The following is a 57671-nucleotide window of genomic DNA, read 5'->3' as shown; positions in this document are numbered from 1 at the left end:
ACAGACTGTTGCCGGAGAAAGCGAAACCAACCAGGCCAACGACAAAGAAGACTGTACCCAATGTCATTAACGGGCGGATATTCGTGGCGGTGAGCCTGCGACCAAGTGCGTATTGCAGTGATACTACGATGGCGGCGTTGACGGGCAGGACGACTGCCACCACTTTCTCGGCAAAATCGCCGTTTGCAACCACCATAACGTATTGCGAAATACAGGATGCAAAGGCACCGCCAACGAATGATGCCAAAAATGCTGACAGCGTAAACCAGAATAATGCTCTGTCGCGCAGCAGTACTGAAGGGGACCAAACAGCGGCATTTACACCTTCTGCGGTTGCTGGTGAACGTTTTACCCACGTCTGGATAAACACCAGAGGTAGCGCAGAACAGGCGGCAGCCAGCCAGAACGGCAGGTTAATGCTTTGCATAACCAGCAGCGTACCCAGCGGCGGACCAACGGTCCAGCCGATGTTCAGCACGGTATAGTTAAGTGAGAAAATTTTCGTTTTGTTGGTCGCAGACAAGTTATCGGCAAACCAGGCTTTCAGCACCGTGGCGAAGACGGAGTAGGCGCAGTTGATCAGGGCAAAGAGCAAAACCACTATCACGACGTTATGCACCAGCGGAATAGCAATAAAGCCGGAGGCAAAGCCGCAGATAGCCAGCAACATATAGCGTTTTTTATCGAACTTGTCGGCCAGAATACCAAAGCCAAGGCTGAAGACGACGCCTATGGTCAGTGCAACCGTCATCGCATAACCGATCAGGTCGACGCTCAGTTGATACTGTCGACTGAGGTAAATCGTCATAAATGGCAGCGTGGCGCCACGACCAATGGTTAATAACAAAGATGACGCAAGTAACGCGAGAGTGGACCTTCTCAGAGAGATATTCATTTTCCTGCCCGACAATGCATGTTGTTATGTTTTTTTTAGATATCAGAAACAAATAGCATGCTAAAAGTGTGATGTACACCCAATAAGTTGTCCGAAAATGCCCTGTGTGGCCTACCTGAATTAATGATCTGTTACGGTACAACGATTTCCGTTACTTTAACTTGTTTACAAAAATTTAATATTTGCAGGGGCGGTGGTATGTCGCGTAAAGACGGGTTATTGGCGTTACTGGTCGTTGTGGTTTGGGGACTGAACTTTGTTGTCATTAAAGTGGGTTTGCACAATATGCCGCCGTTGATGTTGGCAGGGTTACGCTTTTTGTTGGTGGCGTTCCCGGCGATTTTTTTTGTTGCCCGCCCGAAAATTCCGCTTTCGCTTTTACTCGGCTACGGCCTGACAATTAGTTTTGGACAGTTCGCGTTTCTCTTCAGCGCCATCAAATTTGGTATGCCTGCCGGGTTAGCTTCTCTGGTATTACAGGCTCAGGCGTTTTTCACCATCATTCTGGGGGCATTCGCCTTTGGCGAACGTCTGCAGGGTAAACAGCTGGTAGGAATTGCGCTGGCGGTATTTGGTGTGCTGGTACTGATTGAAGCCAGTCTGAACGGTCAGCATGTTGGCATGCTCGGTTTTATGCTGACGCTGGCGGCGGCGCTAAGCTGGGCCTGCGGCAATATCTTTAACAAAAAAATCATGCAGCATACATCGCGTCCGGCCGTTATGTCGTTGGTGGTATGGAGCGCGTTAATCCCCATTGTTCCGTTCTTCCTGGCCTCATTACTTCTCGATGGTCCAGTGCAAATTACCCAAAGTCTGGTGGCGATAGATATAACAACCATTTTGTCACTGGTGTATCTGGCGTTTGTGGCGACCATTGTGGGTTATGGCATCTGGGGTTCGTTACTCGGACGCTATGAGACCTGGCGGGTAGCGCCGCTATCGCTGTTGGTGCCGGTTGTCGGTCTGGCGAGTGCGGCCGTACTGCTGGACGAAACGCTTAGCGGATTACAGCTACTTGGCGCGCTACTGATCATGGCTGGGCTGTATATCAATGTGTTTGGTTTTCGGTTGCGTAAAATTGCGTCGGTGAGAGGCTAAAAAAAGCCCCGCAGTGACGGGTGATGCCTGCGTCAGTTAAGCATTATTGAGAACATGTAATTCAGGATCAGGGTTCCGTTCACCTCAGCGGCATAACTTCTCTGAGGCACTGATATCCGTGAACGTGCAAGGGAGGCTCACCGCCGCCTCCCTTGCAACCCAGGCTCCCGGCGGGAAAATCGTCGCTGCGCGATGTATTCGTCTTATTCCGTCTGCCTGTCGGGTCGGGGCCGAGCCTGCGTCCCTGCAGGCCGTCCCCTCTGCCCGCATCCCTGCGGGCAGACCCGGTCAGCCGTCAACGCCTCATCGATTTTCAGCCGGACCGGGGGTATCGCTTCAACTCTCTGACTTCCAGTTAAATCTGTTTTGCTGTTCAAACAAAAAACGCAGGTGGACAGGTGTGGACTGGTCCGGCTGAAAATTGCCGACGTGTTTCCGTAAGGCCGGGAGAGCCAGCATGGATGCTGGCTCAGGGCGCGCTTTACAGGGAAGTTGCCTCGCGCCCGGCCCGAAAGCCTGAAGGAATAATCGGAGGGAACCACGAAGTGGCAATTTTCCCGCCGGGAGCCGGGATTGTTAAGGGTACGGCGATAGTACCCTTAACACGTTCACAGGCAATCTGGTTTCAGATAAGTGAAAAATATAAGGTGAACGTAACAATGCGACAGAGGCAACAGATTTATTACCTCCGGTTCGTTAACTGACAAGTATTACGCAGTAGCGGGGCAATATAATTACAGGTTGCGCATATTGTAATAAGGCACACCTAATTCGTCGGACTTGTCGCTGCCTGCACCCATATGATTAAAATCGAACGGGGACTGATCGTGCGCAGGGGGCATAATCATCGCGTTGCGACTGTTCTGTGTGGCAGGTTGCGCGGTCTGTTCCGCCATGCTCTGACCCGAAACAACAAAAAGCAGGGCCAGCATCGCATAAGACAGAAGTTTCATGATTTCCTCGGTTACGTCGTTAACTGGCGATTAGCAATTACATTGATTGAGTGGAAGCAAATAGCGCGATTCGCCATGCATATTCGTCATACGGTATTTGTGCGGCGGAACATCAAAATAGTTTTTGAATGTCCGGGTCAGCGTCTGCTGAGACTCAAAACCGTAACGCTCTGCCAGATAAAGAATGGGCTCGTTACTCTCTTTTAATTTTTGCGCTATTTCAGTCATTTTACGGCTGCGAATGTATTGACCCAGTGAATGACCGGTTTCTTTTTTAAACATCCGTTGCAGGTGCCATTTGGAGTAACCTGAACGCTCAGACACTTTTTCCAGCGAGAGCGGCGATTCAAGGTTATTTTCGATCCAGTCCAAAATGCTATGAATAGTGATTGTGTCAGTATTGCGTCTGGACATCGTCATACCTCTTTCTGTTTACGGCAGGATTCTCTTAAGCAAGTGCTCAAGTGTGGCTACTTCATCCGCCGTTAAGTTTTTTGTTAGTTCCTGGTGCAGGTCTTGCCCTACTAATTGATGACACTGCTCGCAAATTGCTGCGCCATGATCGGTGAGTTTCACCAGCACGCCACGCTTATCATGTGGATTCGGAAGCCTTTCTATCCAGCCTTTACAGGCCAGTCTGTCCAGCATCCGCGTCAGGGCGCCAAGGTCGACAGACAGCACTTTTTTCAATTCGACAGGGGTGATGCACACCGCGCAACGGATGGAGCAGAGCACCTTGAACTGCGATGCCGTGATATCCAGCGGTGACAGATAGTCGTTTAGCAAACGATCTTTTTTCTGATTAACCATATAGATCAAACGACCCAGTGGGATGATTTCGTTAAACAGATCACTGGTGTTTTTCACAATGGTTGCCCTGGCAAGTAGTTAGTCACGGCTGATATTATTGCTTAGGCAAATATAAGTCAAACGAATGGATCCGCAAATGCCACGTTTTGCTAAATCATCAGACTCAATACCTGGCAAGTGGAATTTTAACGGTTTGATAATTATGGTTTATACGTGCGGATGAAAAATGAATCCTTACATCACGAAAATGGCTTATCTCGCGGATTTCACCGTATACTTGCCGCTGACGATTAACGCACAGGAAAGATGACATTATGATGGACTTGTTTAAAGCAATAGGACTGGGGCTGGTAGTCCTGTTACCGTTGGCAAACCCGTTAACCACCGTGGCGTTGTTCCTTGGCCTCGCCGGCAATATGAACAGCGCAGAGCGTAACCGTCAGTCACTCATGGCATCTGTCTATGTATTTGCCATTATGATGGTGGCGTACTACGCCGGGCAGGTGGTAATGAATACGTTCGGGATTTCGATTCCCGGGTTACGTATTGCGGGTGGGTTAATCGTTGCGTTTATCGGCTTCCGGATGCTGTTTCCACAGCAGAAGGCGCATGATTCTCCGGAAGCGAGAAGCAAGTCTGAAGAGCTGGAAGACGAACCGACGGCCAATATCGCCTTTGTACCGCTGGCTATGCCAAGCACTGCCGGTCCGGGGACGATTGCGATGATCATCAGCTCCGCGTCAACCGTGCGTCATGGCTCCGAATTTCCGGACTGGGTGATAATGATCGCGCCGCCGATTATTTTTGCGGTTGTCGGGATTATCCTGTGGGGCTGTTTGCGCAGTTCCGGGGGGATCATGCGGCTGGTCGGTAAAGGTGGTATCGAAGCGATTTCTCGTTTGATGGGCTTCCTGCTGGTGTGTATGGGCGTGCAGTTTATTATTAACGGCGTGCTGGAAATTATCAAAACCTACGCTTAAAACACTATGCCCGGTAATATTTACCGGGCATATTTTTTATGAATGCTGAGGCTGTTCTTCCAGTGATACCGGCCATTTACGAAAGATAATCACCGACCATATCAACGCGGCAACGGCAGGCACTGCGCCGACGTAACCAATCGTAGACATCGACCAGTGCAAACTCACCTGATTGCCTACCAGCGCGCCAGCGCCAATACCGATATTAAAGATTCCTGAGAACAGCGCCATTGCGACGTCAGTCGCATCCGGAGCAAGCGCCAGCACTTTCACCTGCATACCCAGGCCTATCAGCATGATGGCGACGCCCCAGAAAATACTCAGGATGGCAAGGTGCATTTCGCTGTCAGCGGCGGGAAGTAACAGTACCAGGCATATCGTCAACAGGGCAATGGCACTGCTAATAAGTACGGACGCATGCAGATTACCCAGCTTACCGAAAATGACGCTACCGACAATTCCCGCACCACCCAGAACCAGCAATAAGACAGTAGCAAAATTTGCGCTCAGGCCCGCGACGGTCTGCACGAACGGCTCGATATAGCTGTAGGCCGTATAATGCGCGGTGACCACAATCACCGTCAGTAGATACAGACTCATCAATGCCGGGCGATGGAATAACACGGGCAGGCTTTTTAAAGAGCCGGAGTGCTCACTGGGTAGTTTGGGCAGGAGCTTAATCAGGCAAAGCAGGGTAACTAACGCCCCCATACCGATGGCGAAGAAGGTCGTGCGCCAGCCAAAATACTGACCGACGATACGCCCGATGGGCAGCCCCAATACCATCGCCAGCGCAGTGCCAGTGGCAATCAGGCTGAGAGCCTGTGCACGTTTCCCGGCAGGAGCCAGGCGAATTGCCAGCGATGCGGTGATCGACCAGAAAATAGCGTGCGCAAAGGCAATACCAATACGGCTAATTACCAACACGGTAAAATTCCATGCCAGGAAAGAGAGCACATGGCTGGCGATAAACACAACAAACAGACAGATCAGAAGTTTTCGGCGCTCTACCTGACTGGTAAGTAACATGAAGGGGAGCGACATCAGGGCAACAACCCAGGCGTAGATCGTCAGCATGATCCCGACCTGAGCGGTCTGCATATTAAAGCTTTGTGCGATGTCGGAAAGCAAACCGACAGGGACAAACTCTGTGGTATTGAAAATAAAACCGGCAATGGCAAGCGTAACTACCCGTAGCCACGCGACCTTGCGGGAAACAGTGTCTGTTGTCATATCAAATAAGAGGATTAGCTGCGAAAAGGTAAGGCCACGATCTTAAAACGTTTGCTGGCGAAAATACAATCATTTTGTGATGCGGATCTCATTTCATTGGCAGGGCGCTATAATTTGCTGCCGAACATTCCTCATATTTTTAAGTATTTCAATAATAATGAAATTCCGGGGGTATGACTTCACCCGGATATACAGTTATTCATGTTCTTTGAGGATCGCCAGTTACTCCGGGCTTTGTGATAACTGAGGGTTCAACACCTCAATAAACGCTTCCAGTTGCCGCGTCATTGCACCTCTGCGCCAGACCAGCCATGTATTCAGCCAGCGCCAGTTCTCGCTTAGCGGCCAGGCGTTGACCTGATGATGCCCTGGCATGCTCTCCAGCATCGAACGCGGGATCAGTGCGATACCCGCTCCGGCAATGACGCAGGCCAACATACCGTGATATGACTCCATTTCGTGAATGGTGCCGGGCATGGCGCGATCGGCATGAAACCAGCTTTCAAAATGGCGGCGATAGGAACAGTTGGCGCGAAAGGCGTAAATACTGCAACCGTTGACGTCGCTGGCCCGCTGAATGGGGGGATGACCGTTAGGAGTGACAATCATCATCTCTTCACGGTAGACCGGCATTCCTTCAAGGCCTGGATGGGTAATTGGGCCATCGACAAAGGCAGCGTTCAATGTACCGTCGAGCACGCCGTCCAGCATTGTGCCTGAAGGACCTGTCGCTAACGCGAACTGAATTTTTGGGTAACGCTGGTTATATTCAGCCAGTGTGGCGGGGATGCGTACTGCTGCTGTACTTTCAAGCGAGCCGAGAGAGAAGAGTCCTTGCGGCTCATCCCCGGCGACGACCATCCTGGCTTCCTCAACCAGCGCGAGGATCCGCTGGCTGTAGCGCAAAAAGTTGTGCCCGGATGGGGAAAGCCGCAGACGCTGGTTTTCACGAATAAACAGATCAACGCCCAGGTCGGCTTCAAGCTGACGTATACGGGTGGTGAGATTAGATGGCACGCGATGAACCTTCGCGGCGGCCTGCGTAATACTGCCAGTCTCCGCGACGGCATTAAACATTTCCAGCTGCGTCAGATCCATAATTTTCTCTATTCGTGAATGGTATGGTTAATATTATTCATTTTTCAGAAAGAGTAAATATGCTCATGATATAACCATACCCTGCGATAAAGAGAGGCACTTAATGACTATCACAGCAGCAACACATGCGATTTCCATTGACCCTACCAGCGGTGAAAGACTGACGGCGACGCCGTGGGCCAGTGTGGAAGAGATTGATCATGCGCTGAACCTTGCAGCGAATGGCTATAGCGAATGGAAACAAACTTCCGTTGAGCACCGTGCGCAAATGCTACGCCATATTGGGCAAACTCTGCGCCATCGTGCGGAAGAGATGGCGCAGTGTATCTCACGTGAAATGGGTAAACCCATTAAGCAGGCGCGTGCTGAAGTCGCCAAGTCAGCAGCGTTGTGTGACTGGTACGCCGAGCATGGACCGGCGATGCTCAGTCCGGAACCCACGCTGGTGGAGAATAACCAGGCGGTGATTGAGTATCGTCCGGTAGGAACTATTCTGGCGATCATGCCGTGGAACTTCCCACTCTGGCAGGTAATGCGAGGTGCCGTCCCGATTCTGTTGGCCGGAAATGGTTACCTGTTAAAGCATGCGCCTAACGTAACCGGCTGTGCTGCAATTATTGCGCAGGTTTTCGCTGATGCGGGTGTACCCGCGGGGGTTTACGTTTGGGTGAATGCCGATAACGCAGGGGTCAGTCAGATGATCAATGACCCGCGTATCACGGCGGTAACGGTGACGGGTAGTGTTCGTGCCGGTGCGGCGATTGGCGCCCAGGCGGGGGCCGCGTTGAAAAAATGCGTTCTTGAACTGGGGGGCTCCGATCCATTTATTGTTCTTAATGATGCAGACCTCGATCTGGCCGTTAAGGCGGCGGTCGCCGGGCGTTATCAGAATACCGGGCAGGTTTGTGCGGCAGCCAAACGCTTTATTATCGAAGAAGGGATAGCGGCAGAATTTACTTCACGCTTTGTGGCCGCAGCGAGCGCGCTCAAAATGGGCGATCCGCTGAACGAAGAAAACGATCTGGGGCCGATGGCGCGATTTGATCTGCGTGATGAGCTGCACCAGCAGGTTGAAGCCACCCTTGCCGAAGGGGCGCGGTTACTTCTCGGCGGGGAAAAAATTGCGGGACATGGTAATTACTATGCCGTGACGGTACTGGGCGATGTTACTCCAGAGATGACGGCGTTCCGCCAGGAGCTGTTTGGTCCGGTTGCGGCAATTACTGTGGCGAAGAATGCGGAACATGCCTTAGCGCTGGCGAATGACAGTGATTTCGGCTTATCTGCCACGGTGTTTACTGCGGATGAAGTGCTGGCGCAGAAGATGGCGTCGCGCCTGGAGTGTGGTGGCGTATTCATCAATGGTTACAGTGCCAGCGATGCCCGCGTTGCCTTTGGCGGTGTGAAGAAAAGTGGTTTTGGCCGAGAGCTTTCGCACTTTGGTCTGCATGAGTTTTGTAACGTGCAGACCGTCTGGAAAAACCGCCTTTGATGGTGTAGGTGTCTCCGCTGGAGGCACCTGTCTTATTTCTGCAATTTTTCTGTCATTTACTCTCCGTAAACTCGCGTCTAACGCTTTGATACAGAAGAGTAATATGAACATAACGCAAATTTTCCGTCGTCTTATTCCCCATCAGTTTGGTCTGTTAACCGGCATTTTTTGCATTATTGCGCTGTTCTCTGTTTTGCAGGTCGCGTCCTCCTTAATGCTTTCGGCCTCAGTCAGCGGCGCACAGCATAATGAAGGACGTAATCAACTCGCGCTTATACAACAGGCGAAAGTTGATGAAGCGCGGGTGGCGTTATTATCTGCCAGCGATTTACTTAACCGTGCGGGAGTTTATTTTATGCAGGATGCCGCCACCGGTTCGGACGGGAGTTGGCGTCCGTTAATGGAAGAGGCATACCGGGCGCTGGCGCAGTCAAAAAGTGCATGGGATGCCTGGCGGGATATGAAACCGCAGCCGGATCCGGATCTAACGGAGAGCTATCAGCGTTTTTATAGCGGTATTCAGGAGCAGGCGGATGGGCTGATGCAGTCAGGTTCCATTGATGCGTTTTTTGCCGTACCCGTGCAGGCCTTTCAGACGGACTTTAACGCTAATTACGCGCGCTTTCAGCAGCACAGTGGGCGACATGCGGAAGCTGGGCGTCAGCAGCTGTTGACCAGTCTTGAGCGTTTACAGAATCTATTTTTGTTTATTCCTCTCGTGCTGGTGGTTATCGCCTTTCTGGTCTGGCGCAGTATGTTCCGTTGGGTGATTATGCCACTGCGACGGCTGATCGATCATATCGATATTTTAGCAGCGGGGGACCTGTCTCGCCCGGCCCCGCAGGTAAGTCAGTTTAACCGGGAAGTGACGCAATTAAGTTCGCGTATTGCTGCAATGCAGCAAGGTCTCTGCGCGCTGGTGCAGCAGGTGAACGATGCCACCACTGCAATGGTAGAAAATATCAACGAACTTGCGCAGAACAATAAACAGCTATATCAGCAGTCGGCGAAACAAAGTGAAGAGTTAAGCAGCGTGACATCGCATATTTCGTTGCTGGAAATGCATGTTGAGGATAACAGTGGCTTTGCTGAACTGGCGAATCAACGCGCTGTGCAGGCGCGAGATGTTGCGGCAGGCGGGGACCGAATGATGGCGACGGTAAATACGTCAATGCAGGCGATTGTGACACGTTCGTCTGAAATGCGAGGGATTACAACGCTTATCGACAACATTGCATTTCAGACAAATATCCTGGCTCTTAACGCGGCAATCGAGGCAGCACATGCCGGGGAGCAAGGGCGCGGGTTTGCCGTGGTTGCGAAAGAAGTTGGGCTGCTGGCGCGAAAAAGCGGTCAGTCTACGCAAAACATTCAGACACTGATTAAACACTCGTTACAGGGCATTGAAGAGGGCTTTCACGCGGTTAACGGACTGGATAAGAATTTGCAGCAGGTTATCGCACTGGTTGAGAATCTTGGTGCGTTGCTGAACGACATTTCGACTGCAACGTTAAATCAAGGGAACAATATTCACCAGTTGACTCGAAAGCTGCATGTCCTGAACGGCGAAGCCCGGCAAACCAGCGATCTGGTGAATGCTGCGTCTGATTCTTCCTTGCAGCTACACCATGAATCCCGCCAGCTTATGCAGGCCGTGGCCAGATTCCGCCTTCCCGCCTGACGCTGCGTATTCAGCTCTGTTATACTCGCAGGCCTTTCATACCTGCGAGCAAGGAGCATGTTGTGGCCAGGGCCATGGACAATTCAATTTTAGAGACCATTGTGCAGCAGGTTCGTCCGCTGATTGGTCAGGGTAAAGTCGCTGATTATATTCCGGCATTAGCCTCTGTCGACGGTTCAAAACTGGGTATTGCTATCTGTACCGTTGATGGACAGCACTATCAGGCGGGAGATGCGCAAGAACGTTTTTCTATTCAGTCGATTTCAAAGGTGCTCAGCCTGGTCGTAGCAATGCGTCACTATCAGGAAGAGGAGATTTGGCAGCGTGTAGGTAAAGATCCTTCTGGGCATCCTTTTAACTCCCTGGTGCAGTTGGAAATGGAGCAGGGTATCCCTCGCAATCCCTTTATTAACGCCGGGGCGCTGGTGGTTTGCGATATGTTGCAAGGGCGTCTAAGCGCACCGCGTCAACGGATGCTGGAAGTGGTACGGGCGTTAAGCGGTGTTTCGGATATCGCTTATGATGCGACGGTCGCGCGATCAGAGTTTGAGCACTCGGCGCGTAATGCCGCTATTGCCTGGCTGATGAAATCCTTCGGCAATTTTCACCATGACGTGACCACCGTTTTGCAGAATTACTTTCACTACTGCGCGCTAAAAATGAGCTGTGTGGAGTTGGCGCGAACCTTTGTCTTTTTGGCAAATCAAGGGCATGCCTTTCATCTTGCGGAACCCGTGGTGACGCCGATGCAGGCCAGGCAGATCAATGCGCTAATGGCGACCAGCGGCATGTATCAGAACGCAGGGGAGTTTGCCTGGCGGGTCGGGCTTCCGGCGAAATCTGGTGTGGGTGGCGGCATCGTGGCGATCGTGCCTCACGAGATGGCGATTGCTGTCTGGAGTCCGGAACTGGACCCGGCGGGAAATTCACTGGCCGGTATCGCCGTGCTGGAGCAATTAACACAACAGCTGGGGCGTTCGGTTTACTGATGAATACGCTCAATCCTCTTTTTGCCCGGCTGGCGAAATCAACGTTTCGCTCGCGGTTTCGTCTTGGTCAGAAAGAAAGGCAGTATTGTCTGGATAAAGGGGCGCCGGTTATCGAACAACATGCTGCGGATTTTATTGCTAAACGACTGGCTCCTGCGTTTCCCGCCAATGATGGTAAACAAACTCCCATGCGCGGTCACCCGGTATTTATCGCTCAACATGCTACGGCAACGTGCTGTCGAGGGTGTCTGGCGAAATGGCATGATATACCTCAGGGCGTAGCGCTAAACGATGAACAAAAACGTTACGTTGTCACGGTTATTTATCACTGGTTAGTACTTCAGATGAACAAGCCATAGATAACATTATCCTATGATATGACCCCTTGTGTTGTGTAATTGTTAAAAGCAGTATGAAGGGGTCAATCTAAGGAGAAACCATGGCTTCCGGCAAACACTGCTTTGTGCTGAGCGCTGCACAGATTCTGTCGCGAATCGACGAGCTCAGCGATGTTCTTGAACGGTGCGTCAATGACGGCGCCTCCATCAGTTTTATGCTGCCCTTTAATCGCGAAAAATCAGAGCCTTTCTGGATGAACGTCGCGCAAAGTGTTTCTCGCGGAGAACGGATCGTTCTTGGTACGCAGAACGCGCAGGGGACGCTTGTCGGTACCGTCCAACTCATTATCGAACAACCTGAAAATCAACCTCATCGTGCTGATGTTGCCAAACTGCTGGTTCACCCCTCAGCGCGACGCGGTGGCCTGGCTCGTGAATTGATGAACGAACTGGAAAGTTGCGCGCGTCAACAAGGTAAAACGCTGCTGGTGCTTGATACGGCGACGGGCAGTGGCGCGGAGTTGTTCTACCACAATTGCGGGTGGAAAAAGGTCGGGGTGATACCTGACTATGCCCAAATGCCCGATGGGACGCTGACCGGGGCCACACTTTTCTATAAAACGCTCTAATTTGTCGCCGGGGATTGATCAAAACAGGGTTTCAATGTATTAAAGTTTGCTAACCTGTTGGACCAATTCAATCAGGTTGTGTGACTAATCATAAAGGGAACCCATTGTGCAAACACTAAATCGTCGCGATTTCCCCGGTGCTCAGTATCCTGAACGCATTATTCAGTTTGGTGAAGGAAACTTCCTGCGCGCCTTTGTAGACTGGCAGGTTGATCTGCTGAACGAACATACCGATCTGAATGCTGGTGTGGTCATTGTTCGTCCTATCGAAAGTACCTTCCCACCATCGCTGAGTACGCAGGATGGCCTCTATACTACTATCATTCGTGGTTTGAATGAGAAGGGCGAGGCTGTCAGCGATGCTCGTCTAATTCGTTCAGTTAACCGTGAAATCAGCGTCTATAGCGAATACGATGAGTTCCTGAAGCTGGCACATAATCCTGATATGCGCTTTGTGTTCTCTAACACCACGGAAGCAGGTATCAGTTACCACGCGGGCGATAAGTTTGACGACGCGCCAGCGGTAAGTTATCCGGCTAAACTGACGCGTCTGCTGTTCGAACGCTTCAGCTATTTTAACGGCGCATTGGATAAAGGCTGGATTATCATCCCTTGCGAACTGATTGATTATAACGGCGATGCGCTGCGTGAACTGGTTCTGCGCTACGCTCAGGAATGGATGCTGCCGGAATCGTTTATTCAGTGGCTGGATCAGGCCAATGCATTTTGCTCTACGCTGGTGGACCGTATTGTTACCGGCTATCCGCGTGATGAGGTAGCTAAGCTCGAAGCTGAACTGGGCTATCATGATGCTTTCCTCGACACGGCAGAACATTTCTATCTTTTTGTCATTCAGGGGCCGAAGTCATTAGCCGCAGAACTACGTCTGGATAAGTATCCGCTGAATGTCCTGATTGTGGATGACATCAAACCGTACAAAGAGCGCAAAGTGGCGATTCTCAACGGTGCTCACACTGCGCTGGTTCCTGTTGCCTGGCAGGCAGGGTTGGACACCGTGGGCGAGGCGATGAATGACGCAGAAATTTGCGCCTTCGTTGAAAAAGCTATTTATGAAGAGATCATTCCGGTACTGGATTTACCTCGTGATGAGCTGGCGTCTTTTGCCAGCGCGGTAACCGGTCGATTCTGCAACCCCTATATAAAACATCAGCTGTTGTCTATTGCCCTGAATGGCATGACTAAATTCCGCACCCGTATATTGCCGCAACTGCTGGCAGGGCAACAGGCCAGCGGTAAACTGCCAGCGCGTTTGACGTTTGCGCTTGCCGCATTGATTGCTTTCTATCGTGGAGAGCGTCACGGTGAGTCTTATCCGGTTCAGGATGATGCGCACTGGATAGAACGTTTTCAACAGCTGTGGTCCCAGCATCGCGATCGCCAGATAAGCACCGAAGCGTTGGTCAAATCTGTACTGGGTGTTAAAGAACACTGGGAGCAAGATCTGACACAAGTTTCTGGACTGGTGGAACAGGTTTCTACCGATCTGGATACCATTCTGGCAAAAGGTATGCGGGAAGCCGTTAAGCCACTGTGCTAAGACGACTACCGACAACCCGGCTCAGGCCGGGTTTTTTCTGGATATAAGTTAGTTACAACATACTTTGTTATTTATGTCATTAACCCAGTCTGTGACTTCCGTGCGGCTTCGTTTTAAGCAGGGTAAAAGTTGTTTGGATAATGTTGCGATTAACTTGCAACATTGATCGCTATCGCGTCTAATGTGACGGATTTCACATTTTCCCGAAGATAACCATGATTGTTCGTCCCCAACAACACTGGATGCGCCTGATATTCGTCTGGCACGGTTCCGTATTATCCAAGATTTTTTCACGTCTGCTGCTGAACTTCCTGCTTTCCATCGCCGTTATTATCATGTTGCCCTGGTATACGATGCTGGGCATTAAGTTTACCCTTGCGCCGTTCAGCATTCTCGGCGTGGCGATAGCGATCTTTTTAGGTTTTCGCAATAACGCCTGCTACTCACGTTACGTTGAAGCCCGACACCTGTGGGGGCAGTTGATGATTGCTTCCCGATCGCTTCTGCGTGAGGTAAAAACCACGTTACCTGACGATGCAGAACTGGGACAGTTTGTGCGTCTGCAAATTGCATTTGCTCACTGTTTACGCATGACGTTACGTCGAAACCCACAGGCGAAGCCGTTAGCGAAATATCTTAGCGAGAAAGATTTGCAAACGGTATTTGCCGCACAATCCCCGGCAAACCGTATTTTGTTGTTGATGGGGGAGTGGTTGGCGGTGCGTAGACGTGATGGGCAGCTGTCCGATATATTATTTCATAGTTTAAACAACAGATTAAATGATATGTCGGCAGTATTGGCAGGTTGCGAGCGGATTGCGAATACTCCGGTCCCGTTTGCTTATACTTTGATCCTTCATCGCACGGTGTACCTGTTCTGTATCATGCTGCCATTCGCCCTGGTGGTGGATCTGCACTACATGACACCGTTTATTTCAGTGCTTATTTCCTATACTTTTATCTCGCTCGATACGCTTGCGGAAGAACTTGAAGATCCGTTTGGTACTGAGAACAATGACCTGCCGCTGGATGCGATTTGCAATGCAATCGAAATCGATTTACTGCAAATGAATGATGAAACAAATGTGCCAGCAAAACATATGCCGGATAAGCACTATCAACTCACTTAGCGACGTTCGTTTTGCCACCACGCGGGCTGCATATCGGAAAACGAATGAAACTCCGGTGCAAGGTCTTCATCGTTAGGATCGTCAAAAGCACCGGCTAAAAGCGCAATGACCGGGGCGTCATCGATAGCGCCCACGGAGCTGCCGCACTGAGGACAAAAGGCCCGACTGGTCGTTTCTGATGAGCGCCAGGTTGTCGGTTTTCCGGCTTTTCCCGTCCATTCTACATTTTCTGCATCAAACTCAATCCAGACGACGGTAGGGGCGCCCGTATGTTTCCGGCATATATCGCAGGAGCAGGTATGGGAATTATTAGGACTGCTGGCTGTGAAACGGATCGAGCCACACAGACACCCACCAATGTAGACTTTAGACATAACAACCCTCCGTCAGAAACATGTTGCAAGACACTAGCAGAAGCCAGACATAGCCACTAGATCCTAATGATAAAAAGGCGAGGGTACGCATGGCTGATAGTTTATTCCTGTGATCTGCCAGATGATAAACGCTTAACTATTGCGTCTGGCAACAATAAATAATCGTGGAAATGCCAGTAAAATTTTGCCGTTCTCCTGCAACGGATATTGTTCCTGGAGCAGTTCATGGTAGCGAGCCAGGTAATGACGTTGCTCGCTTTCGCTCAAATCCTGCAACCAGGGGCGCAGGCCCGTTGAGCTTACCCAGTCGATAATTGCCTGATGCGAATCCATAATGTGATAATACGTTGTACGCCAGATATCTACATCACAACCCGCTTCGGCCAAAATATCATAGTAGGCGTGAACGCCAGGAAGCGGAGCACGGCCACGGTCTGGGTAATCTTGTTCATAAGCCACTTCGCGCATCAATACATGCGTTGGCTCCAGCCAGTTATCTGGCATTTGCACGGCCAGAACGCCATTGTGACTCAGTTGTGAGACCAGGTGCGGGAATAATTCATAGTGATCGGGTACCCACTGTAACGACGCATTTGCATAAAGCAGATCCACGGGATGCTCGGGGTGAAACAGGCTAATATCCGCTTCGATAAAATGACAGTCAGGTAACGTGTTGCGCGCTTCATTCAGCATAGCAGGAGAGGAATCGACTCCTGTTGTCTTTGCCGTGGGCCAGCGCTGATGCAGCAATGCCGTACTGTTTCCAGGGCCACAACCAAGATCAACAACTGAGCGGACATTTTCTAACGCCACACGGCTGAGTAATTCCGCTGCGGGTCTTGAACGTTCAGTTTCATATTGCAGATAAAGCGAAGGGTTCCAGTCGGCCATGTATAAATCTCCAGTATGAGAGGAAAAATCGGAAAAGGACGATATAAACCCTTGCCGATGATCCACTTATTTTAGAAGATTATACGAAAATGAATGATAAGGGCAGGAATATGCTGGAAACACCAAGGTTGATATTACGACAGTGGGAAGCTAAAGACCGAGCCCCTTTTGCTGCACTCAATGCCGATTCTGACGTGATGCGCTTTTTCCCGGCACCGCTACAGAAGGCTGAAAGCGATAACCTGGTCGATAGGTTTAGTGAAGGTATTGCAGCGCGCGGCTGGGGATTTTGGGCCGTAGAGTTAAAAGAAACACACCAGTTTGTGGGCTGTGTGGGGTTGCATCCACAACCTGATAAATTTCATTTTTCACCCTGTACTGAAATAGGCTGGCGTCTTGCTAAAGCATACTGGCACCAGGGAGTAGCATTGGAAGCCGCCGAAGCATGCCTGACGTTTGCTTTCGAAGAGCTGGCGTTAAGTGAGGTGGTTTCATTCACTTCAGTGCTGAACACACCGTCAGAGAAACTGATGATACGACTTGGTATGAATAAAGCAGAAGAGTTTGTTCATCCCGCGCTGCCGTCAGATCATCGGTTAGCACAACATGTCCTGTATCGTCTTTGTCGATAATTAACCAGATTATTAGTGCAGATACCTGTTAGTCTTTAAAAGCATGTGTGTTGATCGATGTATTTACCCACCTCAATGACGGTATTCGTTTTAGGATCGATATTAAGCACCACAAAACGCATTTGCGGGCAAAACATCTCTGCGCTCTTCTTGCTGCACTCAGTTTGCAGCCATCGATGTTCACCATCGTCAGTTACAACCGTATTCAGGTTGCTATATTCGCTGCATTCAAAACCTTTTTCGGTTGCTCTTTTTCTTGCGGCATCCTGACTCAGACCAACAACATTCAAACTGTCGACCTCTTTGGCATGTGCGCTGTCGGAAACGCGTGTCAATATGCAACCCGTTAGCGTACAGGTAAAGAGTAGTAAGCACACAAAGCGCAGGATGATCTTGTCGTTTTTGTTAGGCATTGTCTGATGATTTAAATTGTGCGTTCTGAAGCATAGCATCATTCAGCACAAGTTAGTGTTAATCAGGCCACTGCGGCCACTATGTCATCGATATTCGTGCCTTTATTGCGTAAGTGAAAGGCTGGTCTATGCTAAAACGATGCTCCGTCTTGCTTTGGCTTTTTGAATAATAACGAGAATTCTCATATTTCCGGTGGTGAATATGAACAGGATTACGCTCGCTTTTTTAACGTGTTTTCTCTCATCTTTGGTTTTTAACGCAAATGCAGCGGAACCTCGTCAGGAGCCGAACGAGAAAGAACGTGCCCGCACGGTCTATATATTCCACCAACCGATTGTCATGTTACAGGCAAAATTTGGCCTTACTACACCGGAAGAGCGGGTGCTACGCATCCGCAATACATTACGCAATTTCACCGAAGCCGATGTGCGTGAGCCTCTACAAATCGAGTCAGTCACCCGCTATAACCAGTCGGGAAGGCTTATCGTAATGAATCACAAGCCGGTGCTGTTGCTGACTGCAGGCGATCTTGATGAGGGTGATGATCTGACACTCGATCAGGCAGCGCAGCGCGTGTTGGCACGCATGGAACAGCAGCGTTCGGCATTGAATGAGCAGTATAATAGTGCCTGGCTGGCGCTTTCGGTGGTGAAAACAGTAGCAGGACTGACTGGATTGATACTGTTTTGGTACGGTTCATACCGTTCCTGGCGCTGGGTAAAACGTGTTTATCGCCGGCGTATTTTTGAGAATCGAAGCTGGATCCCTCCGCGGTGGCGTAGGCTTGTCGGTGCTATCGAAACACGCCTGTTTGCAGCATTGATGATCCTCTTGGGTATCGTCTCACTGTATGTCTGGCTCAGCTGGACCTTTAGTCTGTTTCCCTGGACGCGCGTTTGGGGAGAGTCATTGGGTGATTGGTTTGTTCGAGTGGTGCGCGATATAGCATTGTCGATTGTCTCGGCTCTTCCTGGGTTAATGATCGTGCTAATCATTTTCGTTATCACCGTAGTAATATTGAAACTACTTAAAGCTGTGCTCAACCAAGTAGAAGCGGGGCGTTTACAATTGCCGGGGATCCATCCAGATACAGTCGGCGCGACCCGTAAGCTGATTTCGGTGGTAGTTTGGCTCTTTGCGTTATCAGCTGCCTATCCGTTTTTACCTGGGGCCAATTCACTTGCGTTTAAAGGCATTAGTGTTTTCTTTGGTCTGATGCTCACGCTTGGTTCGGCCGGGGTGATGAATCATGCGATGAGCGGGTTGGTTTTGATCTACTCACGAGCGCTACGTAAAGGAGATATGATTCGGGTGGCCGATAACGAAGGTTTGGTCAGTGAAATTGGCATGCTTGCGACTAAAATCATCACCCGTGAAAACTATGTAGTCACGGTGCCAAATGCAGTTGTCGTCAGCGGGAAAATTACTAATCTAAGTGCGCAAAGCGCAAACGGCGGCGTCAACCTGACAATTGGCGTCACCATTGGCTATGACACACCGTGGCGGCAAGTGCACGCAATGTTGGAGTTAGCGGCCAAACGGGCGAAAGGAATCGATCTTTCTCAGCCGCCGTTGGTGCGTCAGTTGAGTCTGATGGACTGGTACATTGCATATGAACTGCAGGTATGTTTACTGCCGGAGGTGCCGCTGGCTGATGCGCGTAACGAACTGCACAGTAATATTCAGGACGTCTTCAATGAGTTCAATGTACAGATCATGTCTCCAAACTTTGTGCTGCAACCTGAGAGCAGCGTGATGGTGGCCAAAGAGGACTGGTACACAGCACCTGCAGCGCCGCCTGAAAGCGGGAAGTAATTAAAATTAATGATCCTGTTACTTCAACACCATATGTAACCAGCACAAGAAGGATAAGGATGACCAAAGAATCTTAGATTCTGCTTCATTTCACGTTAGTGCGCATAATGTATATTATGTTAAATTGAATTTGAACTGTATCAGGCTTCTAATCCCATGGACAAGTTCAGTCTTCACCCCTTCTGCTTTCTCTGTCGAATAACCAATCATGAAGGTCTGAGCAACAAAGTTCGCTTCTGCAGTTGAAATGCTTTGAGCACAAGCACTCTGTATGCAAACGCTATACAGAGTGCAATCTCAACGGTTTAACGCTGACAAAACACCGACGGCGAACGGCTGGTATAGAACTGCCATGTACTGCTATTGAGTCGCAATATGCTGAAATAAAATGGTTCTTTGGGTTTAAGGAAAAAATCTGGCAACGTTCTCGCTAACAATGGATGAATGTTAGTGCCACCGGAACTTGAAGCGACATTTCCGGACTCCATAAAGTAATCATCATCCTTGCGGGTAAAGGTAAACCAGACATTTTGATTTACCGCCAGCTTTTCACCGTTATTATCAGTGATTTTTCCGCGTAAAATAGCCACCCCATTGCTGCCATTAAAAACGTACCTGACTGAAATATCACCACGAATATCTGGATACTCCATTACTAATTCTCCGGAGCAATCAAAATGTGACCGCTGCCAGTTTTGTAACGTCATCGTGACAGCAATTGTTAACGCTACTGCTAAGATGATGCCAACACACCATTTTATATTACGTCCCCACATGTCTGGACTCCGCGAAATAATAATGGGTCACACAATCATTATCCTGCCAGCGGCTATATTGCTTTCGACAAGTTAATGCGGAGATCCGCGGGAAATTAGGATACAGCGTGAGATAAACCCAGGGATAGCTTTGACAATCCAGCGTACTTGTTTTGATAAACTGCTGGTGCTGATCAAATTTAAGCACATCCTGATTGGCGTACCAGTGGCATCCCTCCCCTACGCCTAAAGACACATAACGACTGAGTCTGGGATCAAACTGTGCCTCCCAGGTCACTATTGCGGCTATAACGCAGCACACAACACCCGCCAGAATCCAGCACAGTGAGCTCATACGCAGTGATTTTGTCACTGTATTTACCGACGTTACCGATGGCGTGACAGAGAGCTCGCTAAGCGGTTCTTCAATCTTCTGTTCCAGCACTTCCAGTTGTGGCTCCAGGCGGATCCCGACTTTCGGTACGGTTACGATAAGTTCTTCATTCAGGCTAAGTTCTTTAAACGCGCGACGAAGCAAGGAAATATTCTGATAGAACGTATTATTGGTGACCTGCGCACCGTTAATATACCAGACATGCTCAAAGAAATAATCACGTTCAATAACCTGCCCCTGTTGTTGAATTAATAAAAGTAAACAACGGGTTGCCGGATTGCTTAATGTTATACGTTTGGTCTCATCCGATTTCGCGTAGAGTACGTTCCGCTCTGGCCAGAATACAACGGTACTGTTAAGCAAAAACACGTGTGCCATTATGTTCCCTGAATATGGATTTTTGTCAATTTAGCTAGAGCGAGCACTGCCAGCGTTAATTTACGACAGTTGAAAATCCCCAACGATTTCCTTCATCGTTAATCACAGTAAAGTTTATCTTATTATTCAGCATTTCAGGAGGTGCTGACTTAAAAATTACCTGCCGGGAACGCGGTGAAACCACTATTCCAGTTATGGAATAGTCTCCTGAAGCTACATTAGCCAGAGATATGTTCCAGGAACTCTGATTAACAGCGTAAATCCCCCCGTTTTCATGGTGAAAACTCAGAAGATTGATGCTTTTTTCAGTCAACACACCTGTGTTTTTCGGTCTCCATAGGACTTTTAGCTGATTTCTTAACGTTAAGCGCACTTTTTCACCAGTTGAGCTATTTTTCAACTCCGCTGGAACCTGGTACACGTTGAGCCAGAATAACGACTCATAATCGTTGGCAAGCCCCGCCCCAGTCGTCATCACCTTTATCTCGCGTTGTTCACCGGGGAGAATTTTTAGCACCGGGGGAAGCACGATAAAAGGCGAACTGGCTTGTGATGGCCCTTTCTCTGGCGTGCCGTCATCTACCCAACTTTGAACCACCACGGGATAATTACCATCGTTGACTAACATCACCGAGCGTTGAGTCTCTCCGTGGTTGAAAATGACCCGAGTAGTACTGATGTTAACCGCCGCATGTAGGCCAAATGCCAGCATCCAGAGGCTACTGAATACGCAATAAAACTTGTACATGTGACTGGTAGCCCCCCGCCGTTAACGTATCTGCACCAAAACTTGCCAGACGAGCTTCGAAGCTTTCGCTGTAGTAATTGATGCCATCCTGGCTGCCATTTTGCTGCGTATTGCTGCCAATGACTGGCATCCAGCCGCCTTCGCTACCGCTGCCGACAGTTGATACCGCCATAAAATTCACCGGATTACCCGCACGGTAAACACGCACGCCAACGCCGCGAGCCCGCCCGGGAGCGCCATATTGCGTATCTAATAGCCAGGTTACGGTTTTACCAGTAATCAAATTAAAACCCCAGGCGCTGTTGACGCTGCTTTCCGGTGCAAGCAGCCCCATTGCGACATTGCTCTTCCCGGTCGCAACACCGGAAACCACCGTTGATTCGCAGGCAAATCCTATCTGGAAGGGCGCTGATGAATACTCCCCCTGCTTGAGCTGGGCCACGGAAATTGGCGGCAGATGCACAACGGGCGTAAAATCGGTAACCTGACACATTGCTGCACGTTTGACGAAGATCCCGTTATTGTACAGGCTAATCACTGACGGCCAGTCATTCGCCCAGCCAGCCCAGTTTCCTCCACGGTGCGGCTGACCTATCTTGATACCCCACGAAGTTGTACCGGGCCCACGAAAAACCACGTAAGCATTGGGATTCACATAACTATTGTAAGTAGCAGACTGCGCCTGGTTGGCGTAGTAGCGTGTATCCAGTGTTTTAATCAACTCGGCACTTATCGTCGAGAAGTTCTTGGCCTTAATCAGGAAGTTGCCATTGGTGTCAAGATCCAGGTTTTCCAGTGGGCGTTGCTGCCAGCTGTCGGTAAAGACGCTGCCTGTCGCATCGTGCGTCAAGCGTAATGCGACGTTTTTCATGATGGTCAGATACGCGCCAGGTACATCCGTTGCTTCATACCAGCCAGCCACGGTGTCATCGCCGTTAGTTGACCAGGCTTCATAGAGTTGCCCGGCGGTGTCCGGTGTACAACGGAAAAATACCTGCTCAGGATCGTAACCGCCGCCTTTATGAGCATAAGTGGTAAAAGGGATCCCGCCGCTGGAGGTCAGGATCGTCCCTGCCGGCTGAAAACTGCTATCACTGGTGATATCGACAGACTTACTCAATCCCGGCAATAGCCCGTTCCAGGCATCGTTGCCGCCGCCGGAGCGCCAGTCATTGGCAATGCCGTCCGTACTTGCACTAAGCCTGTGCGTACCTTGTGCGCCACTACTTCCTGATTTATATGGATAAATAATGTATTCACAGGCGGCCTGTATCTGACAAGAAAACAGCGCCAGAACCAGAAAAAATAGTCTCATGAGCGCCCTTTTGTTACGCAAGCTACCGTTAATGCAATTAACGGTTCTGTACGTTGTTGTTGGTTAAGTTTCCACGGCAACGAACAATCACTGCTTTCCAGCATCAATAGTCCCTCTTCTTCTTCAACGCGGGCATATACTTGGTTCGCCTGGGCAACCATCCCGACTACACGACCTCGACCGTCGGTCACTGCCGCTCCCATCGGTAACGTCACGTCACTCTTCACAGTGATGAGTAACGGATAGCCAGAGAGCGTTGCAAAACGCAGTTTTACTGCGGCCCCCGCCATTGGCGCAATGCGCCGTTGACTCTCCTGAAGCTCTGCGTTGGTGTTCATTCCGCTACCGTCGAGAGTCACATTGTTAAAGCGATAAGGTGTCAATGAGGGGACCAGCGCATAACCCCCACTGTTCACAGTTGCACCTTGGCCGCCCCCGACTCTGGCTCCCGCAGCGCCTGGCGCTTCCACCAGGGCAAATGTGTCGCCAACCCACGGGCCGGCAACAATGCCATGGCGATGTACAACAAGCGCCCCGCGTACCCCTGCAGACCATTGCTGATAGTTTTGTGACTGTGAGACGCTGCCGTTTAGCGTGCCGAAAGCCGTATTTTTTTGCAGTGAACCACCCCAGTCGGTCACGCTGTTTGACTCACCTTGCCCCTGTTGCCAGCCAGTGGACAGCGCGTAATTAAGGGTTTCATCCTGATCAAGCGCACCAGACAATGCCAACTGCGCATTGCGCCCAGCCTGTTGAGCCTGACTCGCCGACAGCGCCAGCGTATGCTCACGTTCACCTATACCCAAAGGCATTGAGAGGGTAAGCGTTGCCATGTTTTCTTTTTGCACTTGTGAACGGTCGCCGTTACGCCACCAGGTGTCCTGTCGGCTGAATGACATACCTAACGTCATTCGTCCAAAGGTGGTGTTATACCCAGCCTGCAACTGAGTGCTGCTGCCACGGTCACTGTAGTAATCCATCATTGATCCCGACAGCCATAGGTTTCCGTAGCTGCTCAACGTTTGGTTCACCGTAACGGTAAACTGGTTTTTTTGACGCAGCGTATCCGAGCGCCATTGCGCATTGCTTCCGCTGACGCTTCGCTCACCCAGAACGTCACCGTAGTCACGATACCCTTCTGTGGAATAGCGATAACCCGCCAGCGCGACGTGAGTTCCTATCGGAGTGAACGTTTTGCTCCAGTTGGTTTGCAGCCGCCAGCCACTCATGGTTTGAGAAGCAATCCGGGCCCGCGAACCGGTAACATCGACACCAAAAGCGCCCATCGACGTTGCCAGAACGCCTCCCATCAGGAGTGCCTGATAGTCGTCGCCGATCCGCAAAGCGCCATTAGCGGTCAGGAGATTCGTCATCCCGCGCTCAAGCGTGAAATCGGTAAACAGACCATCGGCGGCGCTGTAATCCCGGGTCTTACCTGCCACCAGACCGTAGCGCCAGACGCCGGGACGCAGTGATAAAGGTACGCTGGCATATGGCACGGTATAGCTACTCTTTTTGTTATCGGCGCCGGTGATTTCAACTTGTAAATCACCGTCCCAGGCTGTATTCGGCAAATCATCAAGTACAAAAGGGCCTTGTGGTACGCTGGTTTCGTAAAGCGTTCGACCATTCTGCTTGACCACAACGCGTGAAGGTGTAGATGCCGTACCACGAATTTCTGGGGCGTAGCCGCGTCGCGACTGTGGCCACATTCGTTGATCGGTTTCCAGTTTGACACCTGTAAACGCCATACTGCCAAGCAGATTTCCCGAGGTGTAGCTTTCGCCTACCGTCAGTAAACTTTCCAGAGATGCGACAGGGTGTTGAAGCCAGGTTTGCAGCGCATCCCAGCGTTGGCTTTCTCGATCGCCATCGCGCCGCCAGTTGGCAGACGACTGTTGGCGAAATTGCCAACTCCCCATGTTGAAGCCGCTGCTCAGTCCCAGCCAACCGTAATCACTTTGCTGACCGTTATTTTTATTGTGATAGGCGTGCAGATTGTAGTTACTGAACAACACGCTCTCGCCGCTTTGCCACTGCGACGGAGGTACATAATCCATGGGGGTACGTTTTAATGCCGCTTGAGGAACGCTGAGATTCAGACGCAATAAGCTCTGGTCAAAATCCCAGCGTCCACCGCTGATCCGAGCTTCAGGGGCGAAGCAATCCTGCGCTTGTTCCGACGCTGCTGTTACGCCCTGTTCATCCCAGAATTTCGCCGGAAGACAGGGGTCGGTACGCCCTGCTGTATTCTGGCGAAACAACACATCATCCCGCCCTACATACCGTCCATTGAGCCAGATATCCACGCTATAACGTCCCGCGACCACCGCATCCGGATCGTTGAGCATTGCCAGGCTTTTTTCGTAACCACTCCCAAGCAACAATGTTTCGTCAAAGGTGTAATCGCTGGCAAAAACAGGCATCGCAGCGGGCAAAAAAAGCCACCACCAGCGTGGATTAGTTTCGGACATTGTCCTGTTTCTCCAATGCCACGCGCCCGCTTAATGAGGCTCCCTGATCGTTAATCCAGCGCATATGCGCGTCGTTCAATTGCGGAATTTTTGCAGGCCACGACATTGTCGCCCACGGTGCGATCGTTTCGCTCTGAATGCGCTGTTTTTTTCCCGCACCGCTGACGTCAAGTGACGAGAGCGCAAGATAGAAACCACTGTTATTGCGTAAATGCAGCTTGCCATTCTGCAGCCAGACCCGGCTGGTGTTCGCCATCTCCAGCGGCGAACCCACCAGCCCTGTGGGTCTGACCAATACTTTTACGCGACTACGTACCAGCACCAGAAGCTGGTTATCGTTTTGCGCATCCTTACTTATGGGCGGGATCTGAATGAAGTTAAACCACCATAGCGATTCCCTGTCCTGTGCAACGGGTTTGCCGATGTAACGCAGCCGCACAGTTTGCCCCGCGTGGGCCGCCATCCGAAAGACCGGTGGCGTGGTGACAAAAGGAGCGGCCGCAGTTTGTGGTACTGATTGTGCATCGCCATCATCAAGCCAAACCTGAACGACACCAGGGACGTCGCCGCGATTAGTTAATTGCACACTGACTTCCCGGCTGTCTGCCGGATAGATTATCCGGTTGCCAGTCATCACTATGCTTGCCTGCACGCAGAAGCACATCATCATTCCAGCTAAACCAATAGCCAATCCTTTCATCACGCAGATCTCGCTTACAAATAGGAAATGGCGTATTGCACAGTGCCGACAACTGTCCCGGCGGTTGCCCCACCGTTCGGGCTAAAATACTGCACGGCAAAGTCGTGCTCACCGGACGTATTTCCGGCCGCAACGGTGATTCCTGCAACTGGAGTTCCAGTACGCAAATCAATCGGCGTAGTGCCCGCGCTATCGGTCAGCAGTTGTAATTCAACATTTTGCGCTGTACCCGTATTAGCCAGGTTTCCACGCTCGGTCATATTATTTGCAACGAAGACGGTTTTAATATCCAACGCATTAGAATCAACAGTACAACCAGTAACGCCGAGGGTGAATGTTGTCAGGCCTGCTGAAGATGCTGCTGCCGCGAGATCGCTTTTCGCAACCGACGGCAGTAATACTACCGGTCGTGCATTTACACCGTTAACCGTGACCTCGCAAGTTTGTTCGGTCACTTCGCCTTTAAAGGTGATGGTATTTGCTGAATCAGCATACGCTATCTGCGCAAACAATAACGCAAGGCCACCAGCTGCAAATATGTAACTGGTATGAGGATTATTGATTTTCATATTGTCTGTCCTTAATTAATAAATACATCGGTATCGTAATAAATAATTCAATAGTCCCTCTCCGCTGAGAGCGGAGTATTTATTGAGGGATACAGCGACGCCAGTAATGTCTTATGACTCCGTAGGATTAACCCTACGATGATTGCTAGTTTAAGAATAATCCCAGAGATTAAAACCTTTGTTTTCTCAAATCATATCAAGTCAATCTTAAGTAAGAAAAACAAACCATAAAATCTTTATATCTTATTGTTTTTATTGAGTTAATGCGATTTTGGTGTGATTAAGAAAATTTTTCTTAAATGCGTGAAAGCAGATGAATTCACAGATTTTCCTCTTCCCCTACGCACCTAAAGCAACATTTCTGGCTTGACTGAAGAATTTTTTGTCCCTTCTCTCTAATGATTTTGTCGTGGCAGGTATCTATGATTACATCATCACTAACGAAACATTTCAGGACCTAACATGAAAATTAACACCGATGATTTCCCGCGCGTCAGAATGGATTATTCAATAGAGTCAGATGCGTCCTCAAATGACATTCTGATTGCAATTTCAAAACTTTTACAAAAAAAACAGCCCTTTGTTTTTATCTGTAGCGGATTACCGACTGAAAGCAATAAAGAAAATGATGATGTTAATGAACGCCGCAAGATTACTACCTGGATGAAGGACAATAAAGCTGCTATTGGCCAACTGATTAAAGGCCATATTCATATCATTCCAGAGACTACTAAGCGCACAGAACTGGAAAGCTTTTCAGTAACCTTCGAAAGATTCTGGGGGTATCCTATGTTTATTGTTGCCACTGAAAACGAGGCCAGAGAGAAAGCTAACGCCCTTCTCTGCTAAGGAATACTGATGTTTATATTTAAGGTTGAGCCAACGTACGTGGAAGAGTTAGTGCAGCCAGTCGTGGTAATTGGTCTCGGTATGGTGACGGAACAATGGGAATTGCCGTTTCACAGTCATAACAAAGCTGAACTTTTATTTGCTGATACCGGGCTTATCACCTTAGAAACTGAACATGATTTGTGGATCGTCCCGCCTCAGGGGGCCGTATGGATACCTGGCGGACTCAGGCATCGGGCAAAATGTAGCGGAAACCCTCGTGGATTTGTGGTGTTCATAGAGCCAGGTACGGTGGAGAATTTACCTGAAACATGCTGCACAATGTCGGTGTCCCCCTTTCTGCGCGCCTTGCTTGAGCGAACTGCCGCGCTGCCGCAAAATTATTCGCATGAGAGCGCGGCATCGCGTCTGATAGCCGTTCTGTTAGATGAGATCATTGCAGCGCCGTTGGAATGGCTTCATCTTCCTATGCCAACTGACACACGCTTGCTGGCGCTGGCAAATACTATGCTGTCATTACCCTCTGAGCGGATAACGCTTGCGCAATGGGCTTGTCGGTTGAATATGAGCGAAAGGAACTTATCCCGGCTTTTTGCCAAAGAAACGGGATTTAGTATAAATCGCTGGCGCCGTCAGATGCACATTGTGAAAGCATTGCCATTACTGGCGCAAGGGCTATCGATACAGGTGATCGCGGATCAACTGGGTTATGAAAGCTCCGGAGCTTTTGTCACAATGTTTCGTAAAGCAACCGGCACACCTCCTCGTCGATTTATGGCTGAAAGGATGGCTGATATTCATTCACCTTTAAATATTCCTGCAGGTGGTTTTTACGAATACTAACGATGATTATCTGTATTTATACATGATAACCACTCCCTTCATTTTACATTGCTGAATATAAACCCAGCACACATATTATCTATTGCAATAAAAACTCTTCGTTTTAAGTAATGTGAGTTTTTATTGTTATGGTTATTTTTATAAGTCAGGAGGAAAAATGGAGTTGCACAAGAAAGTTATTCGTGGTGGTATTTATATTACAATGGATGCGAATATTGGTGATATTAAGAATGGAGCTGTATTGCTTGAGGGGAATATCATCAAAGAAATTAGCCACTCTGAACATGCTTTTGATCATCATCAGGATGCTGAGTTTATAGACGCACATGGCGCTATCGTTATGCCGGGCATGGTAGATGCACATCGACATAACTGGATGTCGCTTTTCCGTGGTGTTTCTACAGAAGAGTCATTACCTGCCTTTTTAATCAATACATTCTACGCGTTTGGAGGGGTATTTACAGCCTCAAATATGTATGCGGCAGTATTATCAGGAAATATCAATGCTATTAACGCAGGTACCACAACAGTCTATGAAATTAACGATTGTGTGAATACGCCTGACCATGCTTTTAATGCTATTCAGGGGATGAAGGACAGCGGAATTCGTGGCATCTATGCCTATGGTATGCAGGTCTATAACTTTGAACCGTCCGGTTTTAAATCTCAGGAGGATCGTCTCGACATGGCCAGGCACCTATCCTGTACACAATTCAACAGACAGGATCGTCTTGGCATGGGGATGTTGATTTCCGACCTCGGCACAGTCCCGTTTGCTCATTCGGCCCAACAAATCAGGCTCACTGATGAGTTGGGAATCAAATGTGTTTCTCATACTGGTGCAGCCAAAACCTCAATTCTGTTACGCGGTTTGAGAGAGTTGGATGATCATGGTTTATTACGCCCCGGCCATCTGCACGCTCACAGTAATGGTTTAACAGGCGAGGACTGGAAACTGATTGCCCAAACCGGCGGATACGTGGTCAGTACGCCATCAAGCGAACTGCAAATGGGCATGGGTTTTTTACCATACCGGGCATGCGTTGAACATGATATCCCCTTCGGTCTTGGCACGGATCTCACGGGCGTTACAACTGATGATCTGTTTACACAAATGAATATTGCACTCCAAATTGAACGTGCTCTGGCGAATGACCAAATTCACCAGCGTGACAGTATGCCTTTTGAGATCACCCCGACCGTTCGTGATGCGCTTTACTGGGCAACGATGGGGGGCGCAAAAGTGATGGGGCTTGCTGATGAGATTGGCTCGCTGAGCGTCGGTAAGAAGGCAGATCTAATTATCATTCGCCATAGGGAAGGTTTTGTTCCGATGATGAATTATGCTGGCGGTGTCGTACAAATGACCCACAGCAACGATGTTGATACTGTCATTGCCGATGGCGTTATTCGTAAACGTCACGGAAAACTATGTGGTTACGACCTGGCAAAAGTTGAAACGCTTGCACAAAGCGCATTTGATAGCCTTGCCAAAAAATCGAAATCTTTTAATACGCTGGCGGCCAGTGATATTGAGAAATTTTTCCGACTAGCTGAGCGTAAAGCATCGTATCATTTCGCACAGGCTTATAGTAAAGAGTATTTTGATCGTACATTGAATTAATAATTCACCCTGCTTTCACGCCATTCGTGTATTCGGATGGCGTTATTTTATATCTATTGATGACTTTCTGAATAAATGTGAAAACAATGAAATTAAGAAGACCAGAAAAAGAAGTGCACTCACCAGTACTGATGTTGAGTACCCTGATGCTTGGCGTATTTACAGGATTATTCAGTGAAACAGCGCTAAACATGGCATTAACCCAATTGATGCATGAATTTTCCGTGGTTGCAGGCGTTGCGCAATGGTTGGTTACAGGGTATTTATTGACGCTGGCCGTATTCATGCCGGCATCAATCATATTGATGAAGTGGTTCAGTACCCGGTCATTAATCATCATTGCGATTTCACTCTCTTTTCTGGGGTGCCTGATTTCAGGTGTCTCAGAAAACATGATGATGTTAATGACCGGGCGTATTGTTCAGGCTATTGGCACCGCGATACTGCTACCCGTGCTGATGAGCGCGGCCTTACTTATTTTTCCGTTGCATCATTGTGGAAAAGTAATGGGAATAGTCGGTGTTTCTATTACTCTGGCGCCCGCGTTAGGACCAACAATATCAGGATTAATTATTACCGTGCTGAACTGGCGGGCGATATTTTTTATATGTGCTTCAATGTATATCGCAGCATTACTACTGGCCATTGTTGCAGCAGAAAATGTTGGGGATATTACTCATCCGCGCATTGATGTGATATCGCTATTATTATCATCCATCGGGTTTGGCGGCATCATCTGCGGGTTGGCTGCGTTGTCTGAAAATCCTGCGTCATCAGTCCACTTCTGGGGCGTTTTCCTGATGGGAATTCTGTGCCTTATCGCATTGTTCTGGCGACAAACCAGAATTCGTTATCCATTGATCAACACAAAAATATTCTCATGCCCGATATTTACAGTCGGCTCGCTTATCATGATGATGAGCATAATGAGCGTACTTGCCACCGCGATTATATTGCCCATCTATTTTATTGATGTCCTGGTAATGCAACCTGCTATGGCCGGTCTGATTTTACTGCCGGGTAACATCGTGAATGTTCTCTTTTCCCCGCTGATTGGTGCCCTCTATAACCGCTATGCGATGAGACCTTTTATTGTACTTGGTTCTCTGTGCCTCGCATTGAGTGCAACGATATTCCTTATAATTACTCATGGATTCGCAGAGCAATGGGCGATTGCCGCCGCGTTTATGTTGTTATGCTTTGGTGTAACGTGCATTATCATGCCGGTACAAACAGCGGCTTTGAGTTCTTTGCCTAAATCTTTATATTCTGATGGTACATCTGTCTGGAATACGTTGTATCAAATCTCCGGTGCCGCCGGAGCCTCGATCGCAATCAGCCTGATGTCATCTTTTACCGCAAGAGCGATGAATGGGAAAGCCAGTACACCTGAGATTTTCGCCTTATCATCAGGAATTCATTCGGTATTTTATTTTATTTTATTCCTGGGGCTCGCTTCATTAGTTGTATCATTCTGGTTACGAGAGCCACAACAAGAAACCTCACCCGATACATTAATCAACTGATATTGTTACTGTTTTTATTAAAACAAAATGACATTTTTTGAAATGTAAAGAAATGAAAATGCATTCTTATTCATAGAAAAGTATGAGTGAAGTCGGCAAAGGAAAAACCATAGTTATGATCATAACAAAAATGTAATACGAGGTTAAAAAAACGACGCCTGTGACCTTGAGAAGACTCAGTCTTCTCAAAACCGCGTGCCCTTAATATGTACGCGGTCCCACTCCGGGTCGCAAAATCGAATAAATAAGGTCTGACTCTTATTTTCACTAAGTAATACACTGGAGAACAACGCTAACCCGGTTGTGGATATCTTCAATATTTTAAAACATGGAGTCAAAACATGTAATAACCATCAGGTATCTTATACGACTCATTCTTCTGTCTGCTTTTGTAAGCAGAAGAAAAGAGTGGTGATAGCCAATACAAGTAAAGATAGGGGTAATGACTTATGGCCTCACAATATGACTTTACTGTCACCCTCCACGATCTTGCTTTTATTCTTAAGCAGATCAAAATATCCGAAGCGGCAACTAACCCAGACGGGAGCGTTAATGCTGAAATGCTTCGGGAATTAGTCTCCAGCCCACTCTTGCCCTATGGACTTCGCACGGTAGATGGTTCATGGAATAACCTTTTACCAGGTCAGGAATTATACGGCTCTGCCGATCAGACAATGCCGAGATTAACCGCATTAAACTGGCAGGATGCGGATCAAATGACCAGCTATATCCAGATTGGCGGTACGGTCATTGATGCCGACCCACGAATAATTAGCAATTTAATTTCAGACCAGACGGCCTCAAACCCGGCCGCGCTTGAGGCTTTTAACGCATTAAAAGATGCGCCCGGCGGCGGGACTGTTACTGGGGATGGCAGCTTATCCATCCCCAATCAGTCTCCCGATATTGGGCTCTCCCCTGCGTTTAACGGCTGGATGACCTTCTTTGGCCAGTTTTTCGACCATGGTCTGGATCTGATTCCGAAAGGAGGCAACGGTATCGTTTTCATTCCGCTCCAGCCCGATGACCCTTTATATGTTGAAGGGTCGTCGACAAACTTTATGCTATTAACCCGGGCAACGGTGGATGAAAACCGAGAGACAGTAAACCTGACAACCCCCTTCATCGACCAAAACCAAACCTACACCTCCCATCCTTCACATCAAATTTTCATCCGCGAATACGTCATTATTGATGGGAAACCTGAGCCTACCGGGAATTTATTGGGTGGTGCAAACGGTGGACTGGCGACCTGGGCTGACGTTAAAAACCAGGCTGAAACCCTGCTTGGCATTAAACTCACCGATCAGGACGTGTTTAATGTTCCCCTGCTGGCAACGGATCGCTACGGTAATTTGATTTTAAGTGAAAACGGAAAGGTACAGATTGTTACCACCGGGGGGCTGGTTGAAGCCAACGGAGGCCTGTTACCCGCGGAGACGTTCCGCACCGGTCATGCGTTTCTGGATGACATCGCTCATACTGCCGTGCCAAAAGCTGGTCTGCTGGCAGATGATGACAGCGCCATCGGCGGAGAAGGACCGCAACCGGCAGGAACCTATGATAACGAACTGCTCGATCGCCACTTTATCACCGGTGACGGGCGCGGGAACGAAAATATAGGTTTAACCGCGGTGCACGCCGTTTTTCACAGCGAGCATAACCGCCTGGTTGAGCAGTATAAAACCACTCTGCTGGAAACCGGCGATATCGACCTCATTAACCAGTGGTTGATGCCCAACCACCAAATCACGGAATTACCTGCCGATACCAATACTCTGGTATGGAACGGTGAGTACTTATTCCAGGCAGGCCGCTTCTCCACGGAAATGCAATATCAGCACCTCGTATTCGAGGAGTTTGCCCGTACCGTACAACCTGCCGTCGATCCGTTTGTCTTCTCCAACACGGCGGATATCAACCCGCTGATCTTTGCAGAATTTGCGCATGTTGTTTACCGTTTTGGGCATTCAATGCTGACAGAAACCGTGGCGCGTACCGACATTGATATGCAAAGCGGTGATATTGACCTGATTTCAGCATTCCTGAATCCGGTAGCATTTAATCAAATCAACGGGACCACCGTTACGGACGATCAGGCTATTGGCGCAATCGTGCGTGGTATGACGCGTCAGGTGGGTAATGAAATTGATGAATTTATTACCGATGCTCTGCGTAATAATCTCATCGGCCTGCCCCTGGATTTAGGCGCGCTTAATATAGCCCGTGGCCGTGACACCGCAATGCCGACGCTGAACCAGGCCCGCGAGCAGTTTTTTGCTTTAAGCGGCGATAGCCAACTGAAGCCTTATACCAGTTGGGCTGACTTCACTACCTACCTGAAAAATCCCGCTTCAATCATTAACTTTATGGCCGCCTATGGTCAGCACGAACTGATCCTCAGCGCTACCAGCCTTGAAGGTAAACGCGCAGCGGTTAACTTCCTGTTGTTTGGTGATGCTAACAATTCCCCGCCTGCGGATGCGATGGATTTCTTTAACAGTACCGGAGCGTGGGCAACCAAAGAGACCGGTCTGAATATGGTCGATTTCTGGATTGGCGGGCTGGCTGAGCGCAAAAATGAATTTGGCGGCATGCTCGGCTCAACCTTCAACTTCGTCTTTGAAACACAAATGGAAATGCTTCAGGACGGTGATCGTTTCTACTATCTGAGCCGCGTTCAGGGGCTGAACTTACTCAATGAACTGGAGGCCAACTCGTTTTCCGCGCTGGTAATGCGTAACAGCGATCTTGGTGATGAGGGTTCCTCCCACCTGCCCGCTAATCTGTTCCAGACACCGGACCATATTTTTGAAGTGAACCGCGTGCTGCAAACGGAAATCGACCCAAAATGGGGTAATCCACTGAAGGATCTGCTCTCGCCGTTGTTGGTGCGTCGCGACCCAGGGGTGGATGTTGACGGCGATAGTTTTGCCGATGGTGGGTATCTGAAATATACCGGCGATGGGCATGTGGTGCTTGGTGGGACGGCAGGCAACGATACGTTAATCGGCGGTAAAGGGATTGACAGCCTGTGGGGTGATGGCGGAGATGACCGACTGGACGGCGGTGACGAAGCCGATGTGGTCCATGGCGGTGACGGTGATGACATTATTACCGATACCGGAACGCCTGTTGGTGATGCGGACTTCCTGCATGGCGATGCCGGACATGACGTTATCTTCTCCGGTAACGGAAACGATCTGGTCTTTGGTGGCAGCGGCAGCGACTTCGTGGTGGTCGGCGAAGATGCGCAGGAGGTCTTCTCGGGTCAGGATAACGACTTTGCGCTTGGCGGCTCGGGTGGTGATTTCCTGATGGGCAACGAAGGCGATGACTGGCTGGAAGGCGGCGACGGGTTTGACACGCTGGCGGGTGACAACTCTGAGTTGTTCTTCAACAGTACCATTATCGGTCACGATGTCCTCAACGGTCAGGGTAACGACACCGACTACGATGGCGAAGCCGGTGACGACATCATGGTTCAGGGCGCGGGGATCCAGCGCAATAATGGCATGGCCGGTTTCGACTGGGCTATCCATAAAGGCGACCCAAATGGCGCTAACTCTGACCTTGGGATCCCTATTTTCGTCAACCAGCAGGAGTTTATTCTACGCGACCGTTTTGATCTTGTTGAAGGGCTGTCGGGCTGGAAACACGACGATATCCTGACCGGAACAGAACAGCCGATAGGTACTGCGCCTGTTCAGGGCGTTCCCCTCTCTAACAACCTGACCCAGGAAAGCGCGGACCGGATCAACGGTCTACAGGCTATTCTCGGCGTAGAGCGTTCTACAAATCCGGACGCGGTGCTACTGAATCCTGATGATGGTAGCGATATTTTACTCGGCGGTGGTGGTAGTGACCGCATCATGGGTAAAGCTGGTAACGATATCATTGATGGTGATGCGTGGCTCAATGTTCGTATTGCCGTTACGGGTATGGCGGGACTCACCAGCGCCGAAAGTATGGCCGAACTGAAATCGTACATGCTGGCCGGCACGCTGAAACCGAATCAACTGTCGATTGTGCGCGAAATTCTGCATGAAGGTAACGGCACGGAAACTGACGTCGCGGTGTACCGTGATGTCAGCAGCAACTATGTCTTTACCCGTATGGCGGACGGTAGCCTGCGCGTCGATCACGCTACGCCGGATGCCGCGCTGAACCTGAATGATGGCATCGATCGTCTGTTGAACATCGAAAAACTGGAGTTTGGCGATGGGAAGCAGCTGTGGGTGACGGGGCAACAAGCGACGGGCGATCTGATCATCAGCAATCCTAACCCTTCGGTGGGTGACCTGCTGCGCGTCAACGTGGCGAACTTGCTGGATGGAAACGGGCTGGCGGCGGATGTGGCCATCACTATGACCTGGCAGGCTTTCGTCAACGGCCAATGGCGAGATCAGGCAACAGGCGTTGAGTTCAGAGTGCCTGGCGCTATTCAGGGCGCACCGTTGCGTGTGGTCGCCAGTTTTAACGACCGCATGGGTGACGCTGAAACCCTGATGTCGGCACAAACTCAGGCAATCCTCCCGCGCAATCAGGCCACGACCGGTGTGCCAGTAATTAACGACCTCACCCCAACTGAAAGCCTGACGCTGACAGCGGTGGTTTCAGGCATTTCTGACGCTGATGGTCTGAGCGGCGGTAATTTCACTTATCAATGGAGAATGAGTTCGCCAACCGGATTCGTCAACATTAACGGTGCGACATCCGCTACCTATACGCCGGGCCAGGCTATGGTCGGCAGAACGTTGCAGGTGGTCGTTACCGTCGTCGACGATGAAGGCAACCCCCCTGTTGTCCTGACGTCGACCACCACCCAGCCTGTAGGCGATCTGATTGTTGGTACCAACGGGGCTAACACCCTCGTCGGTACTGCCTGGAGCGATATCCTGCGCGGTGAAGGCGGTAATGACACCTTACTTGGCGGTGCAGGTGACGATCTGCTCATCGGCGGTGCTGGAAACGACAATCTCTCTGGTCAGGCGGGACAAGATATTCTGCAAGGTGATGCCGGTAACGACACGCTTGATGGCGGGCTTGGTGCCGACAGTATGACCGGCGGCGCGGGCGATGATACCTACATCGTTGATGATTTCGGTGATGTGGTTATCGAAGGTGTAAATGGCGGCACGGACGTTGTCCGAACCAGCCTCAGCAGCTACGACCTCACCGATAACGTGGAAGAACTGGTATTTACCGGCAACGGCAGTTTTATCGGTACCGGTAATGCCATTGCAAATACCATTACGGGCGGTTCTGGTAACGACTATTTGTTTGGTATGGGCGGTAACGACCAGTTGTTTGGTGGTATCGGGAATGACTTCCTCGATGGCGGAGATGGCGCTGATAACTTGCAAGGTGGTGTTGGCAACGATGTCATGATTGGCGGTGCGGGCGCGGATACCCTCTCCGGCGGTAGCGGGGACGATATTCTCAATGGTCAGGAAGGTAACGACATTCTGGACGGTGGTACCGGGAGTGACATCTTCGCCTTTGGGGCCAACTTTGGGCAGGACCGAATTACCGGTTTTGACAGTAACCCCAACGGCGGGCAGGACTTCCTTGATCTCGTCTTGTTAGGTATCAATGCGGGTAATTTTGCCAGCAACGTGTCTATCACCGGAAACAATGGCAACACCATTGTGACTATCGGTACAGACACCATCACATTGGTGGGCGTCAATTCGACCACCGTGAATATTGGTGACTTTTATCTGGAAATGCCCACTACCCTTGCCAGCAACAATGGCAATAGTTCATTGATCGTATAAGGAGAAGACTATGTCGCGCCAGCATACGCCAACAGAACTGAATGATGCATTAAAGGGAACGAAACCCACTTTTCTGATGCTGCTGTTTTTTAGTTGTGTGATTAATATGCTTATGCTGGCGCCGGCAATTTATATGCTACAGGTTTACGATCGTGTGCTGGTCAGTAAAAATACCACCACGCTGTTAATGTTAACCTTATTGATTGTCGGCTTGTACATCGTTATTGCCATGATTGAATCTGCCCGCGCGCAGGTTATGGTCAGGCTTGGCAACAGGCTGGATATAAAGCTAAGTCAGTTGGTCTTTAACGCAGCCTTTAAAAGAAAGATGGTTACCGGTGATAACAACCCGGCGCAATCTTTAGCCGAACTGGATCAGATCCGTCAGTTTCTTTCCGGGAATAGTCTGTTCGCCTTACTGGATATTCCCTGGACGCCGATATATCTTTTCATCGCCTTTTTGGTCCATCCCCTGCTGGGATATCTTTCTCTCGGCGGAATAACATTATTATTTATTCTGACGCTGGTATCTGAAATCTCTACCAAGCGCCCGATTCAGCAAGCGCACGCCTTAACCATTAACAATGCCAGCAAACTGAATAAACAGCTGCAAAACGCCGATGCCATTGAAGCGATGGGGATGCTTTCGACCCTGAAGTCCAACTGGCAGGAGCAACATAACAAAGTGCTGGCGCTACAAACACAGATTGCCGACAAAACGGCCGGGTTAAGCAGTCTCAGCCGCTTTGTGCGGGTATTGCTGCAGTCGATTGCGCTGGGCGCCGGGGCTTTACTGGTGATCGGCGGCCATATTACCCCGGGCTTGATGATTGCCGCCTCGATCATTCTTGGCCGCGTCCTCAACCCGGTAGAGCAAGTCATTGGCAGCTGGAAGCAGTTCGTGCAGTTTCGTAGCGCGTGGCATCAGCTCTCAACCTTGCTGAAGGAGTATCCGGCGCCGAAAGAGGTACTGACCCTGCCGCGTCCGAATGGCAACATCAGCGTCGAAAGCGTCTTCGCTGCAGCCCCCGGCCAGCCTTCCCCGCTACTGCGTAATATCTCATTCCAGCTGGAGCAAGGTGAAGTGCTGGGGATTATCGGTCCTTCAGCCTCAGGAAAAACCTCGCTGGCAAAGGTTCTGGTTGGTGTCTGGAAACCGTTATCAGGGAAAGTCAGATTAGATGGCGCAGATATATGCCAGTGGGATAAAGCGCTGCTGGGCCCGTCTATTGGCTATCTGCCGCAGGATGTGGAACTGTTTGACGGTACCATCGCACAAAACATTGCCCGCTTCGCGCAGAATGACAGTGAGCTTATCGTCGCCGCCGCATTACTGGCAGGCGTTCATGAGATGATCCTGCGCTTGCCGCAAGGTTACGACACACTGCTGGGCGCAGGTGGATACCAGCTCTCCGGTGGGCAGCGGCAACGCATCGGGCTGGCGCGCGCCGTGTATAACAATCCTGCGTTTATCGTGCTTGATGAACCGAATGCCAATCTTGACGACGCGGGCGAATTTGCACTCGTTAAAGCCATCAATGCCCTGCGTACCCAGGGACAAACCACAGTCATTATCTCACACCGCCCGACGCTGCTCGGCGTGGTCAATAAGGTTTTGTTGCTTAACGATGGCGTTATACAGGAGTTTGGTACCCGCGATCAGGTTTTTGCCCATTTGCGTCAGGCCAACGTACTGAAACCGGTGGCTACGCCTTCTCCATCCACGACTGAACAGCAACGTGAGGCTTGATGATGAAAAAGAATCCCCACAACACGGCCTCTGCTGGCGTAGATACCAATATCTGGTCACCGATTATCCGGGGCGTGATCGTCATTGTGCTTGGTGTCGGTAGTTTTATCCTCTGGGCAGTGCAAGCTCCGTTAGATGCGGGCGTGGTCGCCGATGGTACGGTAACCGTATCGAGTAACCGCAAAACCATTCAGCATCTGAGCGGTGGTCGGGTAACCGATATCTTTATCAAAGAAGGCGACTTCGTGAAGAAAAATCAGGTCCTCGTCCGGTTGGATAAAATGCAGCTTGAAATGCGTTTCAGCGCGTTGAATGCCCAGTATATTTCTGCAAAAAGTATCGAAGATCGCCTGTTAGCAGAACGCGATGGCCTGGATGTGATCCGCTTTAATACTACGCTGACGCAGCAATTCTCTGGCAATAAACGGCTATCAGAAGTCAGAAATCTGCAGGCTAAACTTTTCGATACCCGTCGCAAAACGATTCAGGATGAACTGTTGATGATTCAGGAGACGCTCGATGGTCTGGTTGGACAGACGGATAATCTCAATAAAATAAAAGGCTATCGCGACCACCAGTTTTCTCTGATTAACCGGGAGTTAGGGGCTATTCGCGCGCTGAGCGAAAAAAACTATTACCCCAAAGCACAATTACTGGTGCTGGAGCGCGAGGCAGCAGAAATATCTGGCAGCGTTTCAGAAGATATTCTCAACATTGCCAAACTGAAATCGCAGCAGAACGAATTAAAAATTAAAGCCTACCAGGTGCGTCATCAATATTTACGTGAAGTTGAGTCTGAACTGACGGAAAACCAAAAAGAAGTGGCAATGCTGGAGGATGAATTGGTATCAACGCGTCATGAGCTGGATAACACCGAGATCCGCTCACCGATTAACGGTATTGTGCTGGATGTTAAAGTCAGTACCGTGGGCGGCGTCATTCAGCCTGGAGAACATTTGATGGATATCGTCGCCGCCGGACAACCGATGCAAATTGATGCCAAAATACCCGTACATGCCATTGATAAACTGGTCCCCGGTTTAACCGTTGATGTGCTGTTCCCTGCCCTTAACCATGCGCTGTTACCGTCGGTTCCGGCCCAGGTTCTGACTATCTCTGCGGACCGCTTAATTGATGAAGCCACTCAGCAGCCTTACTACCTTGCGGAAGTACAGGTTTCAGCAGAGGGCGCGCGTTTGCTGGGCGATTACAAAATTAAAGCGGGAATGCCCGCCAGCGTGACGATCAAGACCGGTGAACGAACCCTGATGAGTTATCTGTTTAAACCGTTGATTGCCCGTCTGGAACTGGCTTTTAAAGAGTATTGATCCATCCATTGCCGGTATGACGTACGGCTTGTCGCGCCATACCGCTTTCTGCCGTTGCTGGCAGCTTTGCTTTCTTGTAACCTTCTTCCCGTCTCACTACTGACAAAATCTGGAACCACTGAACTGGACTTCATATGAATGCTCATAATTCTAAAGACCCTTTACATGGCGTGACGCTAGAAATGCAGGTCAATGCCCTGGTTGAACGTTATGGTTGGGCTGAGCTGGCGCAACTTATCAATATCAACTGCTTTAAAAATGAACCGAGCGTTAAATCCAGTCTGAAGTTTCTGCGCCGTACGCCGTGGGCACGGGCAGAAGTAGAAGCGCTGTACCTGGACTCTCTACATGACCAGGTCTCAAATCACACTCCCGAACCGGCCTTCGATCCCTGGGCTAACAGCCGCAATAAGAAGAAATAAGAGCAAAATCAGATGGCAGCATCCGGTTTCTTTTCAGGAAATTATCAGAAAAAACTGGCGAAGATTCTCGCCCGTTCTCGTGCCAGACTACCGCTGACCAACATGAAATGGTTTGCTGTACTTGTGGGCAGTATGTTGTTACTTGGCAGCTGCTCTTCACAACCGCCCGGCCCCAAAACCACTTCGCAACCTCCGGTGAGCAAACCCCAGCAGAGCAAGGAACCAGTGCGTGGGATCTGGCTGGCGACGGTTTCACGTCTTGACTGGCCGCCGATCTCATCCGTGAACATCAGTTCACCTGCTGTACGCATCAGCCAGCAGCAAAAAGCGCTGACGGATAAGCTGGACAACCTGAAACGGCTGGGTATTAACACCGTTTTTTTCCAGGTTAAGCCCGATGGGACCGCATTGTGGAAGTCAAAGATTCTACCGTGGTCAGATACCCTGACCGGCACGATTGGCCAGGATCCAGGTTACGATCCGCTGCAGTTTATGCTCGATGAAGCGCATAAGCGCGGAATGAAAGTTCATGCCTGGCTTAACCCCTATCGCGTGTCTGTAAACACCAAACCTTCGACGGTCACTGAATTAAACAGCACGCTCTCACAAACACCGTCCAGCGTATACGTTCTGCATCGGGACTGGATCCGCACCGCGGGCGAGCGTTTTGTGTTAGACCCCGGTATTCCCGAAGTGCGCGACTGGATCACCAGCATCGTGGCGGAAGTGGTTGAGAATTACCCGGTTGACGGTGTGCAGTTTGATGATTACTTCTATACCGAGTCTCCCGGCTCTGCGCTCAATGACAGCCAGACGTTCAGAAGATACGGCCAGGGATTCGCTTCCAAAGCTGACTGGCGCCGCGATAACACGCAAAGGTTAATTGCCCAGGTATCGCAGACCATCAAGAAACTCAAGCCTGAAGTCGAGTTTGGCGTTAGCCCTGCGGGCGTATGGCGCAACCGTTCGCACGATCCAGCGGGCTCAGACACGCGCGGGGCGGCAGCGTATGATGAGTCTTATGCCGACACCCGCCGTTGGGTGCAACAAGGCTTGTTGGATTACATCGCACCGCAACTCTACTGGCCTTTTGCCCGCGATGCAGCGCGCTACGATGTACTGGCAAAATGGTGGGCAGATGTCGTGAAATCAACCAACACTCGCCTCTACATTGGTGTCGCGCTGTATAAAGTTGGTGAACCATCGAGAAAAGAGCCAGACTGGACGGTCAAAGGCGGTGTGCCGGAACTGAAAAAGCAGCTCGATCTAAACGAGACCGAACCGTACATTAACGGCACGATCCTGTTTCGCGAAGATTATCTTAATCAACCGCAAACGCAGGAAGCTGTGACCTATATTCGCAATCGTTGGGGACGTTAATGGTTGTTCTGAGCGGGAAGCCTGAGCCAGACGCTCACGTAGCGGGTAAATTTCCCCACAAAAACTCCGGCGAACATGCCGCCAGTAATGATAGCCAGGGCGCTCATTGCGGGTTGACGTAAAACGTCGGGGGAAATGGCGTTAAGTACGCCAAGTACGTACTTAACGCCGAATGCCAGCAGCATAAATGGCAATGCGGAATAATCTGCCGGACGGTGAATACTCCGTGGTGCGCTACTGCGGCTCAAACGGCCGGGGTTAATTAATATGTAGCCAATGATTGCGCCGCTGATGATACCTATCGCCCACTGAATATACGTAATGAGGGTCGGGTCGCGATAAGTGATTAAATCGTAGATATCCCAGACTAAAAAAATAGCGGGGATCAGCGCCAGCTTTTCCAGCGTGACAGTGGCGGGTGTTCTGGCTCTAATCCCTCGATACAGTAGAAAGGCAAACAGCAGATACACCCAAACTGGCGTGTTTTTCAGCATATTCACGACAAATTCAGCCATAACGTTGCCTCGCTCAGATTTAATTCTTCGCTAAGTGTAGCGGCTGTATCTGCGTTACCGGGACATTAAACGGCGGACATTATCATTAATCTGTTTCTGTATCGTATTCAGCGTAGTTTGTGTTATCTGATCGGCGTATTTGTCTTTGGCTGTAACGCTTAGCGCTGTTGCATGGTGGCAGATCTTGTCGATTATAGCGTTCACATGCTCAGCTGATAGCTCAGCTTCCTGTACGCCAAGCTGCTGCAGGTGCTTTCTTTCGATATCCAGCGCTTCTCCCAGCACGTCCATTTGGTGATACCCGCCGGGTCCTTCGCACCAGGTCACGTCGTAAGCCGGAGCCAAAGTCCAGTTTCCTGCGGCTGACATTAAATAGGCAAAGTTTTTGGGATGGTCATCGCGGTTGTTAAATGCCACGTTGAAAACCACGCGTTCGAACGCTTTCGCTTTTTCTCTGACATCATTGGTACAAATCTGTGTGGCGCGCAGAAAATCCCGGTAATCTAAAGCACCGGGTATCTGGTAATTTGCACCGGTAAATGCCGCCAGGCTCTGCATAGGAATACGGACCGACTGGTCACGGTCGAAACGGCGGGTAGCAAATGCCGCCTGCCCGTCAGGCAGATTAAAATACGCGGTATCAGGCGTAGTGATCCCACATTGCCGCAAACATTCAGCATACACCGCTTCGATGGCACATACCTCAGCATGCTCATGCCTGGCAGGAAATTTAATCAACCAGCTTTCGCTCCCCGGGAGAGGCGCAGTGGTGAACTTTGACGTGACACTGTCACGATAAAGTAACGCTTTTGGCCTGGCCCCTTGCGGTGAACCGCCCATCTGGAGCAGTTTTTGCAAGAATTCCCCGCCTTCGCCGCTCAGGACTTCCTGAACCTCAGATGCCAGTTGTTCGAGAGGAACATCCTCTTTTGAAAGCGTCTCGGCATCTGACTGAACGGGCCGGAACGTCATGGCGCCCATTGCGTTATTGCCGACCCAGGTTAATCTCTCCAGAGGTCCTATGCGCGCTGCGTTGAGTCCACGGCGTTTAAATAAACGATCCATCAACAGCATACCCCAACCATCAGGTAACGAATCGTACACGGGTCCTGGTAATCCCAACTGATGAGCCGGGAAATCCCTGCGTAAACGAGGACCGTTCAGTGGTAACCTTAGCCGGGACAGCTCCAGCCCCTTACGTATAGCGTCTTCACTGTATTCAAAGGCGATCAACGGGCGTCCGGTCAGGGCTGAGGAAGACACCAGTTTTCCCCACAACCATTTTTCACCCCAGCCTTCATAAAAGATATCGACTTGCTCAGGCATCAGTATTTTTCCTTTTCACCCGCTGACGTGCCGCGCTCTTCTCGTAACGCAAAATATCATCCAGACTGTCGATCCTGGGTTTGAATAAGCCCTCGAGCGCGTCACCATAACCTAACACCATCGCGACTTTGACCAGATTCTCAAATCCTACATTTTTACCTGCTTCCAGATTCGAAACGGTATTCACACCGACACCTGAACGCGCGGCAACATCTGCCTGCGTCATTTGCTGCGCGAGCCGTTCCTTACGCAATCTGTCGCAAAGTAGTTTGACGATATCGGCTGCTGTATTGAGCGTTAAATCCATAATATTGGCTCTTATTGGAATAAAAACGACTTTACACCCAATATTATAGAGTTAATCGGGGAATGATTCAAAGTTTTGTAAGGCACAATAAAGAGGAGTTAAATCGATAAATCGTGGTTAAGCGCCATTATACTGGAGTTATCCGGGCACAATGTTTGCACCCGGATATCGTGTCGTTATCAGGCCACTGAAGGCTCAGACAATCTGAATGACGAGACCAGCAACGCCAACTGCTCCGCCTCCTCTTTCAATGCCTGTGTACGTGCGGCGGCATCATCAATTAATGATGCGTTTTGCTGAACGGTGCTGTCCATTTCGGTAACGGCGAGCGTAACTTCGGAAACACCTTTACGCTGTTCTTCACCAGCAACGCGTATTTCCCCCATCAACTGGCGTACCTGACGCACATTGCTGACCAGTTCTCCCAGACGTTCGCCGGCAGTGTGAATTTGCTGACTTCCGCTACCAACATGAGAAACGGATTCATCAATCAACGCTTTAATTTCCTGAGCAGCGGTGGCACTGCGCTGAGCCAGCGTGCGCACTTCGGAGGCCACGACGGCAAACCCTCTGCCAGCATCACCCGCTCTGGCGGCTTCAACCGCGGCATTCAGGGCGAGAATATTGGTCTGGAACGCAATGCTGTCGATGACAGCGACGATTTCCACCATTCTGCCGGATGAGGCGCTGACGTTATCCATCGTAGAGATAACGCCTTGCATCACATCACCGCAACGGTTGGCCGTTTGCGCTGTGTTATCGGATAGCTCATCCGCCAACTGTGTATTACTGGCGTTTTGATGAACGGTCGCATTTAACTGCTCCATAGCCGCTGAACTCTCTTCCAGCGCAGCGGCCTGCTGCGTTACGCGAGATGAAAGCTCCATATTACTATCAGCCAGGCTAACGGCGTTATTCGCCACCACTGTGCTACTGCTTCTGACGGTGATCAGGATGGCCGAGATTTTATCGACGAACAGGTTAAACGCCTCGGCGATAGCCGAAATCTCATCTTTGCCGCGAACATCCAGACGACGTGTAAGATCGCCTTCTCCCTGCGCGATGTCATCAAGTGCCTGACGGGTATCATCGAGACGTGAAATTAGTCGACGAACCACCAGCCATGATCCCACCAGCAACAGCGTCATGATAGGGATCAATACCTCCAGAACGTCCTGCATCATCACTTTGGCAAGACCGACAATACGTGATTCTGGTGTCACAAGCCCTACGACCCAGCCGGTATCTGGCATCGGGAACAGCATGACCTGTGACGCTGTATTCAGGACGAGATCATTTTCCAGCGTTATGGTCTTCACCCCATCTGTCGGGCGCAAAGATTTCAGACCGTTTTGCACCGGGATAAGCCACTGCGCGCTTTGCGCCAGATCGTTAATGGTTTTATGTTTGGCCAGGTCGGCCTGCGGGAAATAGAGAATTTGTCCCTGCTTGTCTACCACAAACGCGTAACCGCCAGTACTGTTGCCCTGCTGCTGCATGAAAGTAGCGACGTTATCCAGACGGATATCGGTGGTAGCGACACCGGCAAACTTGCCCGCCTGCTGATAAGGCACGCTGCATGTCACCATGTTGACGCCTGAACTGGCATCCTGGTAAACATCAGACCATAGGCAGTTGTTTTGTGATTGCCCTTTGGCGTGCTGATACCAGCTTTCATTGTGGTATCCGCTTGATCCTTCGACGTTATAATCGTTGGAATAGACAAGCTTTCCTTCGGCATTACGCGCCCAGAAAAAGCTTCTTTTCTCCACACCTGCGGTGAAGGCGTTTGGTTCTGGCCAGATACCACCGCCGGTAATAATCGAGTCTTTACCTTCACCAATCAGATGCGGAACGACGCTTTGATACAGAGATTCATCGTTAGGCAACACTTCAGCCAGTCGCGACAGGCTGACTGTCTCACCTTCAATTCGGGACAATACAGTACTCAACTGACGGGTTAAACCTTGCCCTGTTTCTTCGATCAGGGCGGTGTTGATTTCAACGACGCGCGGCTGACCACGCCAGAGCATAATCACCACGATAACAATAGTCGTTACTGCAAGCAGCAGAATGCCGCCGATGGTTAAACGCGTTGAAATACGAGTAGGATACCAGGCCATACAAACTCCTTCTGCAAAAGGCTAACTTTTATCCAGTATCGGCACAGGCGTTTATATCTTTATAAAGTTTTCTTAAGTATTGCAAAACAAATAAGTGACAACGTCACAAATAACAAAACCCAGCACTTTGGCTGGGTTTTAATAACGGCTTAATTTTATTTAGATAATTCTTTTTTGATTTCGTCTTTTATTTTACTTAATTCGCTCTGCGGATGTTTCTTACAAAGTTCAACGGTCAGAGGAACTGCAGTCGTAACGGTTTCGTTATAGTCTACGTAATCGCCACCTTTGAAGTCTTCGTCTTCATTGAGCACCCAGAAGGCCACCGGAGCCATAGTTTGTGGGTTCAAATCAATAAACTCTTGACAGTTCATGCCTTTCGGAGTCACTTCAGTTTTAGCGTTATCTGTTGCTGCATTGACGCTGACACTGGTTAACAGCGCTGCGGCCAGAATACCTGCTGTAGAAAGGGAGAATTTATTCATTGTAGTACTCCATGTATAATATAAATAATATCTACACTTGCGCTTAACACCGTTAATGTAGCTCGCGAAAAATAATACCCCTATCGTCATAAGAATAAAGATTGGTGTTATTGATATGGCTGAAATTTATATTTTCAATTACTGATTCTTATGTCTTAGGGATAAATGTTGCCCACAATGTGATCGCTCCGACGAAATCAGCAGATTCATACCCCGCTTCCTCTGCCGTTGCACCAAATCTGAACTACGCTGCACAAATGTTGATCATTAGTTAACGAATTTGATCTGAGTTTTAACAAAAACAGCCGACATGCCGCTGTTACTGACATGGCACGCGTCGTGCATTGTTAATTCGCTAACAGAGATACGGAATCTGACAGACAACTAACAGCGAGAAGGTAATGACAGCCAAACCAGAGTTATTTACCCGCATAGAGCAAACCTTTAGCCAGCTGACGCCCAGCGAAAAGCGCGTGGCTGGGTGGCTGTTAGCCCATGCTGTGCAGATCCCATTTGAAACCGCGGATGGCATCGCGAAAGCAACCGGAACCAGCGGCATTACCGTCGGACGTTATCTGCGTAAACTGGGCTTTCGTAACCTGGAGGATGCAAAAGCCAGTCTGCGTGAGCTGCCTGTAGTTCCGTATCAGCCCTGGGGAATGAATGAACGACTGGATTCCTGGCACCAGCAACAAAGCCTGCCAGATCGGGCGCACCAGTCGCTGTTACTGGAAATCGACGCCATTACCCACGTCTACCAACTTGCTCAGGGTGAGACGTTTCTACGCATTGCACAGCAGTTGGCGCATGCGGAAGCCGTGTACATCCTCGGGATCCAGTCCACACGCGGGATCGCTAACGCCTTTTTTAGTCACCTGGAATATCTGCGACCTAAAGTCAGCTACTCCGAAGGCCTTTCCGGCAGTTGGGTAGAGTCGCTGAACTCGGGATTCAGCCAGCCTTACGTGGTTATTACCGATATGCGCGCCTACTCCGCTATTTCGCGACAATATTGCCGTGTCGCCACTGAACGCTGCATTCCGCTGGCGCTAATTACCGATGTGTGGTGCCCATGGGCCAGGGATTATTCCATTGATTTGCTTCAGGTAAAAACCGACACCGGACATTTCTGGGACTCACTGGCACCGGTGAGCTGTCTGTTCAACTTATTACTTTCTGCGGTGGTGGCGCAACTGGGTGACGCCCTCGCAGGACGCCTGCAAACTAATCGCCAGTTACAACAACAATTTGGTCAATTCGAACAATAAACAGGAAACGTGCTATGTCAGAACTCCCAGAACTGGTCGATCTGTCGGTGATATTTCCGTCGCTGCATATCGATCTTAAATACGCTACTGCCGACAACATTACCGGCGCACCTATCTACAGGGAAGCGCGTTGCCTGTTGCACACCGAGGCGGTAACCGCGCTGGCAAAAAGCATCAGCATTGCGCAACTGGCGGGCTTGTCGCTGGTGGTGTACGACGCGTATCGCCCCCAGCAGGCGCAGGCGATACTGTGGAATGCCTGTCCCGACCCGCAATATGTTGTCGATGTCGCGATTGGTTCCAATCACAGTCGGGGTACGGCCATTGACGTCACGTTGATGGACGATCGCGGCCATCTCCTTGATATGGGGGCCGGTTTTGATGAAATGCACGACCGTTCCCATGCCTGGCATCCATCTGTTCCTCCGGCAGCGCAGCGTAACCGCCTGCTGCTCAATGCCATTATGTTTGGTGGTGGTTTTGTCGGTATTAACAGCGAATGGTGGCATTTTGAATTACCTGATGCCGCCCGTTACCCGCTGCTTGACGATCAAATTGATTGTTACACTGTCACGTCTATAACAACACAACATCCCCTTTAATTCTGGAGCCTGGTTATGAAGACTACACCTGCGTTAAACGCTTTTTTCCGCCCCGCTCTGATAGCCGTTGCGTTAGCGGTTGCCCTGCCCGCCGCGCAGGCTGCCGTTCCCAAAGATATGCTAGTGATTGGTAAAGCCGCCGATCCGCAGACGCTCGATCCCGCTGTGACCATAGATAACAATGACTGGACGGTCACCTATCCCTCTTACCAGCGGTTGGTTCAGTACAAAACCGATGGTGGTAAAGGTTCCACGGAAGTTGAAGGCGATTTAGCCAGCGGCTGGAAAGCCTCGGACGACCAGAAAGAGTGGACGTTTACCCTGAAAAACGATGCCAAATTCGCCGACGGAACGCCGGTGACGGCTGATGCGGTAAAGCAATCCTTCGAACGTTTGCTCAAGATTGGTCAGGGACCTGCGGAGGCTTTCCCGAAAGATCTGAAGGTTGAGGTCATCGATAACAACACGGTGAAGTTTACCCTCAGCCAGCCGTTTGCTCCGTTTCTGTATACGCTGGCAAATGACGGTGCCTCAATCATTAACCCGGCCATCTTAAAAGCGCATACCGCAGACGATGCCCGCGGATTCCTGGCACAGAACACGGCAGGCTCTGGTCCCTTCATGCTGAAGAGTTGGCAAAAGGGACAACAACTGGTGCTGGTGCCTAACCCGCATTATGCCGGTACAAAACCGACGTTTAAGCGCGTCTCAGTCAAAATCATTGGTGAAAGCGCCTCCCGTCGCCTGCAACTGTCGCGTGGCGATATCGACATTGCCGATGCGCTTCCTGTTGACCAGCTTGCTGCTTTAAAACAGGAAGGCAAAGTGAACGTGGCGGATTATCCCTCATTGCGCGTGACTTATCTGTATCTCAACAACAGTAAGGCCCCGCTCAATCAGGTGGATTTACGCCGAGCTATCTCGTGGGCCACCGATTATAAAGGGATGGTCAACGGGATCCTGAGCGGCAATGGAAAGCAAATGCGTGGCCCAATCCCCGAAGGCATGTGGGGTTTTGACGATAAGGCCATGCAGTACAGCTTCGATGAAGCCAAAGCCAAAGCAGCGTGGGACAAAGTTGCCACCAAACCTGAAAGCCTGAGCTTCCTGTACTCAGATAATGATCCTAACTGGGAACCTATCGCGCTCGCTACCCAGGCAAGCCTTGGCAAACTGGGCATTAAGGTGAAGCTGGAAAAACTGGCGAACGCCACCATGCGTGACCGCGTGGGCAAAGGCGATTACGACATTGCCATTGGCAACTGGAGTCCGGATTTTGCCGACCCGTACATGTTTATGAACTACTGGTTTGAGTCAGATAAGAAAGGCTTGCCGGGTAACCGTTCGTTCTATGAAAACAGTGAGGTCGATAAGCTGCTGCGTAGCGCGCTGGCTACGACCGATCAGGTGGCCAGAACCAATGACTACCAGCAGGCGCAAACCATCGTGATTGATGAAGCGGCCTACGTCTATTTATTCCAGAAAAACTATCAGTTGGCGATGAACAAAGACGTCAAAGGATTTGTATTCAACCCCATGCTGGAACAGGTCTTCAATATCTCCACCATGAGTAAATAAGCCACGTTTACGCGGAGCCGCTCTGGCTCCGCAAGGGGAAGCTAATGACGTTCTGGAGTATTTTGCGCCAGCGATGCTGGGGACTTATTCTGGTGGTTATCGGTGTTTGCGTAATCACCTTTATTATTTCACATCTGATACCTGGCGACCCCGCAAGGCTGCTGGCGGGCGACCGCGCCAGCAATGAAATTGTCGAAAATATTCGCCAACAGCTGGGGCTGAATCAACCGCTGTATGTCCAGTTTTTTCGCTATGTCAGCGACATTTTTCACGGCGATTTAGGCACCTCCATTCGCACCGGGCGTCCGGTACTGGATGAACTGCGCATTTTCTTCCCCGCTACCCTTGAGCTGGCTTTCTGCTCTTTGTTGCTGGCGCTGGTGATAGGTATCCCGCTGGGTATTTTATCTGCGGTCTGGCGTAACCGCTGGCTTGATCACCTTGTTCGGCTAATGGCAATTACCGGTATCTCCACGCCAGCATTCTGGCTGGGGCTGGGGGTTATCGTGCTGTTTTACGGTCATCTGCAAATTTTACCCGGCGGTGGACGTTTAGACGACTGGCTGGATCCACCGGCTCACGTCACCGGGTTCTACCTGATTGATGCACTGCTGGAAGGCAACGGCGAAGTCTTTTTCAATGCGCTTCAGCACCTGATTTTACCGTCGTTGACACTGGCTTTTGTACATCTTGGGATCGTTGCCCGCCAGATTCGTTCCGCCATGCTGGAGCAACTGAGTGAAGATTACATTCGTACCGCTCGCGCCAGCGGGTTACCGGGCTGGTACATCGTGCTGTGCTATGCATTGCCTAACGCACTCATCCCATCAATCACCGTCCTCGGCCTGGCGCTGGGCGATCTGCTCTACGGTGCGGTATTGACCGAAACGGTCTTTGCCTGGCCAGGTATGGGCGCTTGGGTGGTGACCTCAATTCAGGCGCTCGACTTCCCGGCGGTAATGGGATTTGCCGTGGTGGTCTCGTTCGCCTATGTGCTGGTCAACCTGGTGGTGGATTTGCTCTATTTGTGGGTAGATCCTCGAATTGGACGTGGAGGTGCTGAATGATGCTCACACAAGAAACGCCGACCGCCCCTCAGACAGCACGCCGCCGCACGGACTGGGCCAAACTGTTCTGGATGATGAAAAGTAGCCCGCTGACGCTGGTTGGCGGGGTCATTATCGTATTGATACTGCTGCTGATGGTGCTGTCGCCGTGGATAACGCCACACGATCCTAATGCCATCAATTTGAGTGCGCGCCTGCTGCCCCCGTCAGCCGCTCACTGGTTTGGTACCGATGAAGTCGGTCGCGATCTGTTCAGCCGCGTTCTGGTAGGAAGTCAGCAGTCGGTCGTTGCGGGTCTGGTGGTGGTGGGTATCGCCGGGGGATTGGGATCACTGCTGGGCTGCTTGTCGGGTGTCATGGGCGGGCGCGCCGACGCGATAATTATGCGGATGATGGACATTATGCTGTCCATTCCTTCGCTGGTGCTGACGATGGCGTTGGCCGCCGCGCTGGGCCCCAGCCTGTTTAACGCTATGCTGGCGATTGCCATCGTCCGTATCCCTTTCTATGTGCGCCTCGCCCGCGGTCAGACGTTAGTGGTGCGCCAGTTTAGCTATGTACAGGCTGCCCGGACCTACGGCGCTTCACGCAGGCATCTGATTAGCTGGCACATTTTACGCAATTCTCTGCCACCACTCATTGTGCAGGCATCGCTGGATATCGGCAGTGCGATCCTGATGGCTGCCACGCTCGGGTTTATCGGTCTGGGCGCGCAGCAACCCAGCGCTGAGTGGGGCGCGATGGTCGCAATTGGCCGCAATTACGTGCTTGATCAGTGGTGGTATTGTGCTTTTCCCGGCGCCGCCATTCTGATTACCGCCGTGGGCTTTAATCTCTTTGGCGATGGTATTCGCGATCTGCTTGATCCGAAAGCCGGAGGAAAACAGTCATGACACAACCCGTACTGGAAATCGAAGATTTACATCTGAGTTTCCCCGGCTATAAAGCTGATGTGCATGCGCTGAACCATGTATCACTGCACATCAACCGTGGAGAAATCGTTGGTGTGGTGGGTGAATCCGGTTCCGGTAAGTCCGTGACCGCCATGCTCACCATGCGTCTGCTTCCGGAGGGAAGCTATCGTATTCACCAGGGACGCGTTTCACTGCTGGGTGAAGATGTGCTCAACGCCAGTGAGAAACAAATGCGCCAATGGCGCGGCGCACGCGTCGCGATGATCTTTCAGGAGCCCATGACGGCACTGAATCCGACCCGGCGTATCGGCCAGCAAATGGTGGAGGTAATCCGCCATCACCAGGCGTTAAGCCGCACGGATGCCCGTCATAAAGCCGTCGCTCTACTCGAAGAGATGCAAATCCCGGACGCGCCGGAGGTCATGAAACGATTTCCGTTTGAGCTTTCCGGCGGGATGCGCCAACGCGTGATGATTGCGCTGGCCTTTTCGTGCGAGCCAGAGCTTATTATTGCCGATGAACCGACCACCGCGCTGGACGTCACGGTGCAACTGCAGGTGCTGCGTTTGCTGAAGTTAAAAGCACGGGCCAGCGGAACAGCCGTGCTATTTATCAGTCATGATATGGCGGTGGTTTCACAGTTATGCGACCGGTTGTACGTCATGTATGCCGGGAGCGTGATTGAGAGTGGCCCGACGCAAACCGTTATTCAACGTCCGACGCATCCCTATTCCATCGGCTTGCTGAAATGCGCGCCGGAACACGGCGAGCCGCGCGCATTGTTACCTGCGATCCCCGGCACCGTGCCGAACCTAACCTGCTTACCTGCCGGATGCGCATTTCGTGAGCGCTGCTTTGCCGCTGGTCCTCGTTGTGAAGAAACGCCTGCGTTAAGTAGTCAGGGAGGCGTAGATCAACAATCTGCCTGCTGGTATCCACAACTGGAGACAACACATGTCTGATTTTTTACTGGCGCTGCAGGATGTTCATGTCAACTTTCCTGCGCGTAAAAACTGGCTTGGCAAGGTTACGGAACGGGTGCATGCGCTCAACGGTCTGGATTTACAGATTCGCCAGGGTGAAACTCTTGGGATTGTTGGCGAATCCGGTTGTGGAAAAAGTACGCTGGCGCAACTGCTGATGGGCATGCTGAAACCCAGCCAGGGAAGCTATTCTCGCCGTGGTAATAAACAGCATAACGGTATGCAAATGGTCTTTCAGGACCCTCTTTCATCGCTGGATCCTCGCTTACCGGTGTGGCGCACGATCACTGAGCCGGTATGGATCCAAAAACGAAGTCCGGAACGTGAGCGCCGCATGCTTGCTGAAGATTTGGCCCAACAGGTAGGCATCCGTCCGGAATATCTCGACCGTCTGCCGCATGCGTTTTCCGGTGGACAACGCCAGCGTATCGCCATCGCCCGGGCACTATCGTCAGAACCGGATGTTATCGTCCTCGATGAGCCCACTTCAGCACTGGATATCTCTGTACAGGCGCAAATTCTCAATCTTCTGGTGTCACTACAGGCGCGCAGAAATCTGACCTACGTATTGATATCGCATAACGTGTCGGTGGTCCGCCATATGAGCGACCGTGTGGCGGTGATGTACCTCGGGCAAATTGTTGAGCTGGGCGATGCTCAACACGTTCTCACTCACCCCGCCCATCCGTACACACGGTTATTGCTGGACTCTGTCCCTAAAACGGGCGCGCCACTGACGGAAGATTTGGTGTTACGTAAAACCGAGCTACCGGGAAACCGAACGTTGCCCCAGGGATGCTTTTTCCGTGACAGATGTCCATTGGCAACCCACGGTTGTGAGAAAAAACAGGCATTACTGAAAAGTGATACCGGATGTGACGTTCGCTGCTGGCGGGCGGTTACATGACCTGAGCCGTTGAGAAAAGTCAGGTGCGATACGCCTTTTTCAGTGAATCCACCAGCACCTCGGAAGCAGTAGATAATTTATGATGTGCTGAACGCAAAACCCCGATCCGACGCTGGATCACCGGCGTATCCAGATCGATACAGGTTGCGCCTAACTCTGTCATTTGCGTGCGGCATAGTGCAGGTACGGCGCTACCGCCCAGACCGTTAGCCACCAGACGGCCAACGGTTACTAATTGATGGCTCTCCAGCGCCACTTCCAGCGTATGTCCGCTTTGCACAAGTTGTTCTTCCAGCATCAGCCGCACGGCTGACGGACGTTGCAAGGTGATGAAATCCAGCGTCAGCAGTTCGCGCCATGCAATACGATCCCTGTCTGCCAGCCGACAGGTTGGCGGCACAATCGCGATAAAACGATCCACGCCGAGCGGCGTGAAATGCAGATGTCCCGAATAGTCCGGCTCGAAGGCTATGCCCATCTCGACCCGCCCTTCACTGACCATTTCAATCACGTGTTCATTGATCACATCATGAACCGTTACGTTGATACCAGAATAAGAATCACGAAACGTTTTCAGTACCGATGGCAGGACGTTAGCGGCAAATGAGGGCATGGCGGCGATCGAGATTTTACCACGCTGCAGCGTAAAGCGTTGGCGCATGGCTTCTTCCGTATTCTCCCAGTCCGCCAGCAACTGTCTCCCCATATTCAGCAGCGTTTCTCCCTCCTGCGTCAGAGTCACTTTGCGGGTGGTTCTCAACAGTAACGCCCCGCCCAGCGAATCTTCCAGTCCTTTAATCGCCAGGCTTAATGCGGGTTGCGACATGTTCAGTCTTTCACTGGCATGAGCAAAATTCAGAGTGTGAGCTACCGCTAAAAACGCGCGTAACTGTTTGATGCTCATTCCCATTTCGCATTCCTTTAACTTGTTGAATACCTTTAATTAACATTAAATTGATAAAAAAACCCAATGAGTGAGTCACAAATTTAAAATTAACAAATCATTTTTCACCCCCAATGATGTCGGCAAGGACAACTGGGGAGGCAAGTATATGGCTGGACTGGATAAACGTGTTGCCACTTATCAAGAGGCGCTGGAAGGACTGACCGACAACATGACGCTGCTAGCGGGCGGTTTTGGTTTATGTGGGATCCCTGAAAACCTGATTACCGAAGTACGCCGTCGAGAAGTACAGGGACTTACCGTTGTATCAAACAACTGTGGCGTGGATGGCTTTGGCCTCGGCGTACTGCTGGAAACGCGCCAGGTGCGCAAAGTGGTCGCGTCCTATGTAGGGGAAAACGCCCTGTTTGAGAAGCAGGTGCTTAGCGGCGAACTGGAAGCCATCCTGACGCCACAGGGTACGCTGGCAGAGCAGTTGCGCGCGGGCGGCGCGGGGATCCCGGCATTTTTTACCGCGACTGGATATGGAACCCCCGTAGCGGAAGGGAAAGAGGTTCGCGAGTTTGCCGGACGCCCTTACATCCTTGAACAGGCGATAACCGGTGATTTTGCATTGGTTAAAGGCTGGAAAGCCGACTGGTACGGCAACGTCATCTATCGCCACACCGCACAGAACTTTAATCCGCTGATGGCCGCCGCCGGGCGCATTACCGTCGTGGAAGTCGAAGAGATTGTCCCTCCCGGAGAACTGGACCCTGCAGCGATTCACACTCCCGGAATTTTCGTTAACCGCATTATTCAGGGGCAGTTTGAAAAACGTATTGAACAACGTACCCTGCGCCAGAAAGGAGCCTGACCATGTTAACGCGTGAACAAATGGCGATGCGCGTCGCCCGCGAGCTGCGCGACGGTTATTACGTCAACCTTGGGATCGGCATTCCCACTCTGGTGGCAAATTATATCCCTGATGGCATGGACGTGATGCTGCAATCAGAGAATGGTTTGCTGGGTATGGGGCCGTTTCCCACAGAAGACGAAATTGATGCCGACATGATTAACGCCGGGAAACAGACCGTGACGGCGCGCAAAGGCGCGGCGATTTTCGACTCTGCGCAATCCTTCGCCATGATCCGCGGCGGCCACGTTGATCTGACGGTGCTCGGTGCGTTTGAAGTCGATGTTAACGGCAATATCGCCTCATGGATGATCCCCGGGAAAATGGTGAAAGGCATGGGCGGCGCGATGGACCTGGTTGCCGGAGCCGACAACATCATCGTGGTAATGACCCATGCTTCCAAAAGCGGTGAGTCCAAACTGCTTCCCGCCTGCACCCTGCCGTTGACCGGCGTGGCCTGCATCAAACGCGTGCTTACCGACCTGGCTCTGCTGGAAATTGCCGACGGGGCGTTCATTCTGCGTGAACGCGCCCCGGGTATCAGTGTGGATGAAATCGTCGCCAGAACCGCCGGCAAGCTGATCGTGCCCGAAACTGTCCCCGAAATGCAATTTAACTGAGGAGCTGACCATGCAGGATGTTGTAATTGTCGCGGCAACGCGCACCCCGATTGGCAGTTTTCATGGTGCGCTGGCACCACTTTCCGCCGTGGAGTTAGGTACAGCGGTTGTCCGTTCGCTGCTGGAAAAAACGGCTGTGGCGCCTGAACAAATTGATGAAGTGATTTTAGGTCAGGTTCTGACGGCAGGCTGCGGCCAGAATCCGGCCAGGCAAACGGCGTTACGCGCAGGGCTGCCGTCAACCACACCGGCGTTAACCATTAATCTGGTGTGCGGTTCTGGCCTGAAGGCGGTGCATCAGGCGGTACAGGCAATTCGCTGTGGCGATGCGCAAATCGTGATTGCCGGAGGCCAGGAGAGCATGAGCAATGCGCCCTATTTTCTCGACGGCGCGCGGGCTGGTCTGCGGTTGGGTCATGCCAGTATGAAAGACAGCGTGGTGCATGACGGCCTGTGGGATGCATTCAACGACTATCACATGGGTATTACTGCCGAAAATCTGGCGGATAAGTTCGTAATCAGTCGTGAGCAGCAGGACGCTTTTGCCCTGCGCTCCCAGCAAAAAGCCGCCGCTGCCATTGAAGCGGGTCGTTTTAGCGCGGAAATCACGCCGGTTAGCGTCCCACAAGGCAAAAAGCCGCCACGTGTGGTGGACCGTGACGAACAGCCTCGCCCGGATACTCAGGCCGACAAGCTGGCGCAACTTAAACCAGCATTTCGGCCAGGAAACGGTACGGTGACCGCCGGAAATGCATCATCCATCAATGATGGTGCCGCCGCGGTGATGTTGATGAGCGCCGGCAAAGCCGCAGAACTCAATTTGCCAGTGCTTGCCCGGGTAACAGGCTACGCGGTTTCTGGTGTCGATCCCGCCATTATGGGCCTTGGGCCGGTAGAAGCGTCACTCCAGTGCCTGAAGCGAGCGGGCTGGACGTTGAATGATGTCGATCTCATTGAGGCCAACGAAGCCTTTGCCGCACAAGCGCTGGCGGTTGGCGAATCCCTGAACTGGGACAGCGACCGTGTGAACGTAAATGGCGGCGCGATTGCGCTGGGCCATCCCATCGGTGCATCTGGTTGCCGAATCCTGGTGACACTGTTGCACGAAATGGCCCGCAGTAACGCGACCAAAGGGCTGGCTACGCTGTGCGTAGGCGGCGGTCAGGGCGTAGCGCTGGCGGTAGAGCGTTTGCAGGAGGTCTCTCATGCAAAGTAAGCCTGTCTGCGTTCTGGGGGCGGGGTTAATGGGGGTCGGTATTGCCACCCACTTCGCCCGTTATGGTCACGATATCTGGCTGTATGACACCGATAGCAGCCGAATTGCAGAAATTA

Annotated in this window: 53 protein-coding genes (2 of these 53 cut by a window edge); 31 read left to right on the top strand and 22 right to left on the bottom strand. The window is 50.8% G+C overall.

Going from position 1 to position 57671, the window contains the following annotated elements; translation table 11 throughout:
• Positions 1-895: the 5' portion of an efflux MFS transporter YdeE gene (gene ydeE, locus OGV71_RS17835; RefSeq protein ID WP_204583543.1), read on the bottom strand. It extends 293 nt beyond the left edge of the window; 895 of the gene's 1188 nt are visible here — the first part of the coding sequence; it begins with the start codon at positions 893-895; the stop codon falls past the left edge of the window.
• 198 nt (positions 896-1093) lie between these two features.
• Here ydeE and eamA point away from each other — a divergent pair, with 198 nt between their 5' ends.
• Positions 1094-1993, top strand: a complete 900-nt coding sequence (eamA, locus tag OGV71_RS17830; RefSeq protein WP_204583541.1) for an O-acetylserine/cysteine exporter — start codon at positions 1094-1096, stop codon at positions 1991-1993.
• Positions 1994-2727: 734 nt separating this feature from the next.
• Here the strand turns inward: eamA and marB are convergent.
• From marB to marR, 3 genes are read right to left on the bottom strand one after another with little or no spacing between them, the layout of a single operon-like run.
• Positions 2728-2946 carry a multiple antibiotic resistance protein MarB gene (marB, locus tag OGV71_RS17825; protein ID WP_204583539.1) on the bottom strand — a complete coding sequence of 73 codons (219 nt, stop codon included), beginning with the start codon at positions 2944-2946 and terminating at the stop codon, positions 2728-2730.
• Positions 2947-2976: 30 nt separating this feature from the next.
• A complete protein-coding gene (gene marA / locus OGV71_RS17820; RefSeq protein ID WP_003032424.1) occupies positions 2977-3360 on the bottom strand; it encodes an MDR efflux pump AcrAB transcriptional activator MarA in 384 nt (127 codons plus the stop codon).
• Between the two features lie 18 nt (positions 3361-3378).
• Positions 3379-3813: a multiple antibiotic resistance transcriptional regulator MarR gene (gene marR / locus OGV71_RS17815; RefSeq protein ID WP_003032426.1), complete on the bottom strand. Its 435-nt coding sequence runs from the start codon at positions 3811-3813 to the stop codon at positions 3379-3381.
• Positions 3814-4070: 257 nt separating this feature from the next.
• Between marR and OGV71_RS17810 the strand changes: the two genes are divergently transcribed.
• Positions 4071-4736, top strand: coding sequence for a MarC family NAAT transporter (locus tag OGV71_RS17810; RefSeq protein ID WP_003032428.1), 666 nt, complete (start codon positions 4071-4073; stop codon positions 4734-4736).
• Between the two features lie 36 nt (positions 4737-4772).
• On the opposite strand, the gene OGV71_RS17805 is transcribed toward OGV71_RS17810, so the two are convergent.
• Both OGV71_RS17805 and ptrR read right to left on the bottom strand, forming a co-directional pair.
• Positions 4773-5969, bottom strand: coding sequence for a sugar transporter (locus OGV71_RS17805; RefSeq protein WP_003032430.1), 1197 nt, complete (start codon positions 5967-5969; stop codon positions 4773-4775).
• 222 nt (positions 5970-6191) lie between these two features.
• Positions 6192-7067 (bottom strand): putrescine utilization regulator PtrR, encoded by an 876-nt coding sequence (gene ptrR, locus OGV71_RS17800; protein ID WP_003032431.1) that lies wholly within the window; start codon positions 7065-7067, stop codon positions 6192-6194.
• A gap of 103 nt (positions 7068-7170) precedes the next feature.
• On the opposite strand from ptrR, the gene sad reads away from it, so the two are divergent.
• The 7 genes from sad to OGV71_RS17765 all read left to right on the top strand — a co-directional run bounded on the left by sad (position 7171) and on the right by OGV71_RS17765 (position 14884).
• The gene (sad, locus tag OGV71_RS17795; protein ID WP_286533775.1) at positions 7171-8559 is read left to right on the top strand and encodes a succinate-semialdehyde dehydrogenase; all 1389 of its coding nucleotides are present in this window, start codon (positions 7171-7173) and stop codon (positions 8557-8559) included.
• A 103-nt stretch (positions 8560-8662) separates the two neighbouring features.
• Positions 8663-10240, top strand: coding sequence for a methyl-accepting chemotaxis protein (locus OGV71_RS17790; RefSeq protein ID WP_071696092.1), 1578 nt, complete (start codon positions 8663-8665; stop codon positions 10238-10240).
• A 62-nt stretch (positions 10241-10302) separates the two neighbouring features.
• The gene (glsB, locus tag OGV71_RS17785; protein ID WP_003032436.1) at positions 10303-11229 is read left to right on the top strand and encodes a glutaminase B; all 927 of its coding nucleotides are present in this window, start codon (positions 10303-10305) and stop codon (positions 11227-11229) included.
• Positions 11229-11588, top strand: coding sequence for a DUF4186 domain-containing protein (locus OGV71_RS17780; protein WP_204583537.1), 360 nt, complete (start codon positions 11229-11231; stop codon positions 11586-11588). Before glsB ends, OGV71_RS17780 begins: the two co-directional genes overlap by 1 nt.
• An 80-nt stretch (positions 11589-11668) precedes the next feature.
• On the top strand, positions 11669-12196 hold the full coding sequence (locus OGV71_RS17775) for a GNAT family N-acetyltransferase (RefSeq protein ID WP_204583535.1): 528 nt from the start codon (positions 11669-11671) through the stop codon (positions 12194-12196).
• A gap of 106 nt (positions 12197-12302) precedes the next feature.
• A complete protein-coding gene (locus tag OGV71_RS17770) occupies positions 12303-13754 on the top strand; it encodes a tagaturonate reductase (protein WP_071696095.1) in 1452 nt (483 codons plus the stop codon).
• A gap of 215 nt (positions 13755-13969) precedes the next feature.
• A complete protein-coding gene (locus tag OGV71_RS17765) occupies positions 13970-14884 on the top strand; it encodes a bestrophin family protein (RefSeq protein ID WP_003032440.1) in 915 nt (304 codons plus the stop codon).
• Here the strand turns inward: OGV71_RS17765 and OGV71_RS17760 are convergent.
• Both OGV71_RS17760 and tam read right to left on the bottom strand, forming a co-directional pair.
• Positions 14881-15258, bottom strand: coding sequence for a GFA family protein (locus OGV71_RS17760; RefSeq protein WP_003032441.1), 378 nt, complete (start codon positions 15256-15258; stop codon positions 14881-14883). The genes OGV71_RS17765 and OGV71_RS17760 overlap by 4 nt on opposite strands.
• 132 nt (positions 15259-15390) lie before the next feature.
• On the bottom strand, positions 15391-16149 hold the full coding sequence (gene tam / locus OGV71_RS17755; protein WP_286533773.1) for a trans-aconitate 2-methyltransferase: 759 nt from the start codon (positions 16147-16149) through the stop codon (positions 15391-15393).
• 110 nt (positions 16150-16259) lie between these two features.
• Between tam and OGV71_RS17750 the strand changes: the two genes are divergently transcribed.
• Positions 16260-16781, top strand: a complete 522-nt coding sequence (locus OGV71_RS17750) for a GNAT family N-acetyltransferase (RefSeq protein WP_003032443.1) — start codon at positions 16260-16262, stop codon at positions 16779-16781.
• 35 nt (positions 16782-16816) lie between these two features.
• Here the strand turns inward: OGV71_RS17750 and OGV71_RS17745 are convergent, their stop codons facing one another.
• The gene (locus OGV71_RS17745; protein WP_286533770.1) at positions 16817-17116 is read right to left on the bottom strand and encodes a hypothetical protein; all 300 of its coding nucleotides are present in this window, start codon (positions 17114-17116) and stop codon (positions 16817-16819) included.
• A gap of 280 nt (positions 17117-17396) precedes the next feature.
• Here OGV71_RS17745 and OGV71_RS17740 point away from each other — a divergent pair, with 280 nt between their 5' ends.
• Positions 17397-19010, top strand: a complete 1614-nt coding sequence (locus tag OGV71_RS17740; protein ID WP_071696097.1) for a mechanosensitive ion channel family protein — start codon at positions 17397-17399, stop codon at positions 19008-19010.
• 305 nt (positions 19011-19315) lie between these two features.
• On the opposite strand, the gene OGV71_RS17735 is transcribed toward OGV71_RS17740, so the two are convergent.
• The 7 genes from OGV71_RS17735 to OGV71_RS17705 are packed head-to-tail and all read right to left on the bottom strand — an operon-like array spanning position 19316 to position 26343.
• Complete coding sequence (locus OGV71_RS17735) at positions 19316-19786, bottom strand: YqeJ family protein (RefSeq protein WP_016150237.1); 471 nt, start codon at positions 19784-19786, stop codon at positions 19316-19318.
• Positions 19773-20537: a winged helix-turn-helix domain-containing protein gene (locus tag OGV71_RS17730; protein WP_286533768.1), complete on the bottom strand. Its 765-nt coding sequence runs from the start codon at positions 20535-20537 to the stop codon at positions 19773-19775. The genes OGV71_RS17735 and OGV71_RS17730 overlap by 14 nt, the downstream gene beginning before the upstream one ends.
• Before the next feature lie 55 nt (positions 20538-20592).
• The gene (locus tag OGV71_RS17725; protein WP_032949285.1) at positions 20593-21249 is read right to left on the bottom strand and encodes a fimbrial biogenesis chaperone; all 657 of its coding nucleotides are present in this window, start codon (positions 21247-21249) and stop codon (positions 20593-20595) included.
• 7 nt (positions 21250-21256) lie between these two features.
• Entirely contained in the window at positions 21257-22600 is a 1344-nt protein-coding gene (locus OGV71_RS17720; RefSeq protein ID WP_286533766.1) for a fimbrial protein, read from the bottom strand.
• On the bottom strand, positions 22597-25074 hold the full coding sequence (locus tag OGV71_RS17715; protein WP_286533763.1) for a fimbria/pilus outer membrane usher protein: 2478 nt from the start codon (positions 25072-25074) through the stop codon (positions 22597-22599). Before OGV71_RS17715 ends, OGV71_RS17720 begins: the two co-directional genes overlap by 4 nt.
• Positions 25061-25774: a fimbrial biogenesis chaperone gene (locus OGV71_RS17710; RefSeq protein WP_234400798.1), complete on the bottom strand. Its 714-nt coding sequence runs from the start codon at positions 25772-25774 to the stop codon at positions 25061-25063. The genes OGV71_RS17715 and OGV71_RS17710 overlap by 14 nt, the downstream gene beginning before the upstream one ends.
• Before the next feature lie 14 nt (positions 25775-25788).
• Positions 25789-26343 carry a fimbrial protein gene (locus tag OGV71_RS17705; protein WP_003019947.1) on the bottom strand — a complete coding sequence of 185 codons (555 nt, stop codon included), beginning with the start codon at positions 26341-26343 and terminating at the stop codon, positions 25789-25791.
• Between the two features lie 462 nt (positions 26344-26805).
• On the opposite strand from OGV71_RS17705, the gene OGV71_RS17700 reads away from it, so the two are divergent.
• The 9 genes from OGV71_RS17700 to OGV71_RS17660 all read left to right on the top strand — a co-directional run bounded on the left by OGV71_RS17700 (position 26806) and on the right by OGV71_RS17660 (position 41845).
• Positions 26806-27192, top strand: coding sequence for a hypothetical protein (locus OGV71_RS17700; RefSeq protein ID WP_003019950.1), 387 nt, complete (start codon positions 26806-26808; stop codon positions 27190-27192).
• A 9-nt stretch (positions 27193-27201) separates the two neighbouring features.
• Positions 27202-28035 carry an AraC family transcriptional regulator gene (locus OGV71_RS17695; RefSeq protein WP_003019952.1) on the top strand — a complete coding sequence of 278 codons (834 nt, stop codon included), beginning with the start codon at positions 27202-27204 and terminating at the stop codon, positions 28033-28035.
• A gap of 157 nt (positions 28036-28192) precedes the next feature.
• Entirely contained in the window at positions 28193-29659 is a 1467-nt protein-coding gene (locus OGV71_RS17690; RefSeq protein WP_086504085.1) for an amidohydrolase family protein, read from the top strand.
• 86 nt (positions 29660-29745) lie between these two features.
• Positions 29746-31185: a DHA2 family efflux MFS transporter permease subunit gene (locus OGV71_RS17685; RefSeq protein WP_286533761.1), complete on the top strand. Its 1440-nt coding sequence runs from the start codon at positions 29746-29748 to the stop codon at positions 31183-31185.
• 449 nt (positions 31186-31634) lie between these two features.
• A complete protein-coding gene (locus OGV71_RS17680; protein WP_204583523.1) occupies positions 31635-36965 on the top strand; it encodes a peroxidase family protein in 5331 nt (1776 codons plus the stop codon).
• A gap of 10 nt (positions 36966-36975) precedes the next feature.
• The gene (locus OGV71_RS17675; protein WP_016150245.1) at positions 36976-38715 is read left to right on the top strand and encodes a type I secretion system permease/ATPase; all 1740 of its coding nucleotides are present in this window, start codon (positions 36976-36978) and stop codon (positions 38713-38715) included.
• Positions 38715-40043, top strand: coding sequence for an HlyD family type I secretion periplasmic adaptor subunit (locus tag OGV71_RS17670; RefSeq protein ID WP_204583521.1), 1329 nt, complete (start codon positions 38715-38717; stop codon positions 40041-40043). The genes OGV71_RS17675 and OGV71_RS17670 overlap by 1 nt, the downstream gene beginning before the upstream one ends.
• Before the next feature lie 134 nt (positions 40044-40177).
• On the top strand, positions 40178-40465 hold the full coding sequence (locus OGV71_RS17665) for a VF530 family protein (RefSeq protein WP_110248478.1): 288 nt from the start codon (positions 40178-40180) through the stop codon (positions 40463-40465).
• Positions 40466-40477: 12 nt separating this feature from the next.
• The gene (locus tag OGV71_RS17660; RefSeq protein ID WP_086504088.1) at positions 40478-41845 is read left to right on the top strand and encodes a glycoside hydrolase family 10-like protein; all 1368 of its coding nucleotides are present in this window, start codon (positions 40478-40480) and stop codon (positions 41843-41845) included.
• On the opposite strand, the gene OGV71_RS17655 is transcribed toward OGV71_RS17660, so the two are convergent.
• The 5 genes from OGV71_RS17655 to hdeB form a co-directional block, all read right to left on the bottom strand.
• Positions 41842-42360: a hypothetical protein gene (locus OGV71_RS17655; protein ID WP_204583519.1), complete on the bottom strand. Its 519-nt coding sequence runs from the start codon at positions 42358-42360 to the stop codon at positions 41842-41844. The genes OGV71_RS17660 and OGV71_RS17655 overlap by 4 nt on opposite strands.
• Before the next feature lie 54 nt (positions 42361-42414).
• The gene (locus tag OGV71_RS17650; protein ID WP_071667085.1) at positions 42415-43686 is read right to left on the bottom strand and encodes a type II toxin-antitoxin system HipA family toxin; all 1272 of its coding nucleotides are present in this window, start codon (positions 43684-43686) and stop codon (positions 42415-42417) included.
• Positions 43679-43993 (bottom strand): helix-turn-helix domain-containing protein, encoded by a 315-nt coding sequence (locus OGV71_RS17645; protein ID WP_003836258.1) that lies wholly within the window; start codon positions 43991-43993, stop codon positions 43679-43681. The genes OGV71_RS17650 and OGV71_RS17645 overlap by 8 nt, the downstream gene beginning before the upstream one ends.
• A 179-nt stretch (positions 43994-44172) precedes the next feature.
• Positions 44173-46116 (bottom strand): methyl-accepting chemotaxis protein, encoded by a 1944-nt coding sequence (locus tag OGV71_RS17640; protein ID WP_204583517.1) that lies wholly within the window; start codon positions 46114-46116, stop codon positions 44173-44175.
• A gap of 155 nt (positions 46117-46271) precedes the next feature.
• Positions 46272-46601: an acid-activated periplasmic chaperone HdeB gene (gene hdeB / locus OGV71_RS17635; RefSeq protein WP_204583515.1), complete on the bottom strand. Its 330-nt coding sequence runs from the start codon at positions 46599-46601 to the stop codon at positions 46272-46274.
• A gap of 401 nt (positions 46602-47002) precedes the next feature.
• On the opposite strand from hdeB, the gene OGV71_RS17630 reads away from it, so the two are divergent.
• Genes OGV71_RS17630 through OGV71_RS17600 form a run of 7 tightly spaced genes read left to right on the top strand, consistent with a single transcriptional unit; the run spans position 47003 to position 53920 of the window.
• Positions 47003-47869: a MurR/RpiR family transcriptional regulator gene (locus tag OGV71_RS17630; protein WP_003020002.1), complete on the top strand. Its 867-nt coding sequence runs from the start codon at positions 47003-47005 to the stop codon at positions 47867-47869.
• A 14-nt stretch (positions 47870-47883) separates the two neighbouring features.
• Entirely contained in the window at positions 47884-48471 is a 588-nt protein-coding gene (gene ddpX / locus OGV71_RS17625; protein ID WP_003020004.1) for a D-alanyl-D-alanine dipeptidase, read from the top strand.
• A 15-nt stretch (positions 48472-48486) separates the two neighbouring features.
• Positions 48487-50049: an ABC transporter substrate-binding protein gene (locus OGV71_RS17620; RefSeq protein WP_204583513.1), complete on the top strand. Its 1563-nt coding sequence runs from the start codon at positions 48487-48489 to the stop codon at positions 50047-50049.
• Between the two features lie 44 nt (positions 50050-50093).
• Positions 50094-51116 carry an ABC transporter permease gene (locus OGV71_RS17615; protein WP_204583511.1) on the top strand — a complete coding sequence of 341 codons (1023 nt, stop codon included), beginning with the start codon at positions 50094-50096 and terminating at the stop codon, positions 51114-51116.
• Entirely contained in the window at positions 51113-52009 is an 897-nt protein-coding gene (gene ddpC, locus OGV71_RS17610) for a D,D-dipeptide ABC transporter permease (protein WP_204583509.1), read from the top strand. Before OGV71_RS17615 ends, ddpC begins: the two co-directional genes overlap by 4 nt.
• A complete protein-coding gene (locus OGV71_RS17605; RefSeq protein ID WP_003020012.1) occupies positions 52006-52992 on the top strand; it encodes an ABC transporter ATP-binding protein in 987 nt (328 codons plus the stop codon). The genes ddpC and OGV71_RS17605 overlap by 4 nt, the downstream gene beginning before the upstream one ends.
• Positions 52985-53920 (top strand): ABC transporter ATP-binding protein, encoded by a 936-nt coding sequence (locus tag OGV71_RS17600; RefSeq protein WP_110248480.1) that lies wholly within the window; start codon positions 52985-52987, stop codon positions 53918-53920. The genes OGV71_RS17605 and OGV71_RS17600 overlap by 8 nt, the downstream gene beginning before the upstream one ends.
• A gap of 19 nt (positions 53921-53939) precedes the next feature.
• Here the strand turns inward: OGV71_RS17600 and OGV71_RS17595 are convergent, their stop codons facing one another.
• On the bottom strand, positions 53940-54830 hold the full coding sequence (locus OGV71_RS17595) for a LysR family transcriptional regulator (RefSeq protein WP_003020016.1): 891 nt from the start codon (positions 54828-54830) through the stop codon (positions 53940-53942).
• Between the two features lie 142 nt (positions 54831-54972).
• Here OGV71_RS17595 and OGV71_RS17590 point away from each other — a divergent pair, with 142 nt between their 5' ends.
• The 4 genes in view from OGV71_RS17590 to OGV71_RS17575 are tightly spaced (at most 10 nt apart) and all read left to right on the top strand, a layout consistent with a single transcriptional unit that may run on beyond the window.
• Entirely contained in the window at positions 54973-55680 is a 708-nt protein-coding gene (locus tag OGV71_RS17590; protein WP_003020020.1) for a CoA transferase subunit A, read from the top strand.
• Between the two features lie 2 nt (positions 55681-55682).
• On the top strand, positions 55683-56339 hold the full coding sequence (locus tag OGV71_RS17585) for a CoA transferase subunit B (protein WP_003020022.1): 657 nt from the start codon (positions 55683-55685) through the stop codon (positions 56337-56339).
• Positions 56340-56349: 10 nt separating this feature from the next.
• The gene (locus OGV71_RS17580; RefSeq protein ID WP_086551207.1) at positions 56350-57555 is read left to right on the top strand and encodes an acetyl-CoA C-acetyltransferase; all 1206 of its coding nucleotides are present in this window, start codon (positions 56350-56352) and stop codon (positions 57553-57555) included.
• Positions 57545-57671: the beginning of a 3-hydroxyacyl-CoA dehydrogenase family protein gene (locus OGV71_RS17575; RefSeq protein WP_204583507.1), read on the top strand. The gene runs 797 nt beyond the window's last position; 127 of the gene's 924 nt are visible here — the first part of the coding sequence; its start codon is at positions 57545-57547; its stop codon lies beyond the right edge, outside the window. Before OGV71_RS17580 ends, OGV71_RS17575 begins: the two co-directional genes overlap by 11 nt.

Origin of the sequence: Citrobacter sp. Cf088 (assembly GCF_030334295.1) — a bacterium.
GTDB classification, from domain to species: domain Bacteria; phylum Pseudomonadota; class Gammaproteobacteria; order Enterobacterales; family Enterobacteriaceae; genus Citrobacter; species Citrobacter freundii.
This window is presented reverse-complemented; position numbering and strand designations above follow the sequence as displayed.

Coding starts and splice junctions, on each gene's coding strand:
- OGV71_RS17665 (WP_110248478.1), top strand. CDS start 40,178: ATGAATGCTCATAATTCTAAAGACCCTTTACATGGCGTGACGCTAGAA.
- marA (WP_003032424.1), bottom strand. CDS start 3,360: ATGTCCAGACGCAATACTGACACAATCACTATTCATAGCATTTTGGAC.
- OGV71_RS17740 (WP_071696097.1), top strand. CDS start 17,397: ATGAACAGGATTACGCTCGCTTTTTTAACGTGTTTTCTCTCATCTTTG.
- OGV71_RS17735 (WP_016150237.1), bottom strand. CDS start 19,786: ATGTGGGGACGTAATATAAAATGGTGTGTTGGCATCATCTTAGCAGTA.
- OGV71_RS17805 (WP_003032430.1), bottom strand. CDS start 5,969: ATGACAACAGACACTGTTTCCCGCAAGGTCGCGTGGCTACGGGTAGTT.
- OGV71_RS17600 (WP_110248480.1), top strand. CDS start 52,985: ATGTCTGATTTTTTACTGGCGCTGCAGGATGTTCATGTCAACTTTCCT.
- OGV71_RS17700 (WP_003019950.1), top strand. CDS start 26,806: ATGAAAATTAACACCGATGATTTCCCGCGCGTCAGAATGGATTATTCA.
- sad (WP_286533775.1), top strand. CDS start 7,171: ATGACTATCACAGCAGCAACACATGCGATTTCCATTGACCCTACCAGC.
- ddpC (WP_204583509.1), top strand. CDS start 51,113: ATGATGCTCACACAAGAAACGCCGACCGCCCCTCAGACAGCACGCCGC.
- OGV71_RS17765 (WP_003032440.1), top strand. CDS start 13,970: ATGATTGTTCGTCCCCAACAACACTGGATGCGCCTGATATTCGTCTGG.
- OGV71_RS17605 (WP_003020012.1), top strand. CDS start 52,006: ATGACACAACCCGTACTGGAAATCGAAGATTTACATCTGAGTTTCCCC.
- OGV71_RS17595 (WP_003020016.1), bottom strand. CDS start 54,830: ATGGGAATGAGCATCAAACAGTTACGCGCGTTTTTAGCGGTAGCTCAC.
- ptrR (WP_003032431.1), bottom strand. CDS start 7,067: ATGGATCTGACGCAGCTGGAAATGTTTAATGCCGTCGCGGAGACTGGC.
- OGV71_RS17730 (WP_286533768.1), bottom strand. CDS start 20,537: ATGGCACACGTGTTTTTGCTTAACAGTACCGTTGTATTCTGGCCAGAG.
- hdeB (WP_204583515.1), bottom strand. CDS start 46,601: ATGAATAAATTCTCCCTTTCTACAGCAGGTATTCTGGCCGCAGCGCTG.
- OGV71_RS17585 (WP_003020022.1), top strand. CDS start 55,683: ATGTTAACGCGTGAACAAATGGCGATGCGCGTCGCCCGCGAGCTGCGC.
- OGV71_RS17655 (WP_204583519.1), bottom strand. CDS start 42,360: ATGGCTGAATTTGTCGTGAATATGCTGAAAAACACGCCAGTTTGGGTG.
- OGV71_RS17675 (WP_016150245.1), top strand. CDS start 36,976: ATGTCGCGCCAGCATACGCCAACAGAACTGAATGATGCATTAAAGGGA.
- OGV71_RS17790 (WP_071696092.1), top strand. CDS start 8,663: ATGAACATAACGCAAATTTTCCGTCGTCTTATTCCCCATCAGTTTGGT.
- OGV71_RS17640 (WP_204583517.1), bottom strand. CDS start 46,116: ATGGCCTGGTATCCTACTCGTATTTCAACGCGTTTAACCATCGGCGGC.
- marB (WP_204583539.1), bottom strand. CDS start 2,946: ATGAAACTTCTGTCTTATGCGATGCTGGCCCTGCTTTTTGTTGTTTCG.
- OGV71_RS17685 (WP_286533761.1), top strand. CDS start 29,746: ATGAAATTAAGAAGACCAGAAAAAGAAGTGCACTCACCAGTACTGATG.
- OGV71_RS17680 (WP_204583523.1), top strand. CDS start 31,635: ATGGCCTCACAATATGACTTTACTGTCACCCTCCACGATCTTGCTTTT.
- OGV71_RS17690 (WP_086504085.1), top strand. CDS start 28,193: ATGGAGTTGCACAAGAAAGTTATTCGTGGTGGTATTTATATTACAATG.
- OGV71_RS17670 (WP_204583521.1), top strand. CDS start 38,715: ATGATGAAAAAGAATCCCCACAACACGGCCTCTGCTGGCGTAGATACC.
- ddpX (WP_003020004.1), top strand. CDS start 47,884: ATGTCAGAACTCCCAGAACTGGTCGATCTGTCGGTGATATTTCCGTCG.
- OGV71_RS17650 (WP_071667085.1), bottom strand. CDS start 43,686: ATGCCTGAGCAAGTCGATATCTTTTATGAAGGCTGGGGTGAAAAATGG.
- OGV71_RS17705 (WP_003019947.1), bottom strand. CDS start 26,343: ATGAAAATCAATAATCCTCATACCAGTTACATATTTGCAGCTGGTGGC.
- OGV71_RS17775 (WP_204583535.1), top strand. CDS start 11,669: ATGGCTTCCGGCAAACACTGCTTTGTGCTGAGCGCTGCACAGATTCTG.
- OGV71_RS17725 (WP_032949285.1), bottom strand. CDS start 21,249: ATGCTGGCATTTGGCCTACATGCGGCGGTTAACATCAGTACTACTCGG.
- OGV71_RS17695 (WP_003019952.1), top strand. CDS start 27,202: ATGTTTATATTTAAGGTTGAGCCAACGTACGTGGAAGAGTTAGTGCAG.
- OGV71_RS17715 (WP_286533763.1), bottom strand. CDS start 25,074: ATGTCCGAAACTAATCCACGCTGGTGGTGGCTTTTTTTGCCCGCTGCG.
- OGV71_RS17620 (WP_204583513.1), top strand. CDS start 48,487: ATGAAGACTACACCTGCGTTAAACGCTTTTTTCCGCCCCGCTCTGATA.
- OGV71_RS17750 (WP_003032443.1), top strand. CDS start 16,260: ATGCTGGAAACACCAAGGTTGATATTACGACAGTGGGAAGCTAAAGAC.
- OGV71_RS17615 (WP_204583511.1), top strand. CDS start 50,094: ATGACGTTCTGGAGTATTTTGCGCCAGCGATGCTGGGGACTTATTCTG.
- OGV71_RS17710 (WP_234400798.1), bottom strand. CDS start 25,774: ATGAAAGGATTGGCTATTGGTTTAGCTGGAATGATGATGTGCTTCTGC.
- OGV71_RS17590 (WP_003020020.1), top strand. CDS start 54,973: ATGGCTGGACTGGATAAACGTGTTGCCACTTATCAAGAGGCGCTGGAA.
- OGV71_RS17720 (WP_286533766.1), bottom strand. CDS start 22,600: ATGAGACTATTTTTTCTGGTTCTGGCGCTGTTTTCTTGTCAGATACAG.
- eamA (WP_204583541.1), top strand. CDS start 1,094: ATGTCGCGTAAAGACGGGTTATTGGCGTTACTGGTCGTTGTGGTTTGG.
- OGV71_RS17630 (WP_003020002.1), top strand. CDS start 47,003: ATGACAGCCAAACCAGAGTTATTTACCCGCATAGAGCAAACCTTTAGC.
- OGV71_RS17780 (WP_204583537.1), top strand. CDS start 11,229: ATGAATACGCTCAATCCTCTTTTTGCCCGGCTGGCGAAATCAACGTTT.
- tam (WP_286533773.1), bottom strand. CDS start 16,149: ATGGCCGACTGGAACCCTTCGCTTTATCTGCAATATGAAACTGAACGT.
- OGV71_RS17645 (WP_003836258.1), bottom strand. CDS start 43,993: ATGGATTTAACGCTCAATACAGCAGCCGATATCGTCAAACTACTTTGC.
- OGV71_RS17660 (WP_086504088.1), top strand. CDS start 40,478: ATGGCAGCATCCGGTTTCTTTTCAGGAAATTATCAGAAAAAACTGGCG.
- OGV71_RS17580 (WP_086551207.1), top strand. CDS start 56,350: ATGCAGGATGTTGTAATTGTCGCGGCAACGCGCACCCCGATTGGCAGT.
- OGV71_RS17810 (WP_003032428.1), top strand. CDS start 4,071: ATGATGGACTTGTTTAAAGCAATAGGACTGGGGCTGGTAGTCCTGTTA.
- OGV71_RS17760 (WP_003032441.1), bottom strand. CDS start 15,258: ATGTCTAAAGTCTACATTGGTGGGTGTCTGTGTGGCTCGATCCGTTTC.